A 57,671-nucleotide genomic window follows, 5' to 3' on the forward strand; every position below is an offset into this window, starting at 1 on the left:
CTTAAATTCTTGATTATTAATGCTATTTGACTCATCACTTAAAAGAAAACATACCAATGGAGATAAAACTTCGCTCTTTTTACGCGACGGTAATGTTTCCACATCAGTGTTAATATTGTGATCCGACCAGAAACTTATACTGTTAATCCGTTGCAGGCGATTTGTAGCCAGCTTGTCATTTAGTAGGGGGGCGTTGCTCAGATGGCTGTTCGTATGAATAACGACACAACGAGCCCCCATCTGACAAAATGAATCCAGCCCACCAACCCCTAGTGATTGTATATAGGCATGCCCCTGCTCAGACACGACAACAGCACCGACAAAAGGGGAGAGTTGCGCGGTGCACTGATCAAGCGTGGCTTGGAGGGTACCGGGCGTGAATACAGGTGCTTCTTTAAATCTGACTCTGGGATCATGAGCGACGATATCGAGCGCTGCCGTTTGATTATGATCAATAATAATTGGCGTATAGCCTTTCGCGGCCAATTGGTAGGCGATAGTGGCACCCAAGGCGCAGGCTCCACCGAATAACGCAACGGGTCGACAATCCATGTTGAGCACTCTAGCGATATAAATGGGAAATAGGATACGTGATTTTAACCACTATTTCAGCCGACTAGCGCAATGATTTGATTGCCTGATGCAGGTATCATTAAAATCGTGATAAATCGCGAGCACAATAACGAACATTAAGATGAAAATAGCCACGGCATGCACACAAAATCCAGACGCAGTAGATGCCGCGCAAACACTGGCGCGCGCTTTATTAGGCCGTCTAAAGGCACCTAAGCTTTTAATGCTCTACTGCACGGAACAATACGATGTTGATACACTTCAGCGAGCAATGGTTGCGCTTTTCCCTGGCGTGCCATTGATAGGGTGTACGACCTGCTGCGGTGTCATGACGCAAGCCGGTTATATCGAAGGGCCGACAGCCGCCGTCTGGGCTTGCAGTGATGAAAAGGGAAGTTACGGCACATCCCTCGTGCCACACCAAGCCCATCGTCCTATACGCGATTCAGCGCGCATTGCGCTTAATCAAGCGATAGAAGAGAGCGGCCGTTGTGGCGAGCTCCCCAAACTCATCGCTTTACACAGTACACCGGGTGATGAGGAAACGACGTTAGCCGCCATTCGAGAAGAGTTGGGCGTATCGGTCCCAGTGATAGGTGGCTCCGCTGCGGCCGACACCGTCGGCGGACGATGGGCCATTTTCGATAATGAGCAAACCGCGCAATCTGGCATCGCAATCAGTGTTTTTTATCCAACCGCACGGGTGAGTTATTCATTCCACTCTGGTTATGCGGCCACCACCAAGAAGGCCGTCGTCACAGAGGTACGTGGTCGCACCTTAGTGAGTTTGGACCATAAACCCGCATCGGCGGTTTATAAAAACTGGTACGAAGAAGAAACCGGGCAAACGCTAGATTTAGGCGACTCGCTGTTCGCACGATCAACCTTGTATCCGCTCGGGACACAAACGGGCAAGATACACGGCTTACCTTATTACACCTTGTCACACCCCATGTTTGTTAACCAAGAAGGGCACATGGAACTCTTCTCGCAAATAGCCGTAGGGCAAACCGCGCACTTTATGACAGGCACCAGTGAAGGGTTGATTGCCCGTGCAAGTCGAGTCGTGGAATCGGCAAACGATCATGCGCTGCGAACGCCTCAACCTCTAGGTGGACTGGCGATTTATTGTGCGGGGTGTATGCTTCATGTCAAAGATCGCCTTGACCAAGTCGCCGACAATATCAACACGGCCTTATACACTGCGCCGTTTGTCTGCCCGTTTACCTTTGGTGAACAAGGCTTGTTTAAAGGTGGGGAACTGTCCCATGGTAATTTAATGATCTCGGCTGTGTTATTTCATAAGGATTAATCATGACGTCGAAACGCGTATCGGCCTCTGAACGTTCAGACTCTGAATCTTTACAAGAAACCTTATTTGAACTCAGTCGTGTTGAAGCAAGAGAAAAGCGTTTAAGGGAAGAAAACGACGCGATTTTGTCGGCAATCTCAGCCATGACGGAAGCGACGTCAAAAACCGATATTTTTGCTTCCTTACTTGATGTGATCCGCCGGTATGTCAGCTTTGATAGCGCCGTGGCGCTAAGCCGCAACCGAGAAACAGAAGATGCGTTTCGCTGTCTCGTATCGACTGAAAGCTTACTGGAAACAGTCACTTGGCAAACAGGCGATGTGTTTCGCCGCTGTGTAAGTGGTGAAACGGTTGCTATCTATAAACCTGGCATGGTGAAAGAGATGCATTGCTTAACGCATCAATACGCCAGTTATTTACAAGGTACTGCGCTGATTAGCGGGTTAACGGTAAATGACAGCGAAGTCATGCTTATTTTGCTGTCACACCGCCGCGATGCATTTAATAACGAAGCCCAGCAAGTCATCGACCGATTTCGCCCCTTGATTGAACGCACCATTATGGATATCGACTACCGTCACCGTCTACATGCATTAGTGGGGAGTCGCACTCAGGAACTAAATGCTAGCCGGCAACGCTTTCAAGACTTTGCCCAAACAGCCAGTGACTGGTTTTGGGAGCTCGACAACCAATTTCAACTGACTTACCTGTCATCACCCAATACTGATACCGACATCGATGCTGAAGCCCTGCTGGCAAAGCTCAAATCAGACGCCGAATTAAAAACGAAATTAGAAGAGTACATATACACAGAAGAAGCCTTTAGCGATATTGAATGGCATATAGAATCTCGTCACCATGACTACTGGGTAAGCCTCTCAGGCCGTCCTTGCTATAATAAGCGCGGTGAGCTCGCCGGTTATCGAGGGACGGCTAAAGATATCACTGCGACCAAGCGTCGTGTTGTCGAATTGCAACAGGCTCGTCAGCAAGCTGAGTTAGCCAATAATGCCAAATCGCAGTTTCTTGCCGTTATGAGCCACGAAATCCGCACGCCGCTCAATGCTGTTTTAGGATTGATCGATGCATTGCAACACTCTTCATTAACGCAAGAACAAAAGCAGTGGGTAGGGCAAATGGATAAATCTGCTCAGCTATTGCTAACATTGATCAGCGATGTTCTCGATCTATCTAAAATTGAGTCCAACCGTTTTTCACTATCTCCCTCATTGATGAAGCCCAGCGATAGCGTATCGAATGTCTATCAACAATTGATTGAGCGGGCCGATAAAAAGCGCATTAACCTCTCTGTTAGTGTCTCTTCTTCTGTGCCCAACACCTTGTTTATGGATGAGAACCGCTTTACGCAGATACTCCTTAACTTGGTGGCCAATGCCTTAAAATTCACGGAACGCGGCGGGGTGACAGTGTCACTTGACGCTCATGATGATRTACTCGAGTTATGGGTGAAAGATTCAGGAATCGGCATCGACGAAAAACAGATTGGTCGAATCTTTGAGCCTTTTACTCAAGCGGATGGCAGCATTACTCGCCGCTTTGGCGGTACTGGCCTTGGATTATCCATTTGTAAAAAGCTGGTAGAGATGATGGGAGGCAGTATTCACGTGGAAAGTGAGCCTTACCAGGGAACTGACTTCTGCGTTCGTTTGCCGATTGTCGAAACACCTCAAGATGCACAAAAACACCAAGCACAACCAAACGTCTCGGCCGACGCCGTGCAGGCTATGTCGATATTGGTCGCCGAAGATAGCCGTGCTAATCAAATGGTGGTTAGGTTAATGCTGGAAAAACAGGGTCATACCGTCGTATTAGCATCCAATGGTGAAGAAGCACTGGCACAGGTTAAACAAACAGAATTTGATCTTGTGCTGATGGATATGTCGATGCCTGTCATGGACGGCATCGCTGCCACCAAAGCGCTGCGTGCTTCAGGGTTTAAACGACCGATCATTGCGCTGACCGCCAATGCAATGGATGAGGATAAACAGCGCTGTGTCCGTGCCGGCATGGATGACTTTGTTACCAAGCCCATTAGGGCGGCAAGCCTTAACGCCGTACTGCATGCTCATCAGCCATTAGATCTTTCCACTAATTACCGCTGACTTGAATCGACTTAGGCCAAGCAACTCTTGGGGTAATGACGATTAAAGGAAGTAGTAATTAGCTATTTTATGGTAAATAGCTAATTACGTTTAATGACAAAAAAGGAAGAGTGCTGGGCGAGCAGAAACAGTATCCAACATCAGACCTCAAACTTGCATTTAACATAATCTATATAATGCGCACTGATGGGTACGAGTCAATATAGGAGCGATATCGCTTTTCTCGCTTATCATATCGCTCCTTGTCCAGCATGGCTTGTAATCTGATGCTATTTGAATGACTGATGTGGGAATACGTTTTTGATGCGTTGCTGAATGCGGTTATCAATGCTGCGCGACATCACCACCTTCGCGGGTTTAAAGCGGTTGCTATACACTTTCACTGTGCCCGTGAACGGATGACGCTTCGCAATGTCTTGGCAGTCATGTAAGAAACCTTTCGGCACTTTCCCTTTGTGACGCACTAGCTGGCCATCTTTAAACGCAATCACGATCAGTGGCCGGTCAATCAACATAAATGCGAGAAAGATGGCAAAAGAGATAAGTAAAAAATAGCCCATACTGCGATGCTCGCTTATCGGTCAAACGGTTCTACATACCCAGCAAGTTACTCAGATCTTGCTTTAAGGTGTCTACCTGCTTATTAGCACTCTCTGAGCGATTAGCCTCAGAAAGTAAATATTCAATGGTATCTGACAAGGTCGCGTCAAGCTCGTGTGCTTTTTGCGAGAGCTTCTCCCACACACGATAATCCAAATCGATAGATTTTTTCCGCGTTTGCTCTTGCTCGGCGTTAAAGTGACGCTTGCGCTTGGCACGAATCGCTTGTTTTAGTTTCTTCTCCAATGAAGGTGACATGTGCTTTTCAATCCATTGATGTACACGCGTTGGTTCATGCTCCAGCGCTAACAAGGCGTCAACGGCCGTCTGAGCCTCATCACTATCAATGTATTTTGTGACAGCGTCACCGTCTTTCCACTTTTTCACTAGGTAGGCCCATTTCCAGCCTGCCTCAAGGTTCTCGAGTTGTTGATATTTCATATGCCAAGCTTCAGTCACGCCAAGTGGTGACAGCGTAACACTAACTCGCTGTCTGTTCAATTATCGCACACCTCAAAGATACCGCGTACGCCAGTGGACGATCCAATGGCCGCACTATCCTATTACCACAGTGTGTTATCCTTTATACTCTGTCCATTCTAATCTTAGTCAGTAATCATAGACATGCATGAAGTTGATTGGCGTGATGCCAAACCACATTATTCTCAGTTTTCTCTCGACATTGCACAATTCGCGCATTTAGAGGCGGCCTCACTGTTATCACTGCAATCGCGCTTAAAAAAGGCACTGACTTGGTTAATGTTACCTTCGTGTCCAACGGCTTGTCTTACCGTGATGTCAGCTGACTTGCCTCAATATCTTAATGCCTATCAAGCAGAATTAGTTGCACAGTACCCAGAGATGCCGGTTGTGATCGGTGACGCATTTACCGAATCAACACTGTTTGGCTTTGCTTATGATGCGAATAAAAATGTGACAGCGTCACAAAGGAAGTACGGTTTACTGCATCAAGCTCACGATGGCGTATTGATTTTAAAAGTGGCGGATGTACTGCAGCAGCCACGCGTCTGGGTGCGCCTCAAGCAGTTTTTATCATCAGGCAAACTCGCCTGGCAAACCGCCCGTGCCGATCAAGTAACGGATTTGCCCGATGAGGCACTGAACGTACGTTTGGTGTTAGTCGGCGACAGACAGTGGCTGGCCGACTTTGAAACCAATGAGCCTGATCTCTACGAAGGTCTGTCAGCTTATGCCGAATATGAGCAAGACATTGCGCTCGACTCGGCCACCATTGTGCCCTACTTTGCTTGGCTTAAAGGCTTGGTCACCGCTCAAACGCATTTACCCATGACAGAATCAGGCTTAGTGCGTTTATTACAAGCAGGGGCACGAGAAAGCGAAGATCAATGGCGGATGCCCTTGTGTCCAGTTTGGTATCAGCAACTACTGGCTGAGTCTGTCATAACGGCGTCGGATGCGCTCGACAAAGCCGCCATTGATGCCGCTATCTCTCAGCGTTACCAACGTGCTGCCTATCTCCCCGAGCGTGCGATTGAAGATATCCACAAAGGACAGGTTTTTATTGATACCCGTGGCGAGCATATCGGCCAAATCAACGGTTTAACTGTGATCGAAGTGCCTGGCCATCCGATGAGTTACGGTGAGCCAGCGAGAATTTCTTGTGTTGTTCACTCCGGTGATGGCGATATTGCTGATGTGGAGCGCAAAGCCGAGCTTGCAGGTAACATTCACGCCAAAGGCATGATGATTATGCAAGCCTTTGTGAGTGTGGCGCTAAATCTTGATGACCCTTTACCCTATTCGGCTTCCATTGTATTCGAACAATCGTATAGTGAAGTGGATGGTGACAGTGCATCCTTGGCCGAGTTGTGTGCCTTTGTGAGCGCACTATCTCAACAACCGATTAATCAAGCCATTGCCATCACTGGTGCAGTTGACCAATTTGGTCGCGTACAAGCGGTAGGCGGGATTAATGAAAAAATTGAAGGTTATTATCAAGTTTGCGCGCATCGAGGATTAACCGGTCAACAAGGTGTCGTGTTACCTAAAACGAATCTCTCATCCTTGTGTCTACGGAACGACGTTGTTGAAGCGATTAAAGCCGGTCAATTTCATATTTGGGCGGTGGATGATGTCGAACAAGCCTTGCCGCTTGTGACAGGTCTCCCATTCTCCGGAGACGATGAGGAGACATTGCTAAGAAAAATATCTAATCGAATAAATCATTTTCATACTGATGAAAAACAAAGCTGCAACAGTTTGTTTAAACGCTTAAAAAACTGGTTTGGCCAGTACTGATCCGAGTTGTTTGGCGTACACGTGTACGCTAACCTGCTCGCAATTGAATAAGGAGCAGTTTAGATATAATGAAACGCCAAAATTCCTATAACCGCGACGATTTACTCGCATCTAGCCAAGGTGAGCTCTTTGGCCCGGGACGCCCACAGCTTCCGGCACCAAACATGCTGATGATGGACCGTATCACCAACATTACCGATCAAGGTGGTGACTTTGATAAAGGCGTGATTGTCGCTGAGTTGGATATCAACCCAGATTTATGGTTTTTCGACTGCCATTTCCCAGGTGATCCAGTGATGCCAGGTTGCCTTGGCTTAGATGCTATGTGGCAGCTAGTTGGCTTTTTCCTCGGCTGGGTTGGCGGCGAAGGCAAAGGCCGTGCCCTGGGTGTTGGTGAAGTGAAGTTTACCGGACAAGTATTGCCAACGGCTAAGCGTGTTCGTTATGAAATTCACATGAAACGCGTGATTAACCGTAAACTCGTTATGGGTGTTGGTGATGGCCGCGTCTACGTTGATGATAAAGAGATTTACGTCGCTAAAGATCTGAAAGTGGGTCTTTTCCAAGACACATCCGCATTCTAATCCTCTCTGTCGAGCCGGTGAGACGACCATCGCCGGCTTCTATTACCCCTCCCTTCCTACTTATCACGTACTTCTCCGCTTTTGGACAACTAAGAAGGAAATATCTTAGTGATTGGAAAAATTGATTGCTGTACTTATGTTTGTTTAGAGGTAGTTATATAAAGTTATAGTGCATTACGATGTATTTAAAAAGGCCTTACCAAAACGATAAGGCCGTAAATATAAAAAGAGGTTACTTCATCATTTCCGATTTACTGGTTCTGCCTTCGCGCCATCCGCCAAGCCAGCTACTTCTCGCATCCGTTTGTTGGTAAGGACATAGTTCAGACGATCGACCGTTTATCCCAGCTTGAAAGCCCTTTGACTGTGCGCGTTCCAAACGATCTCGCTTCTGTCTTTTCATAGGGTCGCCCTCTTTATTCCATTTTGTTCAATGCTGCTTGCCATTTGCAAGGATACTTCCGTCTATGACGTTTTTATGAAGCATCCTCTACAGCTTCGATCATGATTATTTTTTAAGCAAGCACTATCGAGCAACGACTAAACAAAATGTGAGTCATATCCCTCTATATGTGACAACGTCACTAACGCAATTATTGCATAGCCTCTAATTCTTCCCAGCGTTCAAAGGCTTGCTCTAATGCCTGTTCAGCCTCAGCTAATCGGGTCAGTTTAGGTTGAGTAATGTCCTGACTTTTCGAGAAAAAATCAGGATCGTTCATTTCTGATTGTAACGCTTCAATCTCTTCTTCTAACGCCTCAAGCTGAGCCGGCAGGGCTTCTAGCTCACGTTGCAGTTTATAAGATAGCTTGCGAGGCTTACTCTTAGGTTTTGCCGTCTTTTGTTCCGTATCAGCCTCACCTCTCATTGAATGGGTACGGCTATTGGGTGTGATAGCTTTGAGATACTGCTCACGCTGTTGTTGGGCATCGTGATACCCCCCAACAAATTTATTAATGGTGCCGTCACCTTCAAATATCCAGCTGTGTGTCACTGTGTTGTCGACAAACTGACGGTCGTGGCTGACCAATAACAAGGTTCCCTGGAACTGTGAAAGTAAGTCTTCCAACAACTCGAGCGTTTCGATATCAAGATCGTTGGTCGGCTCGTCAAGTACCAGTAAGTTGGCAGGCTTGAGGAAAAGCTTGGCCAGCAATAGGCGGTTTTTCTCTCCTCCTGATAGCGCTTTCACCGGGGTTTGCGCACGGCGTGGATGAAACAAGAAGTCTTGCAGATAACCCATGACATGACGTTTTCGGCCACCTACTTCAACTTCTGTTTTGCCCCCTGCCAGGTTGTCGATCACCGTTTTTTCTGGGTCCAATTTCTCACGATATTGGTCAAAATAGGCTACGTCGAGCTTGGTCCCCACGTGCAAGTGCCCGCTGTCTGGGGTGAGTTTTTCAAGCATCAGCTTCAACAGTGTACTCTTACCGCATCCGTTGGGGCCAATTAGTGCAATGCGATCGCCGCGCATCACCGTAAAGCTAAATGGCTTAATCAGTGGCTGATCTTGATAGGTAAAGGCAACGTTTTCGGCTTCAAACACAATTTTCCCCGAGCGGTTGGCGTCATCGAGCTGCAGGTTTGCGTTACCCTGTAACTCAACACGACTCGCACGCTCTTGCCGTAGCGCTTTCAATGCGCGTACACGTCCTTCATTGCGGGTGCGACGCGCTTTGATACCTTGACGAATCCAGGCCTCTTCTTGGGCAAGTTTTTTATCAAACTCGGCATTTTGCTCCGCTTCTACACGCAGAGCTTCTTCTTTACCGTCCAGATAGGTTTGATAATCACCTGGCCATGAGGTCAACTTGCCGCGGTCAAGATCCACGATACGCGTGGCCATTGCCCCGATAAACGAACGGTCATGCGAGATAAAGACGATCGCGCCTTTAAAGTCTTTCAAGAACTGCTCCAACCACAGAATCGTCGAAACATCCAGATGGTTAGTTGGCTCATCAAGAAGCAACACATCCGGCTCGCAGACAAGTGCGCGCGCTAAGGCGGCTTTGCGTTGCCAGCCACCCGATAGGGCTTTAAGCGCGGTGTTACCTTCCAGTCCTAATGCCCCTAATACCACCATTATTTGATTGTCAAAGCGCCAAGCGTCAGCATGGTCCAGTGCTTCTTGCACTTTGGCCAACTCGGCTATGTTGCGATCGCTAGGATCTGTTTCGATCTTCGCGATCAGTTGGTGATACTGCTTTAGCTTGTCCCCTGCCTCAGCGAGACCTTCGGCCACATAGTCAAACACAGTTCCTTGACTATCTCGTGGTGGATCTTGCTCAAGCCGAGAGACTTTAAGTTCAGATTGGCTTTGAATACTGCCATCATCGAGCTGTACCTGACCATCAAGGACTTTCATCAGCGTCGACTTGCCCGCACCATTGCGTCCAACAAGACACACGCGCTCACCTGGCTGAAGAATAAAGTCTGTTTTGTCCAGTAATGGGTTGTCGCCATACGCCAACTGGGCGGAGGTTATTTTAATCAATGCCATGTTGCGTTAACCAAGCTTGTAATTGTGTGTGATCAAACGGCCATCCTAATTCAGCCCTCACCTTTCCAGACTGATCGCGGATTGCAATCACAGGAATTGTGACGCCGTAACGCTCAAAGAGCGCATCGTCAAAGGCAATGTCTTGACTGTTGAGTGGCGTTTGATAACCGAGAGATTGATAGAGTGCCCACGCTTGTTCACAAAGGTGGCACCCTTCCGTGCTAAACAATACGAGTGTCATGCTGATACTGCCTGATGACGGATTATCCAGCAATTATGGATATGTGGGTTGCGGGCAAAATCTTCAGGAATCGAACGCTTGCTAATATTCTCCGCACGTAAGCCGGCCGCGGCTAATCCCTCACTATCCATCTTAAAGTGCCGTTTGTTGTTGGAAAAAATAATTTCCCCATCGGGACGCAAACGGTCCTTCAGTGCTAAAAGCACATCAAGGTGATCACGTTGAACATCAAAAGTGCTCTGCATTCTTTTCGAGTTGGAGAATGTCGGCGGATCGATAAAGATCAAATCAAATTGCTGGTTAGACTGGCGAATCCATTGTAGACAGTCTGCCTGCTCAAAACGGTGCTGACGCCCGACAATGCCATTGAGCGCCATATTGCGTTCAGCCCACGCTATATAGGTTTTTGACATGTCGACAGTCGTTGTAGACCGTGCACCACCTGCCGCAGCATGAACGGACGCGCTGCCCGTGTAGGCAAAGAGGTTAAGGAAATCTTTCCCTTGTGCTTTCTCACCAATTAGACGACGGGTATAGCGATGGTCGAGAAATAACCCTGTATCCAGGTAATCATAGAGATTAACTTCAAGCGCCACGCCATATTCATCGACCGTCATCGTTCTAGATGCGCCGGCGAGTTTTTGATATTGGTTATTGCCCTTTTGCTTTTCGCGCGTTTTTAGCACCACTTTATTGGCATCTACACCGGTCACCGCAATGGCTGCGCGCACCATATCCAGCAAGCGACGACGTGCTTTTTCTGGCTCAATGGTTTTCGGTGCCGCATATTCTTGGATGACCAAAAAGTCGCGATACCGATCAATCGCGGCTTTATAGTCCGGTAAGTCAGCATCATAGAGTCGATAACACTCTAGCCCTTGTTTCTTTGCCCATTTATCCAGTTTGGTCATGTTCTTGCGCAAGCGATTAGCAAAATCTGGGGCGACGTCCGCCTTTGCCGCCTCACTCTCCGATTTTTCACCACGCGCGGTGATCGCATAGGTTTTCATCACACAATCTAACGCACCGTTGCGTAGATTAAATTTGTCATCCGCACGCATCCGCAAGCAACTAAGCAACTCTTCCGAACCTGAATACAAAGAAACCGTGTTCCCCGCAAATGCCTCTTTAAGGTGATCACCGAGCTGCGTGTAGAGGGCTATCAAGCCAGGCGTGGTTCCCAAGCGCTCCCCATACGGCGGATTAGAAAGAATATGTCCCCCTGAGAATCCCTCAGGCGGCGTCACTTGCGTGGCATCACCCGTTTCAAAGTCAACCAATTCACCAACGCCAGCACGTCGTGCATTCGCACGTGCTGTCTCAATGATACGGGCATCGTTATCAGTGCCATAAAAACGTGTCTGGCACTGACTTACACCTCGTTTCGCCTTGACACTCGCTTCAGCTTTGAGCGCTTTAAAGGCTTCATCATCAAAGCCCAACAATGATTCAAAGCCCCAACGCTTGCGCTTTAATCCAGGCGCAATTTTCGCTGCCATCATCGCCGCTTCTATCAGCAAGGTGCCCGAGCCACACATGATGTCCATCAAAGGCTGATCGGGCTTCCAGCCACTCCGTAACACCAAAGCCGCAGCATGGGTTTCTCGTAATGGTGCCGCGCCAGCCTGGGTACGATAGCCACGCTGATGCAGGCCGCTCCCCACCATATCAATCCCAAGCAGGCCTTGATCTTTCGATAACCGCATATGGATACGTAAATCAGGCTGCTCGCGGTCGACGCTTGGACGGGGCAAATTCGACTTTTCAAATTTGTCTACAATCGCATCTTTGACTTTCAACGCCCCGTACTGGCTGTTACGTATCTCGCGATTGGTACCATTAAAGTCCACCGCAATCCGCTGACTGGCGTGAAAATAATCTGGCCAGTTAATGGCCGTTGCACCGAGGTAGAGATCCATATCATCGCGCACCGCAAACTCGCCCAACACCAAGACGAACCGTGACGCAATCCGACTCCATAAACAGCATTGATACAGTGTTGAATCGTCGGCTTTAAATTTAACCCCTGCATGGACTTGTTTGAGGCTAGATACGCCAAGTTGTTCAAGCTCTTGAGCTAGCATGTGCTCGAGACCTCGAGCGGTTATTGCGAGATAGTGTTTCATTCAGTCTCTACACCCTTTGGGCGTCGTTGTCATCATGGCGGCGATTATACATCAATCTTACGCCTATCGTTGACCCAAGCGGCGACAATCTCATTGAGTGATGAATAAATCGCCGGATTGTTGTTTCCACTAAGAAACAGATATCTAGATGCCTTTGTTTCCAATGAGAATCAATCACCCCAACTAGATGCGCATACCTGTTTCCCTCAGGAAACCACCTTGCTTTGTCACTCATCTCACCTCGCCAAATCCGTTTTGAGCTGAACGCGTGTAAGCATTCACTGTGACTATTACGCACATTATGTCTGATACTATTAAAACGAAAATGGCTTATCTTTCCCTTTGGGAACGAATCGCAAATTGCGTAAACTGGACTAGACCAGGATGGGTTTATTCAAGCATTTTAACGGCTAAAATAGGAAGAAAAACGTCATTCATTGGCCTTATAAGGGTGAAAACCCCCCAAAATCAATGAAAAAATGCGCAGGCATGTGCACACTTTTCGCTCATAAAATGAACTGATATCACATTTTTTATGCACATCTGTTTGGTATAAGAAACGTCAAGATACAGCTATAGCGCTGTAGTCTGTACAAGAAACACGAAAAGTGAGGGAAGAAAGGAGGCGTGGGCTGAGTGAAAACCACTCAGCCCACTAACGCAAAGCGACCTTTTTGGCTATTTGTTTGAAGTATTGGTTGCGATAGCCGGTCGTTCATTACTTTAATCGCACCACAAAACGCCATTGTTTTATTCGCGCTCAGTTCAAAATCAGCCTCACGTGCGAGCATGCAGAGCGAGGCAGAACCGGCGTTCTCTATGATAATAAACGGCGCCCTATCCCCTGTTTGGCTGGTGAGCTCGACTATTTGCCCCCACTCAGGGGTGGCGATAGTGTCTTGTTGTGGCTCGAAAAACCAGCTTTTAGGTAAGACAGGTTTGTGGAAGCGATAGGCTGCCACTGCGTTCAAAGCGAGTTCGGCCTGACGAGGGCCGGAAAGAGAGAGGTTTGACAGGGGATCGGTCAAACGTTGAAAGAGTGATGCATCCTCAACAGAAAATGGGGATGATGAGAACGCATCGGGGATGAGATGTTTGGCGTTGACCGCCACGCGAAAAACCATGTCGTCGCCTAAATCCAGCATTAGTGAATTCGACGTATTATCGAAATACCATCTCCATGCATTGTTAGGTTTTAACATACTTCAGCTCCCGCGATGACTCACTAACTGGGTGTCTGGCGATACCAAAACTGCCATTGCCTGAAGTGTAATGGGCTGAAGCGAAAAAAAAAGGGGAAGAAAACGCCCCCTTTTATACCTTAAGACTTTATTTCCTAACTTAAATATGACGCACGATTTGTTTTATGAGCCCAGGGCCTTGGTAAATCAACCCAGAGTAGACTTGCACCAAGTCGGCTCCTGCCTCCAACTTTTCACGCGCCGCCGTGACTGAATCAATTCCCCCTACACCGATGATGGGCATCGCCCCATCGAGCGCACGATGTAGTTGACGAATAACCTCGGTGCTTTTTAGTTGAACAGGACGGCCACTTAGCCCACCCGCTTCACGATAATGAGGCATACCATCTACCAATGAGCGCTCAAGCGTGGTGTTGGTCGCAATCACACCATCGATCTGGTGACGAATCAGTGCTTGCGCCACTTGTTGAATTTCTTCTTCACTCAAATCTGGGGCAATCTTAACCGTCAGAGGCACGTATTTATCGTGAGTGTCTGCCAACTGTGCCTGTTCGGCTTTCAGTGTGCTCAGGAGTTCGTCGAACATCTCGCCATATTGCAACGTCCGTAATCCTGGCGTATTGGGCGACGAGATATTAACGGCGATATAGTCGGCATATGGGTACACTTTTCGCATACAGACGACATAGTCATCGGTGCCCTGCTCGATGGGTGTATCTTTGTTCTTGCCAATATTAATACCCAACACACCGTCGAAGTTTTTCGCACGCTTGACGTTTTCTACCAACGCATCAACCCCCAGGTTATTGAACCCCATACGGTTGATGATCCCCTCGGCGGCTTTAATACGAAAAAGTCGAGGTTTGTCGTTTCCCGGTTGTGGCCGGGGTGTCACTGTCCCCACTTCCACAAAACCAAAACCCATCGCACCAAAGGCTTCTATGCACTCGCCGTTTTTGTCCAATCCTGCCGCTAGACCAACGGGATTATTAAAGTTGAGTCCCATTACGGTAACTGGACGAGGAGGAAGCTGTTGGGAATAGAGAAAACGAAGCGGGGTGTGATGGAATCGAGAAAGGGTGTTGATGGTTAGATCATGTGCTTTTTCTGGATCTAACTGAAAGATAGCCGGTCTGGCGAGGCGGTAAAGCATTATCCCTCCTAATAAAAAAGCCCCGTATAAACGGGGCTAGATTATTGCGTTATTGGCGCTTTAATTCAATTTAAATTTAACAGCGACAATTCGCGTAACGCGACGGAGAACTTGGCAAACTCATGCACTGAGCCCACTTTGAACTCATCAACAATGCTCTGCCAACGCCCGAGAATGACTACGTGCTCATCCATCCACTGGGCTAATCCCGTCTCAGCATCTTGATCGGTTGCCATTTCGGACACGATACGGGCGGAGAGTAATCGTTGCTGCCAATCCAGATCTTCGCGGAAAGACGCACGCGCCAACGCTTGCCAGTGGTTATCCACCGGTTGGTTGTTGATTTGTTTCAAGAACCAGTGCAGTGACAAGCTATCCCCTAGCACATAGTACAAGCGTGCCACCAGCTCGAACGGTTTATTCAGCTGCTCTGACACCTGTGCTAAGTCCAATCCAGAGAACACGCTGGTTAGACGACAGACTCTATTCGCCAGTGCATCCGGCACCCCAGCTTGTCGTAGCGTCTCCGCTTGTTGATCATGCTCTTTGATTTCACTCTCAACCAGATAGTCATCCAAGTGCTCGACCAAGTTTTGCAGCGCCGGACGATAAAAGGCCACTTGTGCCTCGATACTTTCCCCTTTGCGTTTGTTACGTAGCATCCATCGGGTTGCTCGGCGTAGCATCCGGCGACAACGGAACAAGATATCGTATTGCACCTTGGCGCTGACCTGATTATCTAGCGCTCGCACATCGTCAAACAGTTGTTCAAAACCAAACACATCACGGGCAATCGCATACGATTTGGCAATGTCACTGACACTTGCTCCCGTTTCATCTTGCATACGCGTAATGAAATTGAAGCCCATGTCGTTCGACATCTGGTTCGCCAAGGCGGTAGCAATGATCTCGCCTCTCAATGGATGGGATTCCATTTCTTTGCGATAGTGACGCTGTAACTCTTTCGGGAAATAACTGGGGAGTAGCTGGCCAAAGTGTGCATCTTGCGTCACTTCATCAACCACCAGTTGCTCTTTGAGCACCATCTTCCCGTACGCCACCAGCACAGCAATTTCTGGGCGAGTTAGGCCCGTGCCACGTAAGTTACGCTCAGACAAGGTCTCATCATCCGGCAAATATTCAAGTGCACGATCCAGCTTGCCCTCTTTTTCAAGATAATGAATAAAGCGGATCTGCTCTTTTAATAACGCCGCTTGCTGATTGTGGGTTACGGAAATTGACTCGCTCTGACTGTACGCATCTTCAAGCACGATATCAGACACTTCATCTTCCATCCGCTCCAAAAGCTCGTTGCGTTTTTTCATGGTCAAGTCACCGGCAGCGACCAGCCCATTGAGCAAGATCTTGATATTGACTTCGTTATCTGAGCAATCTACCCCGCCGACATTGTCAATGAAGTCGGTATTGACGCGGCCACCTTTGAGCGCATACTCAATACGCCCCAGTTGTGTCATCCCTAAGTTACCGCCTTCACCGATAATGCGCGCACCGACTTCATTGCCGTTAACACGTAACCCATCATTGGCGCGATCGCCAACAGAGGTATGGGTTTCATCGGACGATTTAACATAGGTGCCAATCCCACCATTCCATAGCAGATCGACTTTGGCTTTTAAGATCTGTTTGATCAGATCGTTCGGCGCCATGGATTGCTTGCGTGTACCAAGCAGTTTTTGTATTTCTGGCGTTAAGTTAATCGACTTCGCTCGACGGGAGAATATCCCCCCGCCTTTGGAAATCAACTCGCTGTCATAATCTTCCCAGCTTGAGCGCGGCAGGTTGAAAAGGCGTTGACGCTCTTTCCAGCTTTTCGCGGCATCAGGTTCAGGGTCAATGAAGATATGCATGTGGTTAAAGGCTGCCACTAAGCGAATATGTTTAGAGAGCAACATGCCATTACCAAACACGTCGCCTCCCATATCGCCAATCCCCACACAGGTAAAGTCTGTGGTTTGACAATTGATATCCACTTCGCGGAAATGACGCTTCACCGATTCCCAAGCACCCGCTGCGGTGATCCCCATTTTTTTGTGGTCATAACCGTTGGAGCCACCAGACGCGAAAGCATCGCCCAGCCAGAAGTTATATTGCGCTGAGACACTGTTAGCAAGGTCGGAGAAGGTCGCGGTACCTTTATCTGCAGCCACCACGAGATAGGCATCATCTTCGTCATGACGCACAACGTGTTGCGGCGGTGTCAGGGTGCCTTCCACGATATTATCGGTAATATCGAGCAACCCTTGGATGAAGATCCGATAGCAGCGCTTCCCTTCTGCAAAAATTGCATCTCGGCCCGAGAGCTGGTGCTGTCGCTTGCATACAAACCCACCTTTGGCTCCGACGGGCACAATCACCGTGTTTTTCACTTGCTGCGCTTTAACCAGCCCCAGCACTTCGGTGCGGAAGTCTTCTTGCCGATCGGACCACCGCAAGCCACCACGTGCGACTTTGCCGCCGCGTAAATGCACCCCTTCTACATCCGGTGAATACACGAAGATCTCGAATGCCGGAACAGGTTTAGGCATATCCGGGATCTCAGAGGCCTCGAGTTTTAACGACAAGTAAGGCTTGTCTTGGCCATTGTCCGGATCTTTTTGGAAAAAGTTCGTTCGCGTGGTCGCCAACATGATTTCCATATAGCGGCGAATAATACGGTCATCATCAAGACTCTCGACATTATCGAGGGCTTCTTCGATATCATTGATGATGATGTCTTGTGCCCGCTTCGTTTGTTTACCAACCGGATCAAAACGCGTATTGAATAGTTTTACCAAGAAACTGGCAAGTTGAGAGTGTGACGCTAGCGTCTCTTCAATATAGGCCTGGCTAAATGGAAAGCCAATTTGACGCATATAACGCGCATACGCACGTAAAATCGTCACTTCGCGCCCCGACAAACCGGCATTAAGCACCAAGCGGTTGAAGCCATCGTTATCTAGGCGGCCATGCCAGATATCCGCAAAGGCATGCTGAAAACGATCCCGGGCATTACCAAGATCAAACGCCGATCCAGCACTGTGCAACATCGAAAAGTCGAGGATCCAGTATACATCCCCTTGACTGGTTTCTACTTCATAAGGTGATTCACCAATCACGCGTAAGCCAAGGTTTTCTAGCATTGGCATCACATCAGACAAGTGAATAGGTTCGCCTTTTTGGAAGAGTTTCAGGCTGATCGCGTTCGATTGATGGCTTACCTCTTGGGGGCGATAAAGCAGCATATCGAGCTTGTTATCATCACTGAGTCCCTCAAGGCGCTCAATATCCGCCACCGCTGATCCAGGCAGCATGGCCTCTTTGTACGAACGTGGGAACGCCCGCAGGTAACGCTTGGCGATCGGTGTGCCTCGGTTTTCACCAAAGTTTGCGATCACAGCCTCTTGCAGACGATCGTCCCAAGACGAAGCCGCTTCTGTTAGATTGTGTTCGATCTTCTTCACATCAATATCGAAATTGTTGTTTTCTACTCGGACGATATAGTGCGTCCGCGCCAAGGGGCTTTCCGAGAAGAAAGTGGTAAATTCTACCGTCTGATCAGAGCCAAAGTACTGCTGAAGAATACGTTGGGTTTGACGACGGAACTCGGTGTTATAGCGCTCACGGGTGATATACACCATGCACGAGAAAAACCGCCCGAATGGATCGCGACGAACAAACACGCGCAGCATGTCACGATCTTGCATTTGCACCACGCCCATGCCAACGTCGCGCATTTCTTCTTCGGTCGCCTGAAAAAGCTCATCACGGGGATAGTTTTCCAAAATATTCGCCAGTGCTTTCCACGAGTGTGATTCACGATAAAAGCCACTGTTATCAAGAATGCGACGCACTTTGTTACGCAAGACGGGAATACTGGCGGTGGATTGGTTATACGCTGAAGATGCATAAAGACCGGTGAAACGGTGCTCACCAATCACATTGCCATCTTGATCAAATTTTTTGATCCCGATGTAATCCACATAAGCCGGACGATGGACACGAGATTTGGCATTGCTTTTCGTCAACACCAGTAATTCTTTTTTCAGCGCCTCGGCGCGCGCTGACTCTGGCATGTCTGATAGGCTAAGGACGGCGGGCGATTTATGCTTTTTGGCTAAGCCGAGTGCATTGCAATCTGCGCTAGCACGAAGCTCGTAATCCCCTTCCACCGCGACTAAGTCAAAACACTTATACCCCATAAAGGTAAAGTTGTTATCGGTAATCCAGCTCAAAAACTCGATCGCTTCTTGGCGACGTTCATCATCAATGGGTAACGGTGTATCTTTCAGCTCCGATACCAGCGCAAGCATTTGCTCACGCATCGGCTTCCAGTCGTTTACCACCATCACCACATCCATCAAGGTTTCAGACAATTCCGCCTCTAATGCAGCCATCTCTGACTCATCGGACATTTTGTCGATTTCGATGTGGAACGTACTTTGGAACTGCCCGTTGTCACCGCCAATCCCAATCACGTTACCCTGATCATTTTTTTGTGATTTTATCGGGGTATTAAGCATTAGGTGGGTCGTGATCCCCAAACGGTTGAGGGCCATGCGCACCGAGTCGACCAGGAAGGGGGCATCTGGTGCTAAGATCTCGACAATGGTGTGGGTGGACTGCCAGCCATTGCCACTTAGGCTCGGGTTAAAGACTTTTACAAACACTTTGTCTTGTTCGAAGGTGTTTAGATGGTGCCACAAACTCATCACAGCACCATAGAGATCTGACTCATTGCGTTCCTGCAAGTCATCATCAGAGATTTGACCCAATATCCTTTTGGCTAATGCATCGACAAGTGGTTGTTGAGTATCATCCAGTTTATCGGCAATCAGCTGATAAACCTTCTCAAGTAACACAGGTACTATAGGGTCACGCGAGGTCATTCTGGAGCTCCGTTGTCCTTTTTAGAACATTATCGTTGTGAGTATTCAGAGGTAAACATTGCGTTAACAAACGCACTGTCTAGTGTAAGGCTTGGCAGGTAAAAACGTTATAGGTAAACGGCTGGATTTACGCGAATTTCGCCAGAATGTGACTGATGTGGCTATTTAAACAGAAGAATTGGCGAGGCATCACTCGCGCCCCACTAGGCAACCCGCATTAACGACTGGAACTTATGGTTGGCGTCGGTCACCAGTTTAAAACGCCCGCGTATACCGAGTTGCGATAGGAAAGGACGAAAACGCGAAGCCGGGATCTGAAGACGCAGACCCTGATCGGTCGTCACCACCACATTGGCCGCGGCACCACTGTAGTAGTGTTGATACTCTGAGTAAGCAATGTAAACGTTAAAATAATACTCCATCTCTTCCGCTCAACCTATCACCGTGACACCGCAAACCAATCAACCACCGAAAACAAAAAGCCGCCCAAGGTGGACGGCTTTTCACACTTGTTAACGCTTGGCTGATTTTATCCCAAATCGTTTCTTACTGCTCAAGTGTTTTTTCTACTTTTTCATAGAGATCCGCAGCCAAGTTATCCATATCTGCCAACTCTTGCAGTACCTGTCGCATTTGCTGCTGGCGATGGTGATCGTAATAGGCCAGTTTGAGCATAGGATCAATCAATCGTGATGCCACCTGTGGATTCGACTGATTCAAGGTCACCAAGATCTCTTTCAAAAAGCGGTAGCCGCTACCATCTTGGGCATGAAAACGCGCCGGATTACGATTACAAAATGCCCCGACCAAACTGCGTACACGGTTGGGGTTTTTGAGCGTAAAGGCAGGGTGCGCCATCTGTGCTTTCACCTGCTCTAAGGCAGTCTCGGAAGGGTTCGCACCTTGGAGCATGAACCATTTGTCCATCACCAGTCCATCATGCTGCCATTTATCACTGAAATCTTTCATCAGTGGTTCACGACACGGTAATTGCGCATTGTTAGCGGCATTCAATGCTGCCATGGTGTCAGTCATATTGTTCGCGGCTTGGTAATGATGCTCTACATGCGTGTTGCCGTTTTCCGTGTGCGCGAGATAGCTCAAACAGGCATTACGTAAAGCGCGTTCACCGATCGCTTTGTGGGTGATCTGATATTCAGGTTGCGCATACTGACGGTATACCGCGTCAAACTCATCAACCATATGATCGGCAAATTGTTGCTTGAACGCCGCCATGACTTGATGAATCGCATCAACGTCGACAATATCAAACCAGCCAGCCACTTCCGTCTCGGTCGGTAAGTTGATCACTTCCGCAATCAATGCCAGATCCGTGTTGTCGCTGAGCAATACGCCACGAAATGCATCAATCACTGACAAGGGCACATCAATAGGCTGTTCGTTTTGTACCCGTGCGACGTTCTCCTTAATATGCTTGGCCAGTAGACTCTGACCCGCATCCCACCGCGCGAAATCATTGCGCGCATGTTGCAGTAAGAATGCCAATTCATCGTCTTGATAGTCATGCTCAAGCTTCACTGGCGCGGAGAACTCCCTGAGCAGGGAAAGCACAGGTTGCTCATCCACCCCATCGAAAATAAAGGTCTGCTCAGCATCTGTCACCGCCAGGACGTTTGAGACCGACTCACCGTGACGTTGTAACTCAATCACACTGCCGTCGCGACGATAGAGTGCAATATCCAGTGGAATATATAGCGGCAACTTCTCTTGCTGATCCGCTGTTGGCGGCGTGTGCTGCGTGACATGTAACGCCAACTGTTTGCTATCGGGGTCATAGGTCGATGATACATTCAACACCGGCGTCCCAGATTGGCTGTACCAACGGCGGAACTGAGTCAGATCGACCCCAGAGGCATCTTCCATTGCTTGAACAAAATCATCACAAGTGGCTGCTGTACCGTCATGACGTTCAAAGTAGAGTTTGACCCCTTTTTGAAACCCGGCTTCACCCAAAATAGTATGCATCATACGAATAACTTCGCTGCCCTTTTCGTACACCGTCAGGGTGTAAAAGTTATTCATTTCGATCACTTTTTCTGGCCGGATCGGATGAGACATAGGGCTGGCATCTTCAGCAAACTGGGGGCCACGCATAATACGCGCATTGCTGATACGGTTGACAGAGCGCGAGCCTAAGTCGGAGGAGAACTCTTGATCACGAAAAACAGTTAACCCTTCTTTCAGGCTAAGTTGGAACCAATCACGGCATGTCACTCGGTTCCCCGTCCAGTTATGGAAGTACTCATGACCAATGACCGCTTCGATGCCGAGATAATCGGTGTCGGTGGCGGTTTCGGCGTTTGCCAATACATACTTGGAGTTAAAGATGTTTAAGCCTTTATTCTCCATGGCACCCATGTTGAAGAAGTCAACGGCGACGATCATGTAGATATCAAGATCGTATTCAAGATCAAACCGCTCTTCATCCCATTTCATTGCGTTCTTCAATGAAGTCATCGCATGATCGGCACGATCTAAATTCCCTTTATCAACAAAGATTTCCAGTGCCACATCACGCCCAGAGCGGGTCACAAACGTATCACGTAACACATCAAAATCGCCGCCGACCAGTGCAAATAGGTAACTGGGTTTCGCGTACGGGTCATGCCATTCTACCCAGTGGCGGCCACCTTCCAACTCACCCGACGCAATCTTATTGCCGTTACTGAGTAAGTATGGGTATGTAGATTTATCCGCAATCACCTTGGTGGTAAAGCGAGCTAACACATCGGGACGGTCGAGATAATAAGTGATCCGGCGAAATCCTTCCGCCTCACACTGAGTACAATAAGCCCCGCCCGAAATATATAGCCCCTCGAGAGCGGTATTGTTTTCAGGATCGAGCTGAGTTTGGATGGTTAAAGTAAATGCGGCTGGGACGTCTCGGACAATCAATTTGCCCGCCTCTTCACTATAGGCTGTCCAGGGGTCGCCGTTGATATCTAGGCGCACTAACGTGAGCGCGTCCCCGTCTAACACCAGATCGGTGGCGTGATCATTCAGGCGTTTCACCTGGCTAACCGCCGTGACTAGGGTGTTGTTCGGATCAAGATCAAATTCAAGGTTGATATCCGTAATGGTAAAGTCCGGCGCACGGTAATCATCACGGTATTTGGCGGTGGGTTGTTGAGACATGTCGTTTCCTTTTTATCGAGTGTACCTCAGCCAACGAACTGTATTCATTCGCCCAAGGGCGATTTTGCATGCCATACCATACCGCGGCTCGGCATTAATGACTATAGATTTAACAGTTTGTTATCAAATGTTTGCGTTTACATCCAATAAGCGCAGTATAATGTCAACGCAGCCTGCCAATCCCGACTGAAATATAATGTGACGACGGTTAAATTTTCTAAAAATTGCGGTACTATGACGCTCATTTCGTTTTGTAACCCGTAAGGCGTTCACCACGCATGCACAATCCGATCATTACATCACTCTTGGATACTGATGCTTATAAAATCAACATGCAGCAGGCCGTATTTCATCATTATCCTGATGTCCATGTTACCGCTGACTTTTACTGCCGCAGTGATGAAAACCTCTCCTACCTACGTGAACAGGTGGTGGAGCATGTCAATCATCTCGCGACGTTGCGGTTTCGTGCAGACGAGCTCAACTACCTCGACTCACTCGGCCTTTATCAAGCGGACTTTCTCGCCTTTTTGTCAGGTTTTCAGTTCGATCCTGACCAAGTCACTGTCGGTGTCGAAGACGGTCAATTGGCAATTCATATCGCCGGCCCTTGGCAAGAGGTGATTCTATGGGAAGTGCCACTACTGGCGATTATTTGTGAGCTGAGAAACCGCGCTTGTTATACTCAACTAAGTGTCGATGACGCGATTGCACGTCTTGACGATAAGTTAGCCCACCTCCCTAAAGAGGGATTTGCCGATGGGTTCCAGCTCGTTGACTTTGGCACGCGGCGTCGTTTTTCTCGTGAGGTCCATCAGGCGATAGTGACACGTCTGCACGCGGTCTATCCGCCTTTAAAAGGCACCTCTAACGTATGGCTAGCCAAACAGTTAGGGCTTGTGCCTGTCGGCACCCAAGCGCATGAGTGGTTTCAAGCCCATCAGCAGCTTGCAGGCCAGCTTGCTGACTCCCAGCAGCTTGCGTTACAAATGTGGTTGCAAGAGTATCCCGATAGCCTAGGGATAGCGTTAACCGACTGTATCAACATGGATGCCTTTTTACAGGATTTTGATCGTTCGCTCTGTCACGCCTTTAGCGGATTGCGTCATGACAGTGGTGACCCGATTGCATGGGGTGAGAAGGCGATCGCGCATTATCGGTATCATGGTATTGACCCCAAAGATAAGACACTTGTCTTTTCCGATAGCCTCACGCTGGCGAAAGCCGTGCACATCTATCAATACTTTGCCGACAAAGCCACGACCTCATTCGGTATTGGCACGCAGCTAACCTGTGATCTCCCTAATGTGAAAACCCTCAATGTGGTGATCAAATTAACCAGCTGCCAAGGGAAACCTGTTGCCAAAATTTCTGATGAGCCTAACAAAGCCATTTGTAAAGATGAAGCGCACCTCTCTGCACTAAAAGCCGCGTTCAAGTTGTCAGACTAAACGCTTCCCCAATAAGAAAAGGGCCAGTTTATTTATCACCGGCCCTTTTCATCAATGTTTTATTGATGAGTTTTTATGATAACACGCTCTGTCATTGCTCACCGTTGCCGTTGTAACACCGCCTCCATACCAAACACCTCATTGGTCAAGCGCAAGGTATCWGAGGCAAGTTGGTACTGGGATGAATGGCGTCCTTCTTCATAAATAAGCATCAGGTTGTCACCTTCCACCAAGTAAACGCCTCGGTGAGTAATTGAACGGCCGTTGTTGCCGCGAACTTGCATCGCAAAGAGAAAGTCTGGGCGAAGTTTCAGCGAGACACCATCCACCTCTTCACTCACATCTTCCCCTTCTATGCTGTTTGAACGCCACACCCCGGAGAGATCGTCAGGTAGCAGTTTAGTAAACACGGCTCCCTGAAGCTGCAATTGATTATGATTTAACTGGTAGGCATGCACTTGATCCGCCCCCTGCCCATCGTACAACCGCAATGCTTGATGATTCACCGCATAACTGCCTGCAGCCGTCTCGAGCTGCCCATCACGACGTAGCATATCAATACGGAACTCATAATGAGAGTTAAACGAAAGATTAATCGCTTTATACGGATGGCTCGCCTCTGACTCTTCCTCAGCACTAAACCAATACCATTGACCAAGCAGTAACGGGACATCAAATCGTGCTAAATCGTCACCGTGCACTGGCAAGGCCATCACTAAGGCCAGAAAAACACCCAATAAGCAACGCATACCTTCCCCCTCATTGGCAGTGATGCCTTAACGATAAGGTTAGACTGACTTCTCAGTTTTATGCAGTTTTTTGAGCAAGATCTCGTTTCATGTGGGTTGAATCCGCCTAGTCGTCACCATAACGTCATAAAAAAAGCCTAGGCGAATTGCCTAGGCTTGGGGGTGCGCTGACGCGCTAAAAGACCGTATGCCGACCTGACACTTAACGGCTGGCTGAAAGAAGGTTAGCCAAATCTTTTGTGATGCTCGCGGCTTCATCTAAGTATGCATCTGGCTCTTCATAGTCTTTAGGCACATCATCGAGCGTTTTGAAGGGCGGTTCACCCAACGCCTTTTGACGTACATTTAATCGCGCCAAGCGTTCTTGATCTTCTCGCTCCATTTCCTTGCGCCGTGCGTCTTCATTCAAGGAGATTGTGTTTTTATCTTTCTCTTCTTGATAGCGCGCAATGTCTTGACGGATGAAATCAAACTCTCGATCATCTTTGATCCGCGCTTTGTGCTTTTCACCTATCGTATTAAGCACCGAATCAGGCAAGGATCTAGGCTGATAATCCGCTTTCTCAATTCGATCCCATGGCAAGGCATTTTCTTCCACACTCTCACCTGTTTCATCCGGTGAAACGGGAGAAGGGAAGACAATATCTGGCACCACACCCTTATTTTGGGTACTGCCACCGCTAATCCGATAAAACTTTTGGATCGTGTACTGCACATAACCTAACGGCTTATCAAATAAATCGTAGATATGATTCAAAGAGCGGTGCTGCTGTACGGTCCCTTTACCAAAAGATTGTTCGCCAATCACCACCGCACGCTCATAATCTTGCATGGCGGCCGCGAAAATCTCCGAAGCGGAGGCACTGTAGCGATTAATCAACACCGTCATCGGGCCATCATAGAAACGTTTACCGTCCGTATCACTGTTGACTTTCACTCGCCCATAGCTGTCTCTGACTTGTACAATGGGGCCTTGGTCAATAAACAACCCACTGAGCGCGGTTGCTTCACTCAGTGCCCCCCCTCCGTTATTTCGCAAGTCCACGACGATACCGCTAATGCCCTTTTCTTTCAGACTCGCGATCTCTTTTTTGGTGTCATCGGCCAGCCCAACATAGAATCCGGGGACCGTCAGTACGCCAACTTTTTCGTCACCGCGCTCAATCACTTCAGATTTTACTGCGCGATCTTCCAAGCGAATCTTGTCACGGGTTAGCGTGACATTGTAACTTTTAGCATTCGCCCCTTCGGGTAAGATTTTCAGTTTAACTTCACTGCCTTTCGGACCTTTAATCAGCTCGACCACATCGTCCAGTCGCCAGCCAATCACATCGACAATCGCTTCGTCTTCTTGGCCCACACCAATAATTCGATCACCGGGTGACAACTGTTTGGACTTGGATGCAGGGCCACCCGCAACGAGAGAACGAATCACTGTGTATTCATTTTTTATCTGCAATACCGCCCCTATCCCTTCGAGGGATAAATTCATTTCCGACTGGAATTGCTCAGCATTGCGTGGTGATAGGTAGCTAGTATGTGGGTCAACTTCACGCGCGAAGGCGTTCATGTAGACCTGGAACACATCTTCGCTATGGCTTTGCGTTAAACGCTTTAACGCGCTGTTATAACGCTTGCCCAAAGTCTCTCGGATTTCTTCATCCTCTTTCCCCGTTAAGCGCAGGTTTAAGGCATCATTTTTTACCCGCTTATCCCAGATAGCATCCAGTTCGTCCTCGTTAGCCGCCCATGGCAGCTCAGTACGATCCAGCACCATGCTTTCGTCAGCAGAGAAATCAAAGGGTTTATCCAACACGTGCAGCGCGTACTGATAACGCTCAAAGCGTTTTTTCAGCACACGGTTGTAAATCGCATAGGCCGCTTGTGTCTCACCTTCTTTGAGCTGATCATCTAAACGCGTTTTCCAACGAGATAGACGTTCGACATCATCTTGGGTTAAAAACACACGATTATAATCCAGTGTTTCCAAGTAACGATCAAAAATCGCCGCCGAGAAGGCATCGTCGAGCGCGAACTGCTTATAGTGGGATCGAGTGAAACGAGAAGTTACACGCTTGGAAGCGGTTTCGTGTTGGGGTTCAGCGGACAGTGAAGGTAGTTCACTGAGTTGAAAATTGGCTTCTACGGCCTGGGCAGAGGCTGCCAGCATCAAGCTGGCAGCGATAGCCGAAACGCGGCGTCGACAAAACATGCGTCGAGGAGTCTCCTTTAGGCGCTGAGGTGCTCCGCTTTTACTAACATGGTTAACCCGTTAGTCAGGCGAACACGCACCTCATCCTTATTAATTTCAACAATGGTCGCTGGCAGATTACCGTTGCCCATGTTCACATTCACGTCTTTACCTACGACAACATCGTTGGCGTTGAGTTCGCGACGTGGCTCACTCTCTTTCTTAGTCATTTTAGCGGGCTTTGGTTTACTCGTACGGCCTTTCGCTGATTGCGCGGCCGCCTTCTTGCCTTTTGGTGCAGTCTTACCCGCACTTTTCGCCTGGCCTTCTGACTTTTTCGCTTGTTGCTGCTTACGACGCTCTGCCGCACGCGCTTTGCTTTCTSACAAGGTCTGCGCAGCATGGTCGATATGCTCTTGCTCAAGCTCGCCACACGCATTGCCATCAAGGTCAACGCGTGACGCCCCTGGTTTCACGCTGTGCAGATAACGCCAGGAAGACGTGTACTGACGAAGCGCGGCGCGCAATTGGGTCTTGCTTACCTTGGGATCGCCTTCAAGACGTGTCGCAAGATCTTGAAAAATACCAATTTTTAATGGCTTGGCTTCGCCTTCAACAGTAAAACATTTAGGGAAACGTTCAGCAATGTAGGCAATGACTTCTTTGCTGTTCGCGAGCTTTTCAGTATTTTCCATGTTTTTTCCTGGCCTGCTGCGAGAAACCACAGCAGCGTATCTACGTGTATTTAAGTATGAAAGTGGTGCGTATTATAGATACCTGATATGAAAAAACTACCAAGATTGGCGAAATCACAAGTGTTTTTGCATTTCTTTGACCAAGGTAGCGAGTCCATGTTCATCTTCTTGGTCAAAGCGACCGATACTTGGACTATCAATATCCAGTACTGCCTGCAATTGATTATTGACCCGAACAGGCACCACAATTTCCGAGTTACTCGCCGCATCACACGCAATATGTCCTTCAAAGGCGTGCACATCTTCTACTCGCATTACGGTATCTTGACGATAGGCGGCCCCACATACCCCTTTATCATAGGGGATGCGTACACAGGCTGGTTGACCTTGAAACGGGCCAAGGACTAACTCTTCTCCCTCGTCGAGATAGAAACCCACCCAGTTAATATCTTCAAGCTGGCTATTGAGTAACGCACTTATATTGGCCAGTTTTGCAATAAGGTTGGGTTCCCCTTCGCACAACGCAACCGCTTGTTGGGTTAACAAGCGGTAAAAATCAGCTTTGTTTTCCATAAATCACTGCATCTCAAACAACAAGACCATTACAATAGAAATAATCCAAAGACTTTTCAATTGAGTATCCCTATTTATGATCACCTGGCGCTGGCTTCTTGACCAAGCTCGACCCCATCGCACCCGGCTCATTTGGGCTAACGTGGTAGCCATTGCCGCCACCTTGGTCAGTGTGCCTATCCCATTACTCATGCCGTTATTGGTCGATGAGGTGCTATTGGATAAGCCAGACTGGGGACTTGCGGTACTCAATACCCTCCTGCCTATAAGCTGGCAACAGGCGGGCGTTTACATTGCCGCTGTGCTGATCATTGTCGTTATCATGCGCATCGTCAGCCAAGGACTTAACATTCTACAAAGCCGCCAATTTACCCTGGTTGGTAAGGCAATCACCTACAAAATCCGCCAACACTTGATCGCCAAACTTGGGCGGATCAGTATGCGTGAGTACGAATTACGTGGGAGTGGCGGCCTCACCTCTCACCTTGTCACCGATGTCGAAACCATCGATAAGTTTATTGGTACCACACTAAGCAAGTTTATCATCGGTATATTAACCGTGACCGGTACCGCTGTGGTCTTGCTATGGATAGATTGGCGATTAGGTTTATTTATCTTGCTGATCAACCCTATTGTCGTCGCGCTAAGCCGTGCACTAGGACAGCGTGTTAAGCACCTTAAAACCCAAGAAAACCAATCTTTTGAGCGTTTTCAGCAGCGGTTGGTTGATACCCTTGATGGCTTATATCAGCTTCGCGCCGCCAATCGAGAGCGTGAGTATTTGCGTCAACTCGACCACAGTGCCAGTGAGATTAAAAACAGTGCTGACAAATATGCTTGGCAGTCCGAAGCGGCAGGCCGTTTATCGTTTCTGATGTTCTTGATAGGTTTTGAGCTCTTCCGCGCAGTAGCAATGGGTATGGTCTTTTTCAGCGATTTGTCGATTGGTCTGATGTTTGCGGTGTTTGGCTATTTGTGGTTTATGCTCGGGCCAGTGCAAGAGCTGCTCGGGATTCAATTTGCGTGGTATAGTGCTAAAGCCGCGATGACACGTATTAATGAGGTTTTACAACTGTCCGAAGAGCCTCGTCGACCTGCAGGCATTGATCCAAGTCGTATCACCGCCCAAACACAGGCCTCGGGCTTAACGGTCGAGATTGATAATCTATGTTTCTCCTACGATGAGGATAAGTCGGTACTCAATGGTTTAAGCATGCATATCCCTGCCGGCCAGCGTGTGGCATTGGTTGGTGCCAGTGGCGGCGGAAAATCAACCCTTATTCAGTTGCTGTTAGGACTGTATCCGGTAGAACAAGGTGATATACGCTTTAACGGCCACTCAATTAACCATGTCGACATGGATGCTCTCCGTCATCAAATTGCCGTGGTATTGCAACAGCCAGTACTGTTTAATGATACGTTGAGAAATAACTTATGCTTAGGCCGTCACCTTGCCGACACCGCGCTTTGGCAAGCTATCGAGCACGCCCAATTGGGGGATGTGGTGACACAACTCACCGATGGGCTAGATACACCGCTTGGACGACAAGGGATCCGTTTATCTGGCGGTCAGCGACAACGTGTGGCGATTGCACGAATGCTCCTGAGTGACCCTAAACTGGTTATTTTGGATGAGGCCACGTCCGCCCTAGACACGGCCACTGAGCGCGCGCTACATCAAGCAATGCAAACATTTTTGGCGGGACGGACGACCCTTATCGTGGCTCACCGCCTCTCTGCGGTTAAAGAAGCCGATGTGATTTATGTGTTGGATGAAGGACAAGTGACCCAACAAGGCACGCACACAGAGTTAGTCAATGCGCCCGGGGTATATCAAACCTTGTATGGGCAAATACAACAGGCGGCGGGAAAGTAGACCATGACACAGTCACCAGACACACCGTTTGCGGCGTCCCCACCTTTAACGAGGTGCTCGGGGTGCGATCTGGTGTTACAACCGTGCCAAACTGACTCCGATCATCTTGCTATCTGCCCACGTTGCGCGACCAAGCTCGCGCACGGACGACGGCTGTCTTTTAATGGAGAGATAGCCTTGGCACTCACGATTTTGGTGCTGTTTCTTCCCGCTCACCTTCTGCCGCTCCTTTCCATCGATTTGTTGGGAAAAACCATCACCACATCGGTGCTAACCGGCGCATCGCTACTCTGGTCTCAGTTTCCTTTTGTCGCTAGTTTGGTGGTGTTTTGCGCATCATTGGCACCGCTCGTTTTTACCTGTGCGCTACTGATCATGCATCTATCACGACGCCAACAATCCATCCGCTGGTTTCGCCCAGCGGTACGCGTGATTGCGCACAGCCGCCACTGGGTGATGGCGGATGTTTTAATGGTCAGCTTAGCCATCGCCTGTTTTAAAATTCAAGACTACGCCACCTTGCACTTTTCCATGGGGCTTGCCTGCTATGCGACGATACAAATCCTACTATCGGTTTTACTGGTACGGGTAAACACGCAAAGATACTGGGATGCCTTTACTCGCCCAGCACCACAATCCGAGCCGTCCCCTCTTATCCGGTGCAGCCACTGCGGCTTAACACAAGGGCACCAGAAAAGCGCTCACTGTCGTCGGTGTCATTTACCGCTTCACCGCCGAATGATTCGAAGCGAGCAAAAGACTTGGGCCTGTTTAATTACCGCTACCATTTTTCTGTTTCCGGCCAACCTGTTCCCAATCTCCATTTTGTTCTCCAACGGCATTCGACTTGAAGACACCATTTTTTCGGGCGTCGCGAGTCTGATTAATAATGGGATGCCAGGCATCGCTGCGATCATTTTTACTGCCAGCATCGTCGTGCCCGTAGCAAAGATACTAGGGCTAGGTTTGATATTAATAAGCTTACGGTGCACCACCGCCATCACACCACGTCAGCATATGTGGCTATACCGAGGGGTGAAATGGATTGGAAAGTGGTCGATGATGGACTTATTTGTGATTGCGTTTATGGTCGCCTTAGTCGATCGTGGTCGCATTATGGACTTTATGCCTGGACCGGGTGCCATTGCATTCGGCTTGGTCGTGGTATTAACCATGCTTGCCACTGAATTTCTTGATACGCGTTTGATATGGGATCATCATGAGCGACAAACAAGACATACCCTCACCGATCGTTAAAAGCAGCTATGGCTTGTCTCCCCTATGGATACTGCCTGTATTGGCCTTGCTGATGGCCGCTTGGCTCCTGTTTCAATCCATCAGTGAAGCGGGGCAACGGATTCAAATTGTGTTTAGCGATGCGCAAGGCTTGGAGGCTGGCCAAACCACGATTCGTTACCAAGGGTTGGAAGTGGGTAAGGTGCGAAATATTACACTCGCGGATGACTTGAACCGCATTTATGTTGACGCCAATATCTATCCAGAGGCGACGCAACTGCTCACAAGTGGCACCGAGTTTTGGCTTGTGAAACCACGCGCCTCGATCACTGGGATCAGCGGCCTCGAAACCTTGGTCTCAGGCAACTATATTGCCTTACAGCCTGGCAGTGGTGACCCTAGCCTATCCTTCGTCGCGCGTGACGAACCACCGACAGATATCGCAGAAAAAGCCGGCACAACCGTCAAGCTACACGCACCGACATTAGGCTCACTGAATGTCGGTTCGCCGATTTACTACCGGAAAATTCGTGTCGGCGAAATTTACAGTTACCGGCTTGATCAAGATGCGCAAGGGGTGACGCTCTCCGCGTTAATTGAGCCGCAATTCTCGCATTTACTCAAACAAGACTCACGCTTTTGGTCGATCAGCGGTGTAAAAGCCAATGTTGATGTGTCGGGTGTTGATGTGCAGCTCGAGAGTGTGGCGAGCTTGATTGCCGGTGGCATTGCATTCGACTCCCCGAAAGCAAGCCCAACACTTGAGGACAATCGCCCTTTTCAGCTTTACCAAAGCCTTTCGCACGCCGCACGCGGTCAATCGATACAAATAGCGCTCCCTGAACAACATGGGCTGCCCGGCGCGGGGACGAAGATCACCTATCAAGGATTAGAAGTCGGTGAAGTTACCCACATAGACGTCGCGGCACAGCAAAAACGCCCAGTCGCGACCGCACACATTGACCCCAGCATGACCTGGCTGCTCAACCAAGACACCTACTTTCAGATAGAGCAGCCCCAAATTGGTTTTGATGGACTAAAGAACCTGGGTAATTTAGTCCTCGGCAACTACTTGACGGTCCAACCTGGTTCGGCAGATGCTGATCCCGCGATGCCTGACAATGTGTTTACCGCCCGAACCTGGCACCAACAGCAAAAGCAACTGACCGGTGCCCTCACAGTAACCTTAACCGCAGACGATGCATACGGCTTAACCTCCCACACCAAAGTATTGCATCGCGGCATTCAAGTGGGCTTTATCGACCGTGTCGCGCTCAATGAAAGTGACAATGTCACTTTAAAGCTATTGATTTATCCAGAATACCGCCACTTGGTGAAACAACAATCGCAGTTTTTTATTCTCGGTGGGATCACGGGCGAGCTCAGTGGTGACGGTCTCAATGTGGTCGTGCCAGCGATGGAACAAATCGCCGACCCGGCTTTAAGCTTTACCAGCGAAGGGGCGAAAGGCGTCAATGAGACGTATCCACTTTACACCTCCCCTATTCAAGCGAAGCACGCCAAGCAAGATGCACGCGGTGAAACACGCTTTACCTTAGTGGCGAGTCGTATGCCTGGTGTGAGTGAAGGCAGTCCCGTGATGTACCGCAATTTTGTGGTCGGCCAAGTGGAAGGATATCAGCTTAACGGCAACACTGTATCCATCGCCATTGCGGTGAGTAATCGCTATAAGCATCTGATTAATCCACAAACCGTATTTTGGAATCAATCTGGGCTGGATATTAAAGCCAACCTCAGCGGCGTCGAAATTAATACAGGCTCGTTGCGTTCACTGGTTAACGGCGGTATCGCCTTCGGCACCATGCCTGGTATTAGTAATAAACGAAACGGAGATTGGAAGCTTTACCCCTCAAAGCAAGAAGCCGCTCAATACGGTGTAGATATTAGGCTAACGGTTGACCAGGCCAACGGAGTAAAAGTGGGCAGCGCGATCCGTTATCAAGGAGTCGATGTTGGCGAAGTGATCACCCTAAGCCCCGACTTCGACCACGAAAACGTGACCATTCAGGCTCGTCTCTACCCTGAATACAAAAATGCGCTTGCGCGCACCGGCAGCTATTTCTGGCTCACTCAACCCGTCCTCAGCCTGACCAAAACAGAGAACTTGGACTCACTATTTGGCACCTATATCTCGGTGGTCCCCGGCAAGGGTGACTTCACCCAACAGTTCACCCTCCATGACTCGCCCAAATACCCAAAAGGGCTGACACTCATCCTGGAGAGCGACGCTCGCCACTCTATCGCCCCTGGCACACCGGTATTACATCGCGATATCGAAGTGGGTATTGTCTCTAGCGTTAGATTAGGCGAACTGTCTGACCGAGTCATTTTCGAACTACAAATCGCGCCGCAGTTCGCACATCTTGTCCGTGAAAACACGGTCTTTTGGAACGAGTCCGGGGTCGATGTCTCCATTGGGCTAACGGGTGCAGATCTCAAAAGCGGCACGATTGATAGTTTGCTGAAAGGCGGTATTGCTTTCTCAACCCCGGACGATCAACCTTTGCAGCCAGTGGCCAATGATCATCGTCACTTCTTGCTGCACAGTGAGAGTAAAAAAGTATGGCAGGAATGGCGAACGGCTATTCCAACACCATAAGCTGCTTGTACTAAGCGACCCTCGATATGCTCGCTAAAAAATCAGGGACCTCAACGCGCTCGCTAGGTCCCTGATAATACTTATCCTTTAACAAAATTGTGTCACAAACTGGCATATCGCTATTGATAGACTACACTTTAGTAATCACAACCTAAATATTGGCATATGGCTCCTTGAGCCTTTTCCCTGAACCCGGAACAGGACGTTCCGGGTCTTTTTTTAACCTTTCAAGGTGACAGTGTCACTTATTGAGGTAAATCCCGTCCGCTTCGATACGAATTTTACGTTGCTTGTAAAGCCCGCCCAACGTCTTTTTAAACGTGGCCTTGCTAGTACGAAAGAGCGCGAAAATAGCGTCGGGCGAGCTCTTATCATTGAGCGGTAAAAAGCCCCCTTTGCTCTCAAGTGTCTTCATCACTTTGTCACTCAAGTCATCAACCCGCGCCTTGCCGTGCTTTTGTAGGGCAAGATCGATTTTGCCGTCCTCACGCACGGTTTTTACAAAGGCACTGAGCTTTTTACCGATAAACAGCTTCCCGAATGCTTCAGCGCGATAAATAAGCCCCCAGTGCTGATTATTCACCACACACTTAAAGCCGAGATCAGTGATATCCGTAATGATTACCGACACTTTATCGCCCGCTTTTAACCGCGGCGTATCCTCACTGATAAACTTATTAAACTTTCGGCTAGCAACAATGCGTCCAGATGCCTTGTCGGTATAAACCCGTACCACATAGGGTTTCCCCTCCTCCATGCGCGTACGTTGCTCGCTAAAGGGCACCAACAAATCCTTGCTTAACCCCCAATCGACAAACGCACCGACCGAATTCACGCCAACACAGCGTAGTGATGCAAACTCGCCCACTTGCRCATASGGTGTTTCAGTCGTGGCAATAATCTCATCTTCGGAGTCAAAGTAGATGAACACATTGAGCGTATCACCAACACGGGTATTCTCAGGGACGTAACGGGTCGGCAGCAAAATATTGCCAAAGTCATCGCCATCAAGGAACACGCCAAAGTCTGCCTGTTTCACCACTGATAGTTTGTTGTATTGCCCTAGTTTAATCATTGTCTCAGCGCTGTAGAAAATAATGCCCGTGAGTATACGCAATTTGTCCTTGAGATGTGGAAGAAATACGGTTCGGGTGAGGAAAAAACACCAACCCATGTCAACCAATACCCCTACATTCTATCCCTTGTTAGCGGCTGCCAGGCTGTTAGGCTTAAATGATTAATCTAAAGGGGGATGCATGGCAGTATTTGATGGTGAACATATTCGGTTTAGCTTTAGCCAATTAGGAAGCGCATTGGGTAAAGCAGTGACCCCTACGCCTTTGGACAACGGCCGGCTTCTAACATACAACGCCGCGCTAGCTGATGAACTCGGCTTAACAACGGCAGACATTCACAGTGAACGCTTTCGTGCAATTCTGTCTGCGGAGGCGCCGCTTGCGGGCCGCAAACCCTTTGCAATGAAATACACAGGGCACCAATTCGGCCAATACAACCCTGAGCTCGGTGATGGTCGTGGGGTGTTATTGGGAGAGTGGCGTGATGATAATGGCACACTCTGGGACTGGCATTTAAAAGGGGCGGGAAAAACCCCCTATAGCCGCCACGGCGACGGGCGTGCGGTGTTACGTTCCACCCTCCGTGAGTATCTCGCGAGCGCAGCCATGAAGGGACTCAACATCCCTACCACGCAGGCATTAGCCATGGCCACCAGCGATACCCCGGTGATGCGCGAGCGCATCGAGACGGCCGCAACCTTACTTCGGGTCTCGGAAAGCCACGTGCGTTTCGGCCATTTTGAGTACTTGTTTTACAGCCAACAGCACGATGCACTGGGTACGCTGGCCGACTATGTCATTGCACGCCATTTTCCTGAGCTTGCCGAGGCCGAGAAACCTTATGCCGCATTGCTACAAGAAATTGTCGAGCGCACGGCAGAAATGATTGCCAAGTGGCAAGCGGTTGGTTTTAACCATGGTGTCATGAATACCGACAATATGTCGATTTTAGGCCAGACCTTCGATTATGGCCCCTATGCTTTTTTGGATGATTTCAACCCGAGCAATATTTGTAACCACACTGATTACACGGGGCGATATGCCTTTAATCAGCAGCCTGCTATCGCGCTATGGAACCTCTCTGCGCTTGGCTACGCCTTTACCCCACTGCTTGAAAGTGACGTGATTAACGACATTCTCGGCGGTTATGAACACCATCTCCAGGTAGCTTACAGCAAAGCCATGCGCGACAAACTAGGGTTGTCCGATGCACAGCAAGGGGACAGTGATTTGTTCAACGCGCTTTTTTCATTGCTCGAATCTCAACAAGTCGACTACACCCTTTTCTTTCGCAGGCTCAGTGACATCAAGCAAGAGGCGCTATTAAGTGCAAAGACACTCAGCCAGTTTAACGACCTCGTATCAGATGCCGATGCCTTAACGGCTTGGTTAAGCGAATACCACCAACGGGTGGCAGATCATGACGACAACACTCGCCTCGCTGGCATGCAGGCAACCAATCCTAAGTTTATTTTACGTAATTATTTGGCCCAGCAGGCGATAGAGGCGGCAGAACAAGGTGACATGCAGCCAACTCACAATTTGATGACAGTACTGGCTTCCCCGTTTGCGTCACATTCCGCGCTTGACTCCCTTGCTCGGCGTCCCGCCGATGAAGAGAAAGATATGACCCTTAGCTGCTCCTCATAGCCTAAACGTGCGCCTGAGTCATTTGCCACTGAGGCGCTCATATCAATCCACTAAAATACGCCTCGGTGATCACCGCTCTGACAAGAAAAATCCAACAGATGTCACATTGATGCTTTCATAGGCGGCGTTTTTTGCTATCTTACTGGCTTCGCAACAGAATAAGATGTGAGGAAGGCTGTCCTCTATGCCACTGAAAACCGATGAGCTTCGAACACGTGTGGTTGATACCATGCCTACGCCTGCAGAGGTGGAAGCTGCCCACCCCATCAACGACAATGTTGCTCACCATATTACCGCCGCACGACAGGCGATCAGTCGTATTCTCAATGGTGACGATACGAGACTGCTAGCGATTGTTGGCCCCTGCTCTGTTCATGATCCCGACGCGGCCCGTGATTACGCAGCCAAGCTTAAACCGCTCGCCGATAAGTACAGCGACCAATTATTGGTGGTGATGCGCACGTATTTTGAAAAGCCACGTACGGTTGTCGGTTGGAAAGGCCTTATCAATGACCCGCACCTTGACGGAAGCGGTGATATTCGTGCAGGCCTGTTTACGGCGCGTGAGCTCCTGCTCGATATCAACAAAATGGGACTACCGACTGCTACCGAGTTTCTCGACATGATCACGGGTCAGTATATCGCTGACTTGATCAGCTGGGGAGCGATTGGCGCCCGCACGACAGAATCACAAATTCATCGTGAAATGGCCTCTGCACTCTCCAGCCCTGTTGGCTTTAAAAATGGCACAGACGGCAATATCCGTATTGCCGTCGATGCCATTCGCGCGAGTAGAGAGTCTCACCTTTTCTGCTCACCCGACAAAAATGGCAGCATGACCATTTATCGAACCGCAGGCAATCCAGATGGGCATGTCATTTTACGCGGAGGTCATCAGCCGAACTATTACGCCGACGATGTGAAAGCCGCCGCGCAAACGCTAAGCGATTTCAAATTGCCTGGTAAGCTTGTGGTAGACTTCAGCCACGGTAATTGCCAAAAGCAGCATCGCCGCCAGCTTGATGTATGCGCGAATGTTGCTGATCAGATCCGCCATGGCGAGCAAGCGATTGCCGGTATCATGGCTGAGAGCTTCTTACAAGAAGGCAATCAAACCATGGGTGACGAGCAATCACGCGTTTATGGCCAGTCGATCACTGACCCCTGTCTGGGATGGGCCGATACCGAGCGCTTGCTCGAGCAACTGGCTGATGCCGTCGCGGCGCGCAACACCCCATAATGACTGACGATTTATCGGCGTGACTGGCTCACGCCCCAATTAGGGAAAGACTATGCCTTCATTTGATATTGTCTCTGAAATTGACAACGTTGAGCTAAAAAACGCAGTGGACAACGCCAACCGAGAGCTTGCAACTCGCTTTGATTTTCGTGGTGTTGAGGCCAGCTTCGAACTCGATAAAGAAACCGTGAAAGTAACGGCTGAAGCGGATTTTCAGGTTAACCAAATGATGGACATGCTGCGCAGTAATCTCGCCAAGCGTGGTGTTGATGCACGCGCAATGGATATCCAAGACATGGTTCACTCTGGCAAAACCTTTTATCAACAGGTGAAATTTAAAAACGGTATTGAAACGCCTGTCGCGAAGAAGATCACTAAAGCGATTAAAGATGCCAAGATGAAAGTGCAAACCCAGATTCAGGGCGAGCAAGTACGTGTCACCGGAAAGAAACGGGATGATTTGCAGGCAGTGATTCAATTAATCAAGGAAAGTGACTTTGAGCAGCCTTTCCAATTTGAAAACTTTCGCGACTAGCCCCGAGCACTTGTTATCAATAGCATAAAAAACGGGCCTGTTAGACTTAGGCCCGTTTTATTCGGCAGCGCGTGTCAGTCGCTAAGCGCTTTTTCGTGACAACACTCGCGTCATACTACTTGTACTTGCTTTTGATTTCCTCAAGCGTGCCATCGGCGGTCGCTTGATCAATGCCCGCTTGTAGCTTTTCAACATAGCTATCTGGCGTGTTGTTACTAAAGCTATAGTAGAGCTGAGACTCATCCAAGACATGAACCACTTCAAACTGGCTAGTGTCAATATTGTTTTGGCTCATAATGAAGGCACTGACGTTTTCCTCGTACGCCCACATATCAACACGGCCCGCCGCCAATTGTTTGGCGAGTAAATCCGCTTTTGGCGAGAGGCGTAGCGCGCCTTCATCGACACCCATTGAGCGTAACAAGTGCTCACCGACGTCATCGCGTACAACGCCGACTTTATAGTTGGCAAAGTCACTCGCATTGTCGATAGTGATCCCTTTGCTTTTAGGGGCCCAGACAACAATTTTTGTGTCTGTAATCGGCCCTACCCATTTAAACTTATCTTCCCGTTCATCCGTCCGTGTGGTTGAAAACAATACGGTATTGGGCTCAGACAGTGCCGTGGCATAGCCACGTGCCCATGGCTGAATCTTCACTTGATCTCGGCTTACCGGATCCCCTGCTGCTTCTGTTGCAGCTTCGAGAAAATCAACCGCAATTCCCTTTAACTCACCGCGCTCTTCATAGTTAAACGGCGGATACACCTCAGTGATATAATCAAGATCGCCTAAGTTTGCAGCGACTGTGGTGGTTGAGAAAACCAGCAAGCTGGCGGCAATGAGTGACTTCATTGGACTACCTCTTTTAACCTTCCATTAAATGTGCTCAGCCAACATTATTATTATTAGCTCATACCAAATTGGGGAAGCTGAATAGGATAAGGCGTGGCCTTTCACTATTCGCTCACCACCTCTAGTGTAGTCAGCTTCCATGTCCCGTGCGCAGTTTTGCCGGAGGTTGTGATCTAACTTCCGTTTTTTCTATGTACAAACGTTTGAATAAACAGACAAAAATGAGCCGTTCAGCGCTGATAACAAATTTAAACGCTCTCTCATATCCCTCTGCCGATCCCGCACAATCAAGTAAAAAAGTTGAATTAGGTCACCATTCATGCCTAAACTTTGTCCCCAATTACAGCGTAATTATGGGCTATCGCAGACTGACGCCTTCAAAGCGTTTCGCAAGGGATCATTTTTGCCACGAAGGCACCAGATAACGCCCAATACTCATCATCGACCTAATTAAAAGACAACATCGAGTCTGATCATTCATGAATAACCAAAAACGTCCTCTCTATATTCCCTATGCGGGACCAGCCTTGCTAGAAACGCCATTGTTGAATAAAGGAAGCGCATTCAGCGTCGAAGAGCGTAAGTTTTTTAACCTCGAGGGCTTATTGCCTGACGCCATCGAAACGATTGAAGAACAAACTGAGCGTGCCTACCAACAGTATCAGCGCTTCGAGAACGATATCGACAAGCATATTTATCTACGCAACATCCAAGATACCAACGAAACGCTTTTTTACCGGTTAGTTTCCAACCATATTACCGAAATGATGCCCATCATCTATACTCCGACGGTAGGCGCAGCCTGTGAGAACTTCTCCAATATCTATCGCCGAGGCCGCGGGCTTTTCATTTCTTACCCTAACCGCGATCGCATTGATGATGTACTTAATAACGCCTCTCGTCATAACGTCAAAGTGATTGTTGTCACCGATGGGGAGCGTATTCTCGGACTCGGCGATCAGGGAATTGGCGGCATGGGCATCCCGATTGGTAAGCTGTCGCTTTACACAGCTTGTGGCGGGATCAGTCCAGCCTACACACTCCCTATTGTGTTGGATGTCGGTACTAATAACCCACAACGCCTTTCTGATCCCATGTATATGGGCTGGCGTCACACCCGCATCAGCGGACAAGAATACGATGCCTTTATTGAAGAGTTTATCCAAGCGGTTCAACGCCGCTGGCCAGATGCCTTGATTCAATTTGAAGACTTTGCACAAAAAAATGCTATGCCGATCCTGGAGCGATATAAGGATAGAGTCTGCTGCTTTAATGACGATATTCAAGGTACTGCCGCGGTGACTGTTGGCTCTTTGATTGCAGCGTGTAAAGCCGCAGGTACTAAGCTCTCCGAGCAACGCATCACATTTTTGGGCGCTGGATCAGCCGGTTGTGGTATTGCCGAAGCGATCATCGCGCAAATGGTATCTGAAGGTATCTCCGATCAAGAGGCGCGCGCACGTGTCTACATGGTCGACCGTTGGGGGCTATTAATCGATGCCATGCCTAACTTACTCGACTTTCAGCAACGGCTGGTGCAAAAGAGCGAGGCGCTCAACCACTGGCAGTTAGAAGACAGTAACATTTCGTTGCTCGATGTCGTGCGGAATGCGAAACCGACCGTATTGGTCGGCGTCTCTGGCGCACCTGGATTATTTACCGAGGATGTGGTGAAAGAAATGCATGCCAATTGCCCACGTCCTATCGTTTTCCCTCTCTCTAACCCTACCAGCCGTGTGGAGGCAACGCCCTTTGATATTTTGCGCTGGACTGACGGCCAAGCGCTGGTTGCCACAGGGAGTCCGTTCGAGCCTGTTCGTTTAGACAATGGCAAGACCTTTCCTATTGCACAGTGTAATAACAGCTATATTTTCCCAGGCATTGGGCTGGGCGTGTTAGCGGTTGCTGCATCCCGGGTGACAGATGGCATGCTGATGGCCTCATCGCGCGCTTTAGCTGAGTRCTCGCCATTAGCCAAGCGTGGCACAGGCGCCCTGCTACCGTCGTTGGAAGATATCACGCAGGTATCAAAACGCATCGCGTTTGCGGTTGCGAAAGAGGCTATTGCTGAGGGGGTTGCCTCAGAACTGTCTGACGAGGCCCTTAAAAAGCGTATTGAAGAGAGCTTCTGGTCACCACAATATCGTGCTTACAAACGGACCTCTTTTTAACGCGAGCCTAACAGAAAAAAGCGTCTACCCCGGCGCTTTTTTTGCTATTATTCCACCTACTTGCCCGCACACGTGACCCCGAGTGCGGCTCAATTCGCGCAAAGGTAATAAAACGCACCATGGCTCTCCAGCGCCTTTTTCGTCGGGCGATTTTCACATTGATTGGTTTTACTGTGGTCACCGCTATCGTGATGGCCGCCAGTGATATCGCGATCACGCTTAACGCCAAAGGCCGTGTTTATCAACAAGCTGAGACGCTACCCGCTCGGCAAGTCGGCTTGGTTCTGGGAACCAGTAAGTATATTGGTAAAACACCCAATCCCTATTATACCTACCGGATTGAAGCCGCGGAGTCGTTATATCATGCAGGTAAGATTCAGCACCTTTTACTCAGTGGCGACAACGCGCACCGCTCGTATAATGAGCCCTGGACGATGAAGCGAGATTTACGTCAAGCAGGGATCCCGGAAGAGACGATTCACCTTGACTATGCGGGTTTTCGAACGCTGGACTCCGTTGTCCGCGCGAAAACCGTTTTCAGTTTGGCGCGCTACACCGTGATCAGCCAACAGTTTCATTGCGAGCGTGCGTTATTTCTCGCCGATGTAAACAATATTGATGCTATTTGTTACGCCGTACCGAGTCCGCAAGGCTGGGCAGGCGTCAAAATTCGCGCACGTGAAGTATTAGCAAGAACCAAAGCGGTACTTGATAGCTTTATTCTCAACGTCAAACCCAAGTTTACCGGCCCAAAAGAGCCAATCAGTGGCGTCTCAACGTCGAACGACTAACCCCAATATCGACCAGTGCCGACCCAATCACAATTTTCACATTACTTTAATCATTTGTTTAAAAACCTGCCTGCAATCGATTAACACGCGGACTATTTAGGCGTATATTAGCCGTCGCTTGGAGGCCCACTGTCGCCCAAATGGCAGTAACCCTACCCCTATCAAGCACCTAAAAACTCAAAGCAAAACATTATAAAAATACTCAATAACGTTTAAAAAAGGACGCCCTATGGATGTGCAAACCCTTTCCTCCCGTGCGTCGGGGCTGGATAGAAAAGCGTGGATCTTGTTTGCTGACATTGCCCTGTTTTTCATCTTGTATAACACTCTGCCGTTTGAAACAGATGTCACAACCGGCCTAAGCTTACTGATATTCATTGCCGTGTTATGGCTGACTGAAGCGATTCATGTCAGCATCACCGCGATCCTGGTGCCCATTATGGCCGTCGCGCTTGGCGTGTTTGAAACACCGGCAGCGATGTCAAATTTCGCCAATCCCATCATTTTTCTCTTTCTCGGTGGTTTTGCCTTGGCAGCCGCGCTGCAAGCACAAGGCCTCGATCAAGCCATCGCCAATAAAGTGCTCACCATTGCCCAAGGCAAAATGTCGGTGGCCGTCATGATGTTATTTGGGGTCACGGCCGCTCTATCCATGTGGATCAGTAACACCGCGACAACCGCTATGATGCTGCCACTGGTGTTAGGCATTTTGCACAAGGTAAATAATCAGAAAGATCATGGCACCTATGTGTTTGTGCTGTTGGGTATTGCCTATTGCGCGAGCATCGGCGGCATAGCGACCATTGTCGGTAGTCCCCCAAATGCGATTGCGGCGGCTGAAGCTGGGCTTAGCTTTGCAGATTGGATGAAATTAGGCCTGCCTGTCACTCTGATATTGCTCCCCATCGCCGTTGCCGTCTTGTATGTGCTCACCAAGCCGAACCTTAACCATAGTTTTAAAGCGGATCAGCGTGACTTCACCTGGAGCAAACCTCGCGTGATCACGCTTGTGATTTTCGCACTGACCGTCAGTGCCTGGATATTCAGTAAACCATTGAATGCCATGCTTGGTGGCCTTAGCAAGTTTGACTCTATTGTGGCGTTATCCGCGATTGTCTTGCTGGGGGCAACGCGAGTTGTGAAATGGAAAGAAGTCGAAAAAACCGCTGACTGGGGCGTGCTGCTACTCTTCGGTGGGGGAATTTGTTTGAGCAATGTCCTCAAAGCAACCGGCACGAGTTTGTTTCTCGCCAACCACCTGAGCAATGCACTGACAGGATCTGGGCTGTTTTTCACTATGCTAGGCGTGGTGGCATTCGTCATTTTCTTGACTGAGTTTGCGAGTAATACCGCCAGCGCTGCACTCCTAGTACCGGTTTTTGCTACCATCGCCGAAGCATTGGGTGTGTCACCCGTTGCACTCTCTGCGCTGATCGCTATTGCCGCGTCATGTGCCTTTATGCTGCCGGTCGCCACGCCACCAAACGCCATTGTGTTTGGTTCAGGCCATATAGAACAACGTGATATGATGCGTGTTGGCTTATATCTCAACATTGTTTGTATTGCTGTCTTGGCGATTTTCACTCGCCTGTTCTGGTAGTCACTCTCCCACTACCTGGTGTTTGCGCCAGGTAGTGTTTTTCACGCCTTATCAACCATCAAAATTGTTTCATCCGAGTTTCAGGTTTACACTAGCGCAACGCTAAACAACCCGTAAATAACTATGGCATTTGCAGAAATTACAGGCTGGGGGAAGTGCCTTCCGCCCGCGGTGTTGAGCAATGACGATCTCAGCACAATTTTAGAGACCAATGATGAATGGATTCGCTCACGCACAGGTATTGAAGCGCGCCGAGTGAGTCATGTAGAAACCTCAGAGCTCGCCACCGTTGCCGCTCAACGCGCATTAGCGGCGGCAGGCATTGAGGCAAGCCAGCTTGATCTGTTGATTGTAGCGACCTGCTCACCAGACACGCTGATCCCCAATATTGCCTCCAAAGTGCAAGGCAACTTAGGTGCACTTCGTGCCGCTGCATTTGATATGAATGCCGCTTGTACCGGGTTTTTATACGGATTAGAAACCGCAACCAAGATGCTCCAAGCTGGCCACTATCAGCATGCACTCATTATCGGCGCAGAGCATTTAACCTGGTATTTGGATTGGAGCAAACGCGATACCGCCGTGCTATTTGGTGATGGTGCCGGCGCGGTCGTGGTGAGCAAAAGCGAACAGGAAGTGGGGTTACTTGACGCGCAACTTGGTTGTGATCCAGCAGGCCGTGATGTACTCGCGATCCCTGCCTTTGGCACCGCAATGGATCGCTTCGACCCGGACAATGGCTATTTTGCGTTTGATTTTATCGGCCGTGATATTTTTAAACGCGCGGTTAAAGGCATGGGATCAGCGGCGAATCAGGTGTTAACACGGAATCAGCTCAATGCTGACGGTATTGATCTGGTCGTGCCACACCAAGCCAACAAACGGATTATCGAAACCTTATGTGAGCACGCTGGCATCGAGTTAGATAAGGCGTTTATTAATATCCAGCGCTATGGCAATACCTCAGCAGCCACGATCCCCATCGCTTTGTGCGAAGCAGTTGAGCAAGGGGCGGTCAAGCCACATAGCCAGCTACTCACCGCGGCATTTGGCGCTGGCCTGACTTGGGGCGCAGGCTTAATCCGTTGGGGCGAGCGTACAACGCCAATCGCTGAGTCTGACGCAGCGTTACCGCCAACCGATAAAACGGCACTTGAATTACTCGACAACGCCATCCGCCATTGTCAGCATAAAAAACCAGAATAAAATGTCTCACCACAAAGCCGACTTGCGTCGGCTTTGTTATTGGCATCAGGTTAGGTGTAGGAAGGCAGCGCCACGCACCCCTCCCGCATCACCGTGCTGCGCTTTGACAATATCAGGGGCGTTAGCCGCAGACAGTAGGTGTGCCGGTAAGCGTTCAGGAATAGCTTGATACAGCTCATCAAAGTTAGATAGACCGCCACCAAGCACGACCATGTCTGGATCAAACGCGGTTAATACGCCTCCCAGAGCCATGGCTAACACATCAAAGAAGCAGTCAACAAATGCCACCGCATCCGGTTCACCTTGGCGATACTGTTCGATGATTTCGATCGCTGACAACGGCTGATAAAAGTGAGCATAAAGCTGTTCAAACCCACGCCCAGATAAATAATTGTCTAGGCAACCTTTATTCCCACAACCACACGCAAACATCGGCGGGTTGTCACCCAACCTTAGCCAGGCATCAATCGGCATACGCATATGCCCGACTTCGCCCGCCATTTGGTTTTTGCCATTAATGACTTTGCCATTGATCACCAAACCACCACCAAAGCCTGTGCCCAAGATTAGCCCTAACACGGTTTTCGCCGATTGCGCTTGCGCATCCCATGCTTCTGACAACGCAAAACAATTGGCGTCATTGCTAATACGCACTTCGCGCCCGACGCGTGCTTGTAGATCAGCCCGTAACGACTGTCCATTTGCCGCGGGCACATTGACGGTCAGCACCGTTCCATCTTCTGCTTGAGAGCCTGGAATACCAATACCAATGGTTCCTTTTTGCCCTAACTCCGCATCATACTTTTCCACCAACCGCACCAATGTGTCGATTAATGCGGGGTAATCTTGCGTTGGTGTTGGGTGACGCTCGGTCGCAACACGATTGAGTTGTTTATCGAAGGCGCCAAATTCAATTTTTGTGCCGCCCACATCAAAGCCGTAATACATGGCTAAGCCACCTTAAGTTGTCGTTATTTAACCAGATTATTCAGCAAACCAAGGCAAAAGTCCGTGATTAGCCCCAAGTTTCGTTGTTTTCCAACCAGACTTTTCACTCAGGTGTCGGCATCATTCACAAGGGGTCGGTCATCAAGAAAGCGCGTCAACGCATTGTCTTCCGCAAGGTGTTTTTGTCGTTTGCCTGCGAGGTATCGCTCACGAAAGACATCGAACCATTGGTTTAAGTAATCTGCCGCCTTGTGCTCTTGATTGACAGCAAGCACTTCCGCAGCCACTTCTGCTGTCGCCAGTTGGTTTTCACCGTGAGCATCGCGCACGCGATACCGAGATAATGCCTGAGGTTCAATACTTAAAACCGGAAAGTGATCAAGCCAAGGGCTTTTACGAAAGATTTTTTTCGCCTCCCGCCAAGTGCCGTCAATGATGATAAATAACGGCCGCTTCGCGCTGTCATGGATACGTGCTGGCGCCGTCATACGCGTCGGGGTTGTGTACTGAGCAGGAAAGACAACATAGGGTTGAAACGCTGAGCGGGATAACAACGCCAACATATCAGGATCAGGTTGCGTACGTGACCAGATAAACGCGTAGGTATCCGCGACGCAGTCAGCAATCAAACGCCCTGTATTACTGGGTTTTAGCACCTCATCATCGTACATGAGTAACATGAACGCGGCATGGGTCTGGCACGCTGCTCGGTACTCACACACACAGAAATGACGAACTAACATGCATGATGGGCAGCGGTCTACACCGGCGCCACGTGCGAGATAGGGACGCGTTGCACGAGCCAAACGGGCGGAATAAAGCGCATGAATAGCGTGACGCGGGGCGGATTGGCACATGGTAAAATCTGAGGTTGTAAATTGACCGCCTAGTATACCGAACTGAGGTTTGCTGTCAGTATCGCGCGGCCAAGATCACAAAAGCAGAGGAAGACGGGCATTAAACGGTAACCGCCAGGGCTTGTCGCTAGCGCAGCTCGACCATGGCACCATCAAAAAGGTTTTTTACCAAGGCAACGTACTCTTCGAGAAAGCCTACCTGCTCTGCGGTCACTGGTTGCTCCCACCGACCCGCCAGCACTTCTTCCATATCTTCAACCACACGGTCAGCCTCTCGTAATATGGTGAAGCGCAATGCAGACGAAAGCCCAGGATTTTGCTCGCAAATGGTCATAATATTAGAGGCGACCAGATCGTGCACAATATCGGCAATGGTGTCATCGCCAATGGCTTCACCCGGTTTTTCAAACACAGAGAGATTAAACGCAAAATGTTCGATCAGTGCTTGATACCCGTCTGAGTCTACTACCATGATTACTTGTCCTTAGACTATTCAACTATCGCTATTGTACCGTGCCCGTCGGCTACTTGCGCCTATTGAAGGCGAAATTAGAAAGCGAGTCACGCTTCGCAGTGCTTAGCGCACTGTATACTATAAACTGATCATCGTTCTATGACATGGTGTCTGCTCACATCGTCCTCTTTCCTTTTAGTCTGGCTCGAATAAGGGGGCCGAGTGGCAACGTCAAATCATACAAACGACTGACGCCAGTCTCCTTGCAGTATAGTCTGGCTTCACTGTGATGAAAGCAAACAACACAACGCGCAATTTAACACGGATCACGCCCAAATCAATCGTTGACAAGGATGTAGGAATCGTCATGAAGGTAAATCACCCTCGCCCATTTGGTAAGAGTATCGTCAGCAAGATTGGGTTGATCATGACCTTCATCACCTTGATGGTGCTGGGCCTGTCAGTCTCGAGCTACATCATGCAGGAGCGCGTCAACCGCGATGTTGGCCGCGCTACTCATCAAGAAATCCCGAGTGCAATTATCACCATGCGCATGCAGCGTGCCGCCAGTGATATGAATGCCAGCATGCTCAAATATGTCATGGGCCGTCATGAATCGCTCGCGGTTTTTCTAGAAAGTCAGCAAGATTTTGAACAATTACTGGCTCGCCTACGTGAGGTAAAACCCGACGCAGAGCAGCGACTTTCATTGATCAGCCAGCTTTATGAGCGCTTTCAACGTATCGCTCATCAAAAAGTCTTAACAGAGTTTGATCCGGTCGCTGAGCAATGGGCACGTAAACAGGTAATGCGACTATCCATTGATGTGGTGCGACCGATTGATAACTTGATTGCCGAATTAAAGGCCTCACAATCGCTCACACAGCCCGGTAACCTGGCCGTGTTGCAATACCTTGATGAGCTGGTCGATGAAAATGGCGATATGCTGACTGAGCTTAACCAATATCTAGATGGGCGAGAAAGTAGCCGACAACGCTTTATGGAAGATATGGCAACATTCGAGCGCTATCTTTCCTTGGCGCAGTTCGAGCTCAACGACCCTGCCTCACTGAAAAAACTGTCCAACATCCGCCACCATTTCACCAGTTTAAAGCGCAGTGGTATCGCCATTTTTAATGACTACCAGCCCAGTGCCAAAGTCGGCGCCATGACCGCAGTGCGAACCTTGAGTGATCAAGAATACCAAGCGCTTGAGGATGCGCTCTCAACGTTCGCACAACAGACAGGAAAAGTGGTTACCCGCTCAATGGTTGATTTGCGTTCAATACTCCACTCAAATCAGCTCAACCTTGGCTATTTACTGATTTTTATCTTGTTCGTCAGTGGCGCGATGTACTTTTATATTTACCGCACATTCACTCAGCCGATTGCCAAACTCGCCGATTCCATGCAGCGCCTGGTGGCTGGCGATATGACCCCACCGGCCAGTAATTTTCAAGATCGGACGGATGAAGTCGGTAAGATCGCCCATGGTCTGGTGATATTTCGTGCGCATATCATTTCTCGTAATCAGGCTCGAGAGCAATTAATGGCCGAAAAAGAGCGCGCAGAAAGTGCCTCTCGCGCCAAAGCGCAATTTCTCGCCACCATGAGTCATGAAATCCGCACGCCAATGAATGGTGTGATTGGGATGCTCGATATGCTTCGTCGCTCGTCGTTAACGCCCTCTCAGCAAAGCCTGATTAGCACGGTGCGCGAATCCGCTCTTTCTTTGCTCTCCATCATTAACGACATCCTCGACTTTTCACGCACCGAGGCCGGAAAGCTGCAATTTGAACGTGTCACCTTTTCTTTGTCCGACACCGTAGAACAAGTGATGGACACCCTCAGCCATCAAGCTAACAAGCGAAAGGTGACACTGTCACTATTTATTAACCCTCACCTCCCCGATCAACTGGTGGGCGATCCCAATCGGTTAAAACAGGTACTGTTTAATCTAGTTGGTAATGCGATTAAGTTCTCTGGTGGCCAGCACCGTCAGCCTGGTTTTGTAACAGTTAATATTGACGCGATAGATAACCCACAGGCGCAAAAAGCACAGCTGGTGTTTACCATCACCGATAACGGGATCGGCATTGCACCAGATAAACTCGACACTATCTTCCAGCCATTCAGCCAAGCGGAGTCGTCTACCACCCGAGAGTTTGGAGGCTCAGGGCTCGGCTTAGCCATTAGTAAGAATATTATCGATCTCCTCGGCGGTGAGATTGACATTGAGAGTGAGCAGGGAAACGGCACACGATTTACCGTGCGTATCGATTATACGGTAAACCCATTGGCAGAACCTGCAGAGCGACCGATTAGTCGCGAGCATGCGCAACAATTATCGGTTGCAGTGGATATTCCTCAAGACGCACTCAATCACACGGTGTGCCGCTATCTGGAGCACTTGCATATCGCTTATCACCATGATTCATCGCCGTCGAAAGTGGACAAGCAACTGGCCACACACCGGTTATTGATTACCACCCACGCCGAGCCAAGTACATTAATCGCTGAACGCGCGGTCGATCATGTGATTGCGCTCAAACATACCTTATCGCTGGCAACCCACCCTGATAAACGCATCGTAGAGCTGTTTGCCTCACCATTAACCTATCGTCGTCTGGTCCACGGTCTACGTGTATGCCTTGGGCTTGAAAGTCCCGATATCAGTATGTTGGCGGAATCTGACGCTATGTTGCCTCTTCCTGACGAGGCAGAAGCCAAAGCACGCGATCCCGAACGCACTCGCGGGTGTATTTTAGTCGCAGAGGATAACCCCACGAACCAACAGGTACTCACCCAGCAACTCCATTATCTTGGCTATGAGGTGGTGATGGCGGATGATGGTGACCAGGCACTCACAGCGTATCAACACCATCAGGTGGATCTTGTCCTGACCGACTGCCATATGCCCAACAAGGATGGCTATGCGCTCACCGCGGCTTTACGCGAGATCCAAGGGGCATCGGGTTGGGTGCCTATTATCGCCATTACCGCCAATGCGCTCAGTGGTGAAGAAACACGGTGTTTTGAAGCAGGCATGGACGATTACATTACCAAGCCCATTGAGCTGGATCCGCTAGACGAACGCTTAACCTATTGGATTAACCGTCCACACGCGACGACGCGACCTACTCCACCCCCTGTGACAGCCAGCGCCGACGCGCCATCTATACTCGATCCAACGGTGGTTGATCGCTTATATGGCGGACAGCAACACGCCTATCAAGACATTGTGAATGTTTTTCTCAAACGTAGCGTCCCTGGCCTACGCGCCCTCGCGCAATCGCAACCGCCTTTTGAACACTGGCAAGCATTAAAAGAGGCGGCACACAAACAAAAATCTGCCGCAGGCAGCATTGGTGCGACAGCGCTTCACCAAGCCTGTCTTGAGGCAGAGCAAACCGCAAACAATCAGCAAACAGAAGCACTTGTTCAGGCATTAACCCGTATCAACACGGTACTTGATCATTTGCTGGAGGTATTACCGCGTGACCCTCAATGATCCAATATACGCAGTCACAGACAGATGAATGTGATCCCTTATCCGGATATCCGGAAAATCGGTGTACAAATCGCGCAATCCAGTGCCACACTGACAGTAAGTTTTATCAACCATGACGGTAGTGAATAATGAGAAAAACCAAAGTAGTCACCTCCGAGGACATTCTGCTCAAACTGTGTCAGTCCGCCACGGCAGTATTAACCAAAGCGACTGACTCTCCCGTACACCATGCTGCTATGGTACAAAAGATTGCCAAAACCAGCCTTAAGCCTGACCTCGGCTGTTTTGTGCTGTTTGATGGTGGCTTCTCTGGCCTTGTTGTGATCAACTTCTCCTCCGCCGCGGCGTTAGAAATTTACCGCAATTACATGCAGCATATGGGGATCCCCGAAGAAGAGTTAGCCAGCTTACACACCGCAGATGAAGTGGGCGATGTGCTCGGTGAGCTCATGAACCAGATTATTGGCGATTTCACCGGTAAGATTAAGCGTTCAATCCAAACCTCTATCACCCAAAACCAGCCGAAGATGATGGCGGTTAACAAAAATCTTACGGTGTCAGTCGATAGCAACATCGACAAGCCACAAGCGCGCCGCGTGAGCTTTACCACTGAGCACAACAATATCTTCTATCTTGAGCTTGCCATGGAGCGTACCGAGTTTATTCAGCTTCAGGACTTTGAAGAAGGGGAAGAGGTTGATCCTGATTCCATTCTGGAAGCAGAAACAGTACGCCAACTAGAAGAAAAGTCTAACGACAAAAGCGACAAAAAAGACAGCGGTAGTAATGACTTACTTGACGAACTAGGGATTTAACCCCTCCCCCCTCTTACTGTCGCTAAGACATAAACACAAGTTGCTATCGATTTGTAACGCTTCGCTGCAAAGACGCGTGTAACTTGTGTTTTTTCTTCTTTGCTTACTTTTTTCTTGGCGATTATTAAGTCAATTCAACGGACACAGCACTTCACAGTTATAAGTGACCAATTATATTTGTTTCATATGAGTTACAACCTTGATCACATTTGATAGATATTGTGGTCGTCGTTTCCCCACCTCTCGCCCTCATAAGTCTTTATCTCTGCCCACTTTTTTTTAGTAGGTGAATAATTCCGCATCATTTAGACTGCGCGGCAAAATCAAAAGGCTGGCGACGATCAGCCAAATACCCTACTGGGCACCCTGCCCACCCACTATCATTCGTGAAAAAGGTCGATTCATGAGTCCAGAAAGCTACCTACTCGATTGGCAAACCAGTCAAACTCACTCTGAAACCATGTATCCGCTGCTTAGCCAGCTTTACCGCCAAAAAGGCGTTGAAATTCAACTGTTCGGTCGTCAACTGATCAACGCTAGCACCATTGATATCATTAAGGCACACCGCGTTGCGCGCCGCTATACGGGGGGCACCTTATCGCCCAGCCAAACGTTGCCATTGATCGAAGTGATGGCTGAATTAGATCTTGCTCCCAGTAAAATCGATATCGGTCAGCTCGCATGGACCTACTGGCAACAGCATGACAGTGAGAACGGCATTCCTGATTTTCTACATCACCAATTGGGGCATTTATTGGGAACGGGTAATCGAGTCGACCCTAAAGACGTAGTACTTTATGGCTTTGGTCGTATCGGTCGCTTACTCGCGCGCTTACTGATTGAAAAAAGCGGTCCCGGCTATCCCTTACGTTTACGCGCTATCGTGGTGCGTGGCGGAAAAGAAGGCGACCTGGAAAAGCGCGCCAGCCTGCTGCGTCGCGATTCTGTCCACGGCCCATTCAATGGCAGCATTACCGTTGATGAATCACGCAATGCGTTGATCGCCAATGGTAATTTTATCCAAGTCATTTATGCCAATAACCCAACAGAAGTCGATTACACCCAATTCGGTATTCATGATGCACTGGTGGTCGATAACACAGGCATGTGGCGTGATGAACAAGGCCTGAGTCAACACTTTGACAGCAAAGGCGCCAAGAAGGTGCTACTCACCGCGCCGGGCAAAGGCGAGCTTAAAAACGTCGTATTCGGTGTTAATCATGACGTGATTAACGAAGATGATCGAATTATTTCTGCCGCTAGCTGTACCACCAATGCAATCACACCCGTGCTCAAAGCCATGCACGATAAATTTGGTATTGATGGCGGACACATTGAGACAGTTCACTCGTTTACCAATGATCAAAACCTCATTGATAATTACCACAAGGGCGATCGCCGTGGTCGTTCTGCCTCATTGAATATGGTTCTCACGTCCACCGGTGCCGCCAGTGCGGTCGCGAAAGCTTTGCCCGCGCTAAAAGGTAAGTTAACGGGGAACTCTGTACGTGTACCCACGCCAAATGTCTCCATGGCTATCGCCAACCTGAATTTAGATAACCCAACTCACAAAGACGAAATCAACGCCTATTTGCAAGATGTGGCCTTGTACTCACCACTCTCTGGGCAAATAGACTTTACCCAGTCGACGGAGTTGGTATCAAGTGACTTGGTGGGATCGCGCTTTGCCGGCGTGGTGGACAGCCAAGCGACGATCGCCGAAGGAAACCGTTGTGTGCTATACATCTGGTATGACAACGAATTTGGCTACAGCTGCCAGGTTGTTCACTGCATGGAACAAATGATGGGAGTACGCTATCCGATGGTTCCCGAGCCAGAAGCGCTTTCTTAACCCGTTTTACCGCCATAAAAAAGGCCCTGATGGGCCTTTTTTATTACGTGTCCGCCACTCAATGTAAGGTTAAGATTGTTCAGCCGCCGTCAAGGGTGACGGTTGGCTGACGGGCTTAAGCACCGCATAAACCAAACCAGTTACCAGCGTACCTGCGGCAATGGCGGCTAAATACATCAACACCGGACTGATTGCATTCGGGATCAACAGCACAAAGAGGCCACCGTGTGGTGCCATCAGTTTTGCACCAATTAGCATAGATATCGCGCCTGTCAGCGCACCACCTGCGATACACGATGGGATCACTCGCATTGGGTCTTTAGCGGCAAATGGAATCGCCCCCTCCGAGATAAAACACAGCCCAAGCACAAACGATGCTTTACCCGCCTCTTGCTCTGCATCATTAAATTTACGCTTGGCTAAGAACGTCGATAGCCCCATCCCTAGCGCCGGCACCATACCTGCCGCCATGATCGCTGCCATCGGCATATAGGTACCACTCTCAATCAGGCCGACGCCAAAGGTATACGCCGCTTTGTTGACGGGACCGCCAAGGTCAAAGCACATCATCGCGCCCAAAACGACGCCAAGGATCACCGCATTGGTCGAGTTCATACCCTGCAAGAAGCTGGTAAGACTCTCCATGGCAACAGAGACAGGCCCGCCCACGACATAGATCATCACCAAACCGGTAAACAAACTGGCTAATAAAGGGATCACGAGAATGGGTTTAAGGGCTTCCATTGAGGCCGGCAAACTGACTTTGTCTGCCACAAATTTAGCACTGTAACCGGCGATAAAACCTGCCAGTATCCCCCCTAAGAACCCAGCACCGGTAGACGCGGCAAGCATACCACCAATCAAGCCGGGAGCCAGACCAGGGCGATCTGCAATTGAGAAGGCAATAAACCCGGCCAATACCGGTACCATCAGCGCGAATGCACTGCCGCCACCAATTTGCATTAATGCCGCCGCAAGCGTCCCTTCTTCTTTGAACGCCTCGATGCCAAAGACGAACGAGAGCGCGATAGCCAACCCGCCGGCGACGACCAGAGGGAGCATATGTGATACGCCTGTCATCAAGTGCTTATAGACACCTGAGCGCTCACCTTGGTTGGCACTGCTGTTCGATGAACTCGCTTGCGTTGTTTGATAGACCTCTGCGTTAGCAAGCGCATCATCGATCGTTTGCGACGCCTTTTTTAACGCCGTGCCCGTACTGGTTTTATATAAACGTTTACCCGCAAACCGGCTCAAGTCGACCTCAATATCCGCCGCGATAAAGACGAGATCCGCCGCTTCAATTTCCTCATCTGTTAATGCATTTTTCGCACCTACCGAGCCACGTGTCTCAATTTTTACCTGATAACCTTTCGCTTTAGCCGCTTCTTCAACCGCTTCCGCCGCCATAAAGGTATGCGCAACACCGGTAGGACACGCCGTAATGCCCACGATGCTGACGGTGCTGCTCTCGCTTTGCGTCTGCGCGTGATACGGCTGTGCATGATTCGCGGCGGCATCCAATACCGCTTGGGTATCGGCCATCACTTCATTCAAGCTTGCTTGATAGACTGGCTTGCCGTTAAAGCGAGCCGACTCTTTTGGCTCCCCCACCAAAAGAACACGGTCAGCGTTTTCAATATCAGTTGTCGATACCGCCTGGGTTGGTTGTACACTGGACTGACACTCGATCTGTGCCGTCCATCCTTTTAACATCACGGCCTTTTCTAACAGCCCAGCCGCGATAACGGTATTGGCGACGCCACTTGGGCACGCCGTCACAATCACCAGATTCATACCTTTTACCCCACTCATGGATTGGTTTTATTACGCGTGCACTGACAGCTCAACAGGCGACACGCTGATTTTTTCGATTAATTGGTTCACGTCTTTACGATTGCGCACACCGACCCCCACTTGGGTGACAGCAAGCGCAGAGATAGCGACCGCGCGACACAGCGCCGCCTCTTTGCTTAGGCCTGCCTGGCATCCTGATACCAGCCCTGCCACTAAAGAATCCCCCGCCCCAACGGTACTCACCACTGATTGCGCAGGCGCCACAGCCTTAAGCCAGCCTTCCTTATCGCGCCAAAGCACCCCATCGACGCCGCGAGAAATCACTACATTCGCGATCCCCTGATTAAACAATTGCTCACCGCGTGCCAGCAACACTGCTTGCTCATTACTGATGGGCGCGTTGAGGCATTGAGCCAGTTCAGCTTCATTAGGTTTAACCAACCAAGGGGTTGCCTCAACGGCTGCGCGTAAGGCATGCTGACTGGTATCGACAACCACTTTTTTCCCTGCATCGCGCAAGGTGGTTATCCAAGCGGTCAACTGCTCGGTCGAGACACCGGGAGGTAAACTGCCCGCAAGCACGATCCACTCATGGTGCTCAGCCAGACTAAGCAAGCGCGCCGTCAATGCCTCAATATCGGCCTGTTCAACCGCCATACCAGGAAAATTCAAATCAGTGACACGTCCCGCTTTTTCAACCAGCTTGACGTTGGTGCGGCTAACGCCCGGCACACGCAAAAAGTGATCGGCAATGCCGTGCTCGGTAAAAAGGTGGGCAAACGGGTCTTGGTTATCTGCGCCAAGAAAACCTGACGCTGCGACCGTCGCGCCCAAATCCGTTAAGACACGTGCGACATTGACGCCTTTTCCCGCCGGGTGCAGTGTATAGTTTTGCACCAAATTGACATCACCAGGCTGCAACGCACTGACTGAGCCTGTCATGTCGAGTGCGGGATTGAAGGTTACGGTCAGAATGGCACTCATGCGTTCTCTCCCAACCCATCTTTAATGGCATCACCCAGTGCCGCAATCGCTTGTTCAGCGTCGCTTCCTTGGGCGGAAAACTGTAACTGGTGCCCATGTTTCACCCCAAGCGCGATCACTTTCATCAAGCTTTTTGCGTTAACCGGCGCCGACTGGGTGGAAGCGTTGGCAACCTGTATATCAGCGCTGAATTTTTTCGCCGTATTGACCAACATCGCCCCAGGACGAGCGTGCAAACCATGCGCATTCGTCACCGTATACAGGCCTGTTGGCCCCTCTGCGGTGGGCGCTTCAGACGGCGCCGCTGTATGAGGTTGTACGGGGGCGGGTTCAGCAGACAACGCATCAACCAGCGCTTGTGGCGAGTAACGGCCAGATTCCGCCAGTTGTTTATCAAGCTTCCATTGCATCAAGGTATTGAGCACAGGAAGATGCGCACGGTTGTTGGCTGCGACACACCAAAGCGCACTGACCGACAGGGATTGGTGAGACAATGACGTCGCAGGCATCACCAACGACAATCCGCTCTGCAGCACACCGTCTCCCACACCGAGCAACCAATGCCCTTCACCAAGGTGCACCGGCTGGCCAGCGACGGCTTGGCTTACGCCATCGCTATYTAAACAGTGATGATTTTTGAGCAATCCCGCGCCCACGGCTTGCAAGGTGGTGATATCTGACGCTGGAAAGCCAGTTAACACCATGTCGCTGCTAAACGTGAAGGTCTGAGTATCCGCCGTTTGCCCATTGAGCAAAGCAACCAGTTGCTCTGCCGCCGACGCCGTTTTTAGTTGTTGCTCTATGCCGTCTTGTGACAGCACACGCGTCAACTGACGTAAGATACTCAAGTGTTCATCTGATTTAGCGGCGATACCAATGGCCACGTAAGCGAGGTTTCCCTCTCCCCAGTCAACACCCTGGGGAAAATGAAACACTTGTACCCCTGTTTGTTTAACTTGATCGCGGGTATCTGTGGTGCCATGCGGGATGGCAATACCGTTGCCCAGATAGGTACTGGTTTGGGCTTCACGCGCCAGCATACCGTCTTGATAGCCCGCGTCGACTAGCCCTTTTTGGGTGAGTGCTGCGGCCATGGCTTTGATAGCCTCGTGCTTAGACGCCGCGTGTTGCTGCATATGAATATCGTGTACGTTAAGTGCCAACATGAGGTCGTTCCTCTTTTTTCAGTGCCGCGGCACG

The 57,671-nt window shown here is 49.5% G+C and carries 42 protein-coding genes; 18 read left to right on the forward strand and 24 right to left on the reverse strand.

The window, feature by feature from the left end; genetic code table 11:
• On the reverse strand, positions 1-552 hold a 552-nt coding region (locus tag BZG73_RS06275; protein ID WP_131826187.1), incomplete at its 3' end, for a Rossmann-fold NAD(P)-binding domain-containing protein.
• A gap of 142 nt (positions 553-694) precedes the next feature.
• Here BZG73_RS06275 and BZG73_RS06280 point away from each other — a divergent pair.
• Both BZG73_RS06280 and BZG73_RS06285 read left to right on the forward strand, forming a co-directional pair.
• Positions 695-1,885 (forward strand): FIST signal transduction protein, encoded by a 1,191-nt coding sequence (locus BZG73_RS06280; protein ID WP_077667859.1) that lies wholly within the window; start codon positions 695-697, stop codon positions 1,883-1,885.
• Between the two features lie 2 nt (positions 1,886-1,887).
• Positions 1,888-4,008, forward strand: coding sequence for an ATP-binding protein (locus BZG73_RS06285; RefSeq protein ID WP_077667860.1), 2,121 nt, complete (start codon positions 1,888-1,890; stop codon positions 4,006-4,008).
• 269 nt (positions 4,009-4,277) lie between these two features.
• Here the strand turns inward: BZG73_RS06285 and BZG73_RS06290 are convergent, their stop codons facing one another.
• Both BZG73_RS06290 and matP read right to left on the reverse strand, forming a co-directional pair.
• Entirely contained in the window at positions 4,278-4,568 is a 291-nt protein-coding gene (locus tag BZG73_RS06290) for a DUF3634 family protein (protein WP_046073224.1), read from the reverse strand.
• Between the two features lie 31 nt (positions 4,569-4,599).
• Positions 4,600-5,049, reverse strand: coding sequence for a macrodomain Ter protein MatP (matP, locus tag BZG73_RS06295; protein ID WP_046073223.1), 450 nt, complete (start codon positions 5,047-5,049; stop codon positions 4,600-4,602).
• A 183-nt stretch (positions 5,050-5,232) separates the two neighbouring features.
• Between matP and BZG73_RS06300 the strand changes: the two genes are divergently transcribed.
• Complete coding sequence (locus BZG73_RS06300; RefSeq protein WP_077667861.1) at positions 5,233-6,888, forward strand: AAA family ATPase; 1,656 nt, start codon at positions 5,233-5,235, stop codon at positions 6,886-6,888.
• 68 nt (positions 6,889-6,956) lie between these two features.
• Positions 6,957-7,472 (forward strand): bifunctional 3-hydroxydecanoyl-ACP dehydratase/trans-2-decenoyl-ACP isomerase, encoded by a 516-nt coding sequence (fabA, locus tag BZG73_RS06305; protein WP_046073221.1) that lies wholly within the window; start codon positions 6,957-6,959, stop codon positions 7,470-7,472.
• 232 nt (positions 7,473-7,704) lie between these two features.
• Here fabA and rmf read toward each other — a convergent pair whose 3' ends face one another.
• The 9 genes from rmf to pepN all read right to left on the reverse strand — a co-directional run bounded on the left by rmf (position 7,705) and on the right by pepN (position 22,740).
• Positions 7,705-7,875 (reverse strand): ribosome modulation factor, encoded by a 171-nt coding sequence (gene rmf / locus BZG73_RS06310; RefSeq protein WP_077458712.1) that lies wholly within the window; start codon positions 7,873-7,875, stop codon positions 7,705-7,707.
• A 190-nt stretch (positions 7,876-8,065) separates the two neighbouring features.
• Positions 8,066-9,976: an ABC transporter ATP-binding protein gene (locus tag BZG73_RS06315; protein WP_077667862.1), complete on the reverse strand. Its 1,911-nt coding sequence runs from the start codon at positions 9,974-9,976 to the stop codon at positions 8,066-8,068.
• Positions 9,963-10,217, reverse strand: coding sequence for a glutaredoxin family protein (locus BZG73_RS06320; protein WP_077606192.1), 255 nt, complete (start codon positions 10,215-10,217; stop codon positions 9,963-9,965). Before BZG73_RS06320 ends, BZG73_RS06315 begins: the two co-directional genes overlap by 14 nt.
• Positions 10,214-12,343: a bifunctional 23S rRNA (guanine(2069)-N(7))-methyltransferase RlmK/23S rRNA (guanine(2445)-N(2))-methyltransferase RlmL gene (rlmKL, locus tag BZG73_RS06325; protein WP_077667863.1), complete on the reverse strand. Its 2,130-nt coding sequence runs from the start codon at positions 12,341-12,343 to the stop codon at positions 10,214-10,216. Before rlmKL ends, BZG73_RS06320 begins: the two co-directional genes overlap by 4 nt.
• 647 nt (positions 12,344-12,990) lie before the next feature.
• The gene (locus BZG73_RS06330) at positions 12,991-13,545 is read right to left on the reverse strand and encodes a cell division protein ZapC (RefSeq protein ID WP_046073217.1); all 555 of its coding nucleotides are present in this window, start codon (positions 13,543-13,545) and stop codon (positions 12,991-12,993) included.
• A 139-nt stretch (positions 13,546-13,684) separates the two neighbouring features.
• On the reverse strand, positions 13,685-14,698 hold the full coding sequence (gene pyrD / locus BZG73_RS06335; RefSeq protein WP_046073216.1) for a quinone-dependent dihydroorotate dehydrogenase: 1,014 nt from the start codon (positions 14,696-14,698) through the stop codon (positions 13,685-13,687).
• A gap of 65 nt (positions 14,699-14,763) precedes the next feature.
• On the reverse strand, positions 14,764-19,584 hold the full coding sequence (locus BZG73_RS06340) for an NAD-glutamate dehydrogenase (protein ID WP_077667864.1): 4,821 nt from the start codon (positions 19,582-19,584) through the stop codon (positions 14,764-14,766).
• A gap of 203 nt (positions 19,585-19,787) precedes the next feature.
• Complete coding sequence (locus tag BZG73_RS06345) at positions 19,788-20,006, reverse strand: DUF2835 domain-containing protein (protein WP_046073214.1); 219 nt, start codon at positions 20,004-20,006, stop codon at positions 19,788-19,790.
• 124 nt (positions 20,007-20,130) lie between these two features.
• A complete protein-coding gene (gene pepN / locus BZG73_RS06350; protein ID WP_077667865.1) occupies positions 20,131-22,740 on the reverse strand; it encodes an aminopeptidase N in 2,610 nt (869 codons plus the stop codon).
• 278 nt (positions 22,741-23,018) lie between these two features.
• On the opposite strand from pepN, the gene pncB reads away from it, so the two are divergent.
• Positions 23,019-24,191 carry a nicotinate phosphoribosyltransferase gene (pncB, locus tag BZG73_RS06355; protein ID WP_077666247.1) on the forward strand — a complete coding sequence of 391 codons (1,173 nt, stop codon included), beginning with the start codon at positions 23,019-23,021 and terminating at the stop codon, positions 24,189-24,191.
• Between the two features lie 98 nt (positions 24,192-24,289).
• On the opposite strand, the gene BZG73_RS06360 is transcribed toward pncB, so the two are convergent.
• The 4 genes from BZG73_RS06360 to BZG73_RS06375 all read right to left on the reverse strand — a co-directional run bounded on the left by BZG73_RS06360 (position 24,290) and on the right by BZG73_RS06375 (position 28,399).
• Positions 24,290-24,940, reverse strand: a complete 651-nt coding sequence (locus tag BZG73_RS06360) for a hypothetical protein (protein ID WP_077667866.1) — start codon at positions 24,938-24,940, stop codon at positions 24,290-24,292.
• A gap of 202 nt (positions 24,941-25,142) precedes the next feature.
• Positions 25,143-27,152, reverse strand: a complete 2,010-nt coding sequence (gene prc / locus BZG73_RS06365; protein ID WP_077667867.1) for a carboxy terminal-processing peptidase — start codon at positions 27,150-27,152, stop codon at positions 25,143-25,145.
• A gap of 17 nt (positions 27,153-27,169) precedes the next feature.
• A complete protein-coding gene (gene proQ / locus BZG73_RS06370) occupies positions 27,170-27,826 on the reverse strand; it encodes an RNA chaperone ProQ (RefSeq protein ID WP_077667868.1) in 657 nt (218 codons plus the stop codon).
• Positions 27,827-27,940: 114 nt separating this feature from the next.
• On the reverse strand, positions 27,941-28,399 hold the full coding sequence (locus tag BZG73_RS06375) for a GAF domain-containing protein (protein WP_046073208.1): 459 nt from the start codon (positions 28,397-28,399) through the stop codon (positions 27,941-27,943).
• A gap of 76 nt (positions 28,400-28,475) precedes the next feature.
• On the opposite strand from BZG73_RS06375, the gene BZG73_RS06380 reads away from it, so the two are divergent.
• The 3 genes from BZG73_RS06380 to BZG73_RS06390 are packed head-to-tail and all read left to right on the forward strand — an operon-like array spanning position 28,476 to position 34,131.
• Complete coding sequence (locus tag BZG73_RS06380; protein WP_077667869.1) at positions 28,476-30,275, forward strand: ABC transporter ATP-binding protein; 1,800 nt, start codon at positions 28,476-28,478, stop codon at positions 30,273-30,275.
• A 3-nt stretch (positions 30,276-30,278) separates the two neighbouring features.
• Positions 30,279-31,532: a paraquat-inducible protein A gene (locus tag BZG73_RS06385; RefSeq protein ID WP_077667870.1), complete on the forward strand. Its 1,254-nt coding sequence runs from the start codon at positions 30,279-30,281 to the stop codon at positions 31,530-31,532.
• Positions 31,495-34,131, forward strand: a complete 2,637-nt coding sequence (locus tag BZG73_RS06390) for a PqiB family protein (RefSeq protein ID WP_077667871.1) — start codon at positions 31,495-31,497, stop codon at positions 34,129-34,131. Before BZG73_RS06385 ends, BZG73_RS06390 begins: the two co-directional genes overlap by 38 nt.
• A 241-nt stretch (positions 34,132-34,372) precedes the next feature.
• Here the strand turns inward: BZG73_RS06390 and BZG73_RS06395 are convergent, their stop codons facing one another.
• The gene (locus BZG73_RS06395; protein WP_077667872.1) at positions 34,373-35,206 is read right to left on the reverse strand and encodes a CvfB family protein; all 834 of its coding nucleotides are present in this window, start codon (positions 35,204-35,206) and stop codon (positions 34,373-34,375) included.
• A 181-nt stretch (positions 35,207-35,387) separates the two neighbouring features.
• On the opposite strand from BZG73_RS06395, the gene BZG73_RS06400 reads away from it, so the two are divergent.
• The 3 genes from BZG73_RS06400 (at position 35,388) to BZG73_RS06410 (ending at position 38,632) form a co-directional block, all read left to right on the forward strand.
• On the forward strand, positions 35,388-36,857 hold the full coding sequence (locus BZG73_RS06400; RefSeq protein ID WP_077577799.1) for a protein adenylyltransferase SelO: 1,470 nt from the start codon (positions 35,388-35,390) through the stop codon (positions 36,855-36,857).
• A 184-nt stretch (positions 36,858-37,041) separates the two neighbouring features.
• Complete coding sequence (locus BZG73_RS06405; protein WP_046073202.1) at positions 37,042-38,097, forward strand: 3-deoxy-7-phosphoheptulonate synthase; 1,056 nt, start codon at positions 37,042-37,044, stop codon at positions 38,095-38,097.
• 52 nt (positions 38,098-38,149) lie between these two features.
• Positions 38,150-38,632: a YajQ family cyclic di-GMP-binding protein gene (locus BZG73_RS06410; protein WP_046073201.1), complete on the forward strand. Its 483-nt coding sequence runs from the start codon at positions 38,150-38,152 to the stop codon at positions 38,630-38,632.
• A 115-nt stretch (positions 38,633-38,747) separates the two neighbouring features.
• On the opposite strand, the gene BZG73_RS06415 is transcribed toward BZG73_RS06410, so the two are convergent.
• Positions 38,748-39,485, reverse strand: coding sequence for a substrate-binding periplasmic protein (locus tag BZG73_RS06415; RefSeq protein ID WP_077577797.1), 738 nt, complete (start codon positions 39,483-39,485; stop codon positions 38,748-38,750).
• A gap of 479 nt (positions 39,486-39,964) precedes the next feature.
• Here BZG73_RS06415 and BZG73_RS06420 point away from each other — a divergent pair, with 479 nt between their 5' ends.
• The 4 genes from BZG73_RS06420 (at position 39,965) to BZG73_RS06435 (ending at position 45,253) form a co-directional block, all read left to right on the forward strand.
• Positions 39,965-41,656 (forward strand): NAD-dependent malic enzyme, encoded by a 1,692-nt coding sequence (locus BZG73_RS06420; RefSeq protein ID WP_077667873.1) that lies wholly within the window; start codon positions 39,965-39,967, stop codon positions 41,654-41,656.
• A gap of 119 nt (positions 41,657-41,775) precedes the next feature.
• Positions 41,776-42,447 (forward strand): SanA/YdcF family protein, encoded by a 672-nt coding sequence (locus tag BZG73_RS06425; protein ID WP_077606177.1) that lies wholly within the window; start codon positions 41,776-41,778, stop codon positions 42,445-42,447.
• 229 nt (positions 42,448-42,676) lie between these two features.
• The gene (locus tag BZG73_RS06430) at positions 42,677-44,047 is read left to right on the forward strand and encodes an SLC13 family permease (RefSeq protein ID WP_077577794.1); all 1,371 of its coding nucleotides are present in this window, start codon (positions 42,677-42,679) and stop codon (positions 44,045-44,047) included.
• Between the two features lie 117 nt (positions 44,048-44,164).
• On the forward strand, positions 44,165-45,253 hold the full coding sequence (locus tag BZG73_RS06435; RefSeq protein ID WP_172969973.1) for a ketoacyl-ACP synthase III: 1,089 nt from the start codon (positions 44,165-44,167) through the stop codon (positions 45,251-45,253).
• 45 nt (positions 45,254-45,298) lie between these two features.
• Here the strand turns inward: BZG73_RS06435 and nagK are convergent, their stop codons facing one another.
• The 3 genes from nagK to BZG73_RS06450 form a co-directional block, all read right to left on the reverse strand.
• Complete coding sequence (gene nagK, locus BZG73_RS06440; protein ID WP_046073198.1) at positions 45,299-46,201, reverse strand: N-acetylglucosamine kinase; 903 nt, start codon at positions 46,199-46,201, stop codon at positions 45,299-45,301.
• A 107-nt stretch (positions 46,202-46,308) separates the two neighbouring features.
• On the reverse strand, positions 46,309-47,058 hold the full coding sequence (locus BZG73_RS06445; RefSeq protein WP_077667874.1) for a tRNA-uridine aminocarboxypropyltransferase: 750 nt from the start codon (positions 47,056-47,058) through the stop codon (positions 46,309-46,311).
• A gap of 127 nt (positions 47,059-47,185) precedes the next feature.
• Positions 47,186-47,530 (reverse strand): DUF3802 family protein, encoded by a 345-nt coding sequence (locus BZG73_RS06450; RefSeq protein WP_046073196.1) that lies wholly within the window; start codon positions 47,528-47,530, stop codon positions 47,186-47,188.
• Positions 47,531-47,879: 349 nt separating this feature from the next.
• Between BZG73_RS06450 and BZG73_RS06455 the strand changes: the two genes are divergently transcribed.
• From BZG73_RS06455 to BZG73_RS06465, 3 genes are all read left to right on the forward strand, one after another.
• Complete coding sequence (locus tag BZG73_RS06455; protein WP_158075272.1) at positions 47,880-51,023, forward strand: ATP-binding protein; 3,144 nt, start codon at positions 47,880-47,882, stop codon at positions 51,021-51,023.
• A 128-nt stretch (positions 51,024-51,151) separates the two neighbouring features.
• Positions 51,152-51,838: a DUF3334 family protein gene (locus BZG73_RS06460; protein ID WP_077458734.1), complete on the forward strand. Its 687-nt coding sequence runs from the start codon at positions 51,152-51,154 to the stop codon at positions 51,836-51,838.
• Between the two features lie 403 nt (positions 51,839-52,241).
• Positions 52,242-53,690: a glyceraldehyde-3-phosphate dehydrogenase gene (locus BZG73_RS06465; RefSeq protein ID WP_077667876.1), complete on the forward strand. Its 1,449-nt coding sequence runs from the start codon at positions 52,242-52,244 to the stop codon at positions 53,688-53,690.
• A 69-nt stretch (positions 53,691-53,759) separates the two neighbouring features.
• Here BZG73_RS06465 and fruA read toward each other — a convergent pair whose 3' ends face one another.
• The 3 genes from fruA to fruB are packed head-to-tail and all read right to left on the reverse strand — an operon-like array spanning position 53,760 to position 57,637.
• Entirely contained in the window at positions 53,760-55,487 is a 1,728-nt protein-coding gene (gene fruA / locus BZG73_RS06470; protein ID WP_077666238.1) for a PTS fructose transporter subunit IIBC, read from the reverse strand.
• A 30-nt stretch (positions 55,488-55,517) separates the two neighbouring features.
• Positions 55,518-56,471, reverse strand: coding sequence for a 1-phosphofructokinase (pfkB, locus tag BZG73_RS06475; RefSeq protein WP_046073192.1), 954 nt, complete (start codon positions 56,469-56,471; stop codon positions 55,518-55,520).
• Positions 56,468-57,637: a fused PTS fructose transporter subunit IIA/HPr protein gene (fruB, locus tag BZG73_RS06480; protein WP_077667877.1), complete on the reverse strand. Its 1,170-nt coding sequence runs from the start codon at positions 57,635-57,637 to the stop codon at positions 56,468-56,470. Before fruB ends, pfkB begins: the two co-directional genes overlap by 4 nt.
• Positions 57,638-57,671 lie beyond the last annotated feature (34 nt).

Source organism: Salinivibrio siamensis (genome assembly GCF_001996005.1).
GTDB lineage: Bacteria > Pseudomonadota > Gammaproteobacteria > Enterobacterales > Vibrionaceae > Salinivibrio > Salinivibrio siamensis.

Bases quoted from the DNA above. Each gene is read 5' to 3' on its own strand.
- BZG73_RS06280 (WP_077667859.1), top strand. From the start codon at position 695: ATGAAAATAGCCACGGCATGCACACAAAATCCAGACGCAGTAGATGCC.
- BZG73_RS06290 (WP_046073224.1), bottom strand. From the start codon at position 4,568: ATGGGCTATTTTTTACTTATCTCTTTTGCCATCTTTCTCGCATTTATG.
- matP (WP_046073223.1), bottom strand. From the start codon at position 5,049: ATGAAATATCAACAACTCGAGAACCTTGAGGCAGGCTGGAAATGGGCC.
- BZG73_RS06300 (WP_077667861.1), top strand. From the start codon at position 5,233: ATGCATGAAGTTGATTGGCGTGATGCCAAACCACATTATTCTCAGTTT.
- fabA (WP_046073221.1), top strand. From the start codon at position 6,957: ATGAAACGCCAAAATTCCTATAACCGCGACGATTTACTCGCATCTAGC.
- rmf (WP_077458712.1), bottom strand. From the start codon at position 7,875: ATGAAAAGACAGAAGCGAGATCGTTTGGAACGCGCACAGTCAAAGGGC.
- BZG73_RS06315 (WP_077667862.1), bottom strand. From the start codon at position 9,976: ATGGCATTGATTAAAATAACCTCCGCCCAGTTGGCGTATGGCGACAAC.
- BZG73_RS06320 (WP_077606192.1), bottom strand. From the start codon at position 10,217: ATGACACTCGTATTGTTTAGCACGGAAGGGTGCCACCTTTGTGAACAA.
- rlmKL (WP_077667863.1), bottom strand. From the start codon at position 12,343: ATGAAACACTATCTCGCAATAACCGCTCGAGGTCTCGAGCACATGCTA.
- BZG73_RS06330 (WP_046073217.1), bottom strand. From the start codon at position 13,545: ATGTTAAAACCTAACAATGCATGGAGATGGTATTTCGATAATACGTCG.
- pyrD (WP_046073216.1), bottom strand. From the start codon at position 14,698: ATGCTTTACCGCCTCGCCAGACCGGCTATCTTTCAGTTAGATCCAGAA.
- BZG73_RS06340 (WP_077667864.1), bottom strand. From the start codon at position 19,584: ATGACCTCGCGTGACCCTATAGTACCTGTGTTACTTGAGAAGGTTTAT.
- BZG73_RS06345 (WP_046073214.1), bottom strand. From the start codon at position 20,006: ATGGAGTATTATTTTAACGTTTACATTGCTTACTCAGAGTATCAACAC.
- pepN (WP_077667865.1), bottom strand. From the start codon at position 22,740: ATGTCTCAACAACCCACCGCCAAATACCGTGATGATTACCGTGCGCCG.
- pncB (WP_077666247.1), top strand. From the start codon at position 23,019: ATGCACAATCCGATCATTACATCACTCTTGGATACTGATGCTTATAAA.
- prc (WP_077667867.1), bottom strand. From the start codon at position 27,152: ATGTTTTGTCGACGCCGCGTTTCGGCTATCGCTGCCAGCTTGATGCTG.
- BZG73_RS06375 (WP_046073208.1), bottom strand. From the start codon at position 28,399: ATGGAAAACAAAGCTGATTTTTACCGCTTGTTAACCCAACAAGCGGTT.
- BZG73_RS06380 (WP_077667869.1), top strand. From the start codon at position 28,476: ATGATCACCTGGCGCTGGCTTCTTGACCAAGCTCGACCCCATCGCACC.
- BZG73_RS06385 (WP_077667870.1), top strand. From the start codon at position 30,279: ATGACACAGTCACCAGACACACCGTTTGCGGCGTCCCCACCTTTAACG.
- BZG73_RS06390 (WP_077667871.1), top strand. From the start codon at position 31,495: ATGAGCGACAAACAAGACATACCCTCACCGATCGTTAAAAGCAGCTAT.
- BZG73_RS06400 (WP_077577799.1), top strand. From the start codon at position 35,388: ATGGCAGTATTTGATGGTGAACATATTCGGTTTAGCTTTAGCCAATTA.
- BZG73_RS06405 (WP_046073202.1), top strand. From the start codon at position 37,042: ATGCCACTGAAAACCGATGAGCTTCGAACACGTGTGGTTGATACCATG.
- BZG73_RS06410 (WP_046073201.1), top strand. From the start codon at position 38,150: ATGCCTTCATTTGATATTGTCTCTGAAATTGACAACGTTGAGCTAAAA.
- BZG73_RS06415 (WP_077577797.1), bottom strand. From the start codon at position 39,485: ATGAAGTCACTCATTGCCGCCAGCTTGCTGGTTTTCTCAACCACCACA.
- BZG73_RS06425 (WP_077606177.1), top strand. From the start codon at position 41,776: ATGGCTCTCCAGCGCCTTTTTCGTCGGGCGATTTTCACATTGATTGGT.
- BZG73_RS06430 (WP_077577794.1), top strand. From the start codon at position 42,677: ATGGATGTGCAAACCCTTTCCTCCCGTGCGTCGGGGCTGGATAGAAAA.
- nagK (WP_046073198.1), bottom strand. From the start codon at position 46,201: ATGTATTACGGCTTTGATGTGGGCGGCACAAAAATTGAATTTGGCGCC.
- BZG73_RS06445 (WP_077667874.1), bottom strand. From the start codon at position 47,058: ATGTGCCAATCCGCCCCGCGTCACGCTATTCATGCGCTTTATTCCGCC.
- BZG73_RS06450 (WP_046073196.1), bottom strand. From the start codon at position 47,530: ATGGTAGTAGACTCAGACGGGTATCAAGCACTGATCGAACATTTTGCG.
- BZG73_RS06455 (WP_158075272.1), top strand. From the start codon at position 47,880: ATGAAGGTAAATCACCCTCGCCCATTTGGTAAGAGTATCGTCAGCAAG.
- BZG73_RS06460 (WP_077458734.1), top strand. From the start codon at position 51,152: ATGAGAAAAACCAAAGTAGTCACCTCCGAGGACATTCTGCTCAAACTG.
- BZG73_RS06465 (WP_077667876.1), top strand. From the start codon at position 52,242: ATGAGTCCAGAAAGCTACCTACTCGATTGGCAAACCAGTCAAACTCAC.
- fruA (WP_077666238.1), bottom strand. From the start codon at position 55,487: ATGAATCTGGTGATTGTGACGGCGTGCCCAAGTGGCGTCGCCAATACC.
- pfkB (WP_046073192.1), bottom strand. From the start codon at position 56,471: ATGAGTGCCATTCTGACCGTAACCTTCAATCCCGCACTCGACATGACA.